53 protein-coding genes (1 of these 53 running past the window's edge) are annotated in these 57,671 nt (G+C 51.7%); 50 read left to right on the forward strand and 3 right to left on the reverse strand.

Annotated elements, in window-relative coordinates:
• Positions 1-388, reverse strand: a 388-nt coding sequence (locus HY879_17205) for a sigma 54-interacting transcriptional regulator (GenBank protein MBI5605075.1), incomplete at its 3' end; no start/stop codon positions are given.
• Positions 389-1,213: 825 nt separating this feature from the next.
• Here HY879_17205 and HY879_17210 point away from each other — a divergent pair.
• From HY879_17210 to HY879_17420, 43 genes are all read left to right on the forward strand, one after another.
• The gene (locus HY879_17210) at positions 1,214-2,407 is read left to right on the forward strand and encodes a CoA transferase (protein MBI5605076.1); all 1,194 of its coding nucleotides are present in this window, start codon (positions 1,214-1,216) and stop codon (positions 2,405-2,407) included.
• Positions 2,408-2,451: 44 nt separating this feature from the next.
• Positions 2,452-3,651 carry an ABC transporter substrate-binding protein gene (locus HY879_17215; protein MBI5605077.1) on the forward strand — a complete coding sequence of 400 codons (1,200 nt, stop codon included), beginning with the start codon at positions 2,452-2,454 and terminating at the stop codon, positions 3,649-3,651.
• A 7-nt stretch (positions 3,652-3,658) separates the two neighbouring features.
• Positions 3,659-4,531 (forward strand): branched-chain amino acid ABC transporter permease, encoded by an 873-nt coding sequence (locus tag HY879_17220; GenBank protein ID MBI5605078.1) that lies wholly within the window; start codon positions 3,659-3,661, stop codon positions 4,529-4,531.
• A gap of 8 nt (positions 4,532-4,539) precedes the next feature.
• Positions 4,540-5,484 (forward strand): branched-chain amino acid ABC transporter permease, encoded by a 945-nt coding sequence (locus tag HY879_17225; GenBank protein ID MBI5605079.1) that lies wholly within the window; start codon positions 4,540-4,542, stop codon positions 5,482-5,484.
• A 4-nt stretch (positions 5,485-5,488) separates the two neighbouring features.
• On the forward strand, positions 5,489-6,259 hold the full coding sequence (locus HY879_17230) for an ABC transporter ATP-binding protein (GenBank protein MBI5605080.1): 771 nt from the start codon (positions 5,489-5,491) through the stop codon (positions 6,257-6,259).
• On the forward strand, positions 6,252-6,956 hold the full coding sequence (locus HY879_17235) for an ABC transporter ATP-binding protein (GenBank protein ID MBI5605081.1): 705 nt from the start codon (positions 6,252-6,254) through the stop codon (positions 6,954-6,956). Before HY879_17230 ends, HY879_17235 begins: the two co-directional genes overlap by 8 nt.
• Positions 6,957-7,256: 300 nt before the next feature.
• Positions 7,257-8,468 (forward strand): CoA transferase, encoded by a 1,212-nt coding sequence (locus tag HY879_17240; GenBank protein ID MBI5605082.1) that lies wholly within the window; start codon positions 7,257-7,259, stop codon positions 8,466-8,468.
• Between the two features lie 215 nt (positions 8,469-8,683).
• On the forward strand, positions 8,684-9,997 hold the full coding sequence (locus HY879_17245; protein ID MBI5605083.1) for a CoA transferase: 1,314 nt from the start codon (positions 8,684-8,686) through the stop codon (positions 9,995-9,997).
• Between the two features lie 351 nt (positions 9,998-10,348).
• Positions 10,349-11,041, forward strand: coding sequence for a GntR family transcriptional regulator (locus HY879_17250; protein ID MBI5605084.1), 693 nt, complete (start codon positions 10,349-10,351; stop codon positions 11,039-11,041).
• A gap of 44 nt (positions 11,042-11,085) precedes the next feature.
• Positions 11,086-12,615: an AMP-binding protein gene (locus HY879_17255; GenBank protein ID MBI5605085.1), complete on the forward strand. Its 1,530-nt coding sequence runs from the start codon at positions 11,086-11,088 to the stop codon at positions 12,613-12,615.
• 46 nt (positions 12,616-12,661) lie between these two features.
• Entirely contained in the window at positions 12,662-13,816 is a 1,155-nt protein-coding gene (locus HY879_17260) for an ABC transporter substrate-binding protein (GenBank protein MBI5605086.1), read from the forward strand.
• 214 nt (positions 13,817-14,030) lie between these two features.
• The gene (locus HY879_17265) at positions 14,031-15,518 is read left to right on the forward strand and encodes an acyl-CoA carboxylase subunit beta (GenBank protein MBI5605087.1); all 1,488 of its coding nucleotides are present in this window, start codon (positions 14,031-14,033) and stop codon (positions 15,516-15,518) included.
• A 296-nt stretch (positions 15,519-15,814) separates the two neighbouring features.
• A complete protein-coding gene (locus tag HY879_17270) occupies positions 15,815-16,978 on the forward strand; it encodes an acyl-CoA dehydrogenase family protein (GenBank protein ID MBI5605088.1) in 1,164 nt (387 codons plus the stop codon).
• A gap of 119 nt (positions 16,979-17,097) precedes the next feature.
• Complete coding sequence (locus tag HY879_17275; protein MBI5605089.1) at positions 17,098-17,874, forward strand: enoyl-CoA hydratase/isomerase family protein; 777 nt, start codon at positions 17,098-17,100, stop codon at positions 17,872-17,874.
• Between the two features lie 204 nt (positions 17,875-18,078).
• Positions 18,079-18,762: a GntR family transcriptional regulator gene (locus tag HY879_17280; protein ID MBI5605090.1), complete on the forward strand. Its 684-nt coding sequence runs from the start codon at positions 18,079-18,081 to the stop codon at positions 18,760-18,762.
• 15 nt (positions 18,763-18,777) lie between these two features.
• Entirely contained in the window at positions 18,778-20,226 is a 1,449-nt protein-coding gene (locus HY879_17285) for a 3-hydroxy-3-methylglutaryl CoA synthase (GenBank protein MBI5605091.1), read from the forward strand.
• Positions 20,219-21,406, forward strand: a complete 1,188-nt coding sequence (locus HY879_17290) for an acetyl-CoA acetyltransferase (GenBank protein ID MBI5605092.1) — start codon at positions 20,219-20,221, stop codon at positions 21,404-21,406. The genes HY879_17285 and HY879_17290 overlap by 8 nt, the downstream gene beginning before the upstream one ends.
• A 179-nt stretch (positions 21,407-21,585) precedes the next feature.
• A complete protein-coding gene (locus HY879_17295; GenBank protein ID MBI5605093.1) occupies positions 21,586-22,728 on the forward strand; it encodes an acyl-CoA dehydrogenase family protein in 1,143 nt (380 codons plus the stop codon).
• 100 nt (positions 22,729-22,828) lie between these two features.
• A complete protein-coding gene (locus HY879_17300) occupies positions 22,829-24,037 on the forward strand; it encodes an ABC transporter substrate-binding protein (GenBank protein MBI5605094.1) in 1,209 nt (402 codons plus the stop codon).
• Positions 24,038-24,047: 10 nt separating this feature from the next.
• Positions 24,048-24,905 carry a branched-chain amino acid ABC transporter permease gene (locus tag HY879_17305; protein ID MBI5605095.1) on the forward strand — a complete coding sequence of 286 codons (858 nt, stop codon included), beginning with the start codon at positions 24,048-24,050 and terminating at the stop codon, positions 24,903-24,905.
• Complete coding sequence (locus HY879_17310; protein MBI5605096.1) at positions 24,898-25,839, forward strand: branched-chain amino acid ABC transporter permease; 942 nt, start codon at positions 24,898-24,900, stop codon at positions 25,837-25,839. Before HY879_17305 ends, HY879_17310 begins: the two co-directional genes overlap by 8 nt.
• Positions 25,840-26,002: 163 nt before the next feature.
• Positions 26,003-26,767 carry an ABC transporter ATP-binding protein gene (locus HY879_17315; protein ID MBI5605097.1) on the forward strand — a complete coding sequence of 255 codons (765 nt, stop codon included), beginning with the start codon at positions 26,003-26,005 and terminating at the stop codon, positions 26,765-26,767.
• Positions 26,764-27,483, forward strand: a complete 720-nt coding sequence (locus HY879_17320) for an ABC transporter ATP-binding protein (protein ID MBI5605098.1) — start codon at positions 26,764-26,766, stop codon at positions 27,481-27,483. Before HY879_17315 ends, HY879_17320 begins: the two co-directional genes overlap by 4 nt.
• Positions 27,484-27,571: 88 nt before the next feature.
• On the forward strand, positions 27,572-28,768 hold the full coding sequence (locus HY879_17325; protein ID MBI5605099.1) for a thiolase family protein: 1,197 nt from the start codon (positions 27,572-27,574) through the stop codon (positions 28,766-28,768).
• Between the two features lie 2 nt (positions 28,769-28,770).
• Positions 28,771-29,316, forward strand: coding sequence for a Zn-ribbon domain-containing OB-fold protein (locus tag HY879_17330; protein MBI5605100.1), 546 nt, complete (start codon positions 28,771-28,773; stop codon positions 29,314-29,316).
• Positions 29,317-29,578: 262 nt separating this feature from the next.
• Positions 29,579-30,418, forward strand: coding sequence for a 3-keto-5-aminohexanoate cleavage protein (locus tag HY879_17335; GenBank protein MBI5605101.1), 840 nt, complete (start codon positions 29,579-29,581; stop codon positions 30,416-30,418).
• 49 nt (positions 30,419-30,467) lie between these two features.
• Complete coding sequence (locus HY879_17340) at positions 30,468-32,003, forward strand: acyl--CoA ligase (protein MBI5605102.1); 1,536 nt, start codon at positions 30,468-30,470, stop codon at positions 32,001-32,003.
• An 8-nt stretch (positions 32,004-32,011) separates the two neighbouring features.
• A complete protein-coding gene (locus HY879_17345; GenBank protein ID MBI5605103.1) occupies positions 32,012-32,464 on the forward strand; it encodes a MaoC family dehydratase N-terminal domain-containing protein in 453 nt (150 codons plus the stop codon).
• 125 nt (positions 32,465-32,589) lie between these two features.
• A complete protein-coding gene (locus HY879_17350) occupies positions 32,590-33,786 on the forward strand; it encodes a CoA transferase (protein MBI5605104.1) in 1,197 nt (398 codons plus the stop codon).
• A complete protein-coding gene (locus tag HY879_17355; protein ID MBI5605105.1) occupies positions 33,787-34,944 on the forward strand; it encodes a CoA transferase in 1,158 nt (385 codons plus the stop codon).
• Between the two features lie 143 nt (positions 34,945-35,087).
• Positions 35,088-36,545 (forward strand): 3-hydroxy-3-methylglutaryl CoA synthase, encoded by a 1,458-nt coding sequence (locus HY879_17360; protein ID MBI5605106.1) that lies wholly within the window; start codon positions 35,088-35,090, stop codon positions 36,543-36,545.
• A 1-nt stretch (position 36,546) separates the two neighbouring features.
• A complete protein-coding gene (locus HY879_17365; protein MBI5605107.1) occupies positions 36,547-37,752 on the forward strand; it encodes an acetyl-CoA acetyltransferase in 1,206 nt (401 codons plus the stop codon).
• A gap of 15 nt (positions 37,753-37,767) precedes the next feature.
• Positions 37,768-38,907, forward strand: coding sequence for an acyl-CoA dehydrogenase family protein (locus tag HY879_17370; GenBank protein MBI5605108.1), 1,140 nt, complete (start codon positions 37,768-37,770; stop codon positions 38,905-38,907).
• Between the two features lie 265 nt (positions 38,908-39,172).
• Positions 39,173-40,315, forward strand: a complete 1,143-nt coding sequence (locus HY879_17375) for an ABC transporter substrate-binding protein (protein MBI5605109.1) — start codon at positions 39,173-39,175, stop codon at positions 40,313-40,315.
• Positions 40,316-40,385: 70 nt separating this feature from the next.
• Positions 40,386-41,246: a branched-chain amino acid ABC transporter permease gene (locus HY879_17380; GenBank protein MBI5605110.1), complete on the forward strand. Its 861-nt coding sequence runs from the start codon at positions 40,386-40,388 to the stop codon at positions 41,244-41,246.
• Positions 41,247-41,499: 253 nt separating this feature from the next.
• The gene (locus HY879_17385; GenBank protein ID MBI5605111.1) at positions 41,500-42,450 is read left to right on the forward strand and encodes a branched-chain amino acid ABC transporter permease; all 951 of its coding nucleotides are present in this window, start codon (positions 41,500-41,502) and stop codon (positions 42,448-42,450) included.
• Positions 42,438-43,247, forward strand: a complete 810-nt coding sequence (locus HY879_17390; GenBank protein MBI5605112.1) for an ABC transporter ATP-binding protein — start codon at positions 42,438-42,440, stop codon at positions 43,245-43,247. The genes HY879_17385 and HY879_17390 overlap by 13 nt, the downstream gene beginning before the upstream one ends.
• Positions 43,225-43,929, forward strand: coding sequence for an ABC transporter ATP-binding protein (locus HY879_17395; protein MBI5605113.1), 705 nt, complete (start codon positions 43,225-43,227; stop codon positions 43,927-43,929). Before HY879_17390 ends, HY879_17395 begins: the two co-directional genes overlap by 23 nt.
• A 258-nt stretch (positions 43,930-44,187) precedes the next feature.
• Positions 44,188-45,774: a long-chain-fatty-acid--CoA ligase gene (locus tag HY879_17400; GenBank protein MBI5605114.1), complete on the forward strand. Its 1,587-nt coding sequence runs from the start codon at positions 44,188-44,190 to the stop codon at positions 45,772-45,774.
• A gap of 86 nt (positions 45,775-45,860) precedes the next feature.
• Complete coding sequence (locus tag HY879_17405) at positions 45,861-47,615, forward strand: acyl--CoA ligase (GenBank protein MBI5605115.1); 1,755 nt, start codon at positions 45,861-45,863, stop codon at positions 47,613-47,615.
• A gap of 106 nt (positions 47,616-47,721) precedes the next feature.
• Positions 47,722-48,927 (forward strand): AMP-binding protein, encoded by a 1,206-nt coding sequence (locus HY879_17410; GenBank protein MBI5605116.1) that lies wholly within the window; start codon positions 47,722-47,724, stop codon positions 48,925-48,927.
• Entirely contained in the window at positions 48,927-50,024 is a 1,098-nt protein-coding gene (locus HY879_17415) for a lipoate--protein ligase family protein (protein MBI5605117.1), read from the forward strand. The genes HY879_17410 and HY879_17415 overlap by 1 nt, the downstream gene beginning before the upstream one ends.
• A gap of 47 nt (positions 50,025-50,071) precedes the next feature.
• A complete protein-coding gene (locus tag HY879_17420) occupies positions 50,072-51,277 on the forward strand; it encodes a CoA transferase (GenBank protein ID MBI5605118.1) in 1,206 nt (401 codons plus the stop codon).
• Positions 51,278-51,321: 44 nt separating this feature from the next.
• Here HY879_17420 and HY879_17425 read toward each other — a convergent pair whose 3' ends face one another.
• Entirely contained in the window at positions 51,322-51,528 is a 207-nt protein-coding gene (locus HY879_17425) for a hypothetical protein (protein MBI5605119.1), read from the reverse strand.
• Positions 51,529-51,826: 298 nt separating this feature from the next.
• On the opposite strand from HY879_17425, the gene hisI reads away from it, so the two are divergent.
• The 7 genes from hisI to HY879_17460 all read left to right on the forward strand — a co-directional run bounded on the left by hisI (position 51,827) and on the right by HY879_17460 (position 57,129).
• Complete coding sequence (hisI, locus tag HY879_17430) at positions 51,827-52,204, forward strand: phosphoribosyl-AMP cyclohydrolase (GenBank protein MBI5605120.1); 378 nt, start codon at positions 51,827-51,829, stop codon at positions 52,202-52,204.
• Positions 52,201-53,073 carry an ATP phosphoribosyltransferase gene (locus tag HY879_17435; GenBank protein ID MBI5605121.1) on the forward strand — a complete coding sequence of 291 codons (873 nt, stop codon included), beginning with the start codon at positions 52,201-52,203 and terminating at the stop codon, positions 53,071-53,073. The genes hisI and HY879_17435 overlap by 4 nt, the downstream gene beginning before the upstream one ends.
• A 165-nt stretch (positions 53,074-53,238) precedes the next feature.
• Positions 53,239-54,084, forward strand: coding sequence for a tetratricopeptide repeat protein (locus HY879_17440; protein MBI5605122.1), 846 nt, complete (start codon positions 53,239-53,241; stop codon positions 54,082-54,084).
• A 60-nt stretch (positions 54,085-54,144) separates the two neighbouring features.
• Positions 54,145-55,332 (forward strand): pyridoxal phosphate-dependent aminotransferase, encoded by a 1,188-nt coding sequence (locus tag HY879_17445; protein MBI5605123.1) that lies wholly within the window; start codon positions 54,145-54,147, stop codon positions 55,330-55,332.
• Positions 55,329-55,925, forward strand: coding sequence for a YihA family ribosome biogenesis GTP-binding protein (locus HY879_17450; protein ID MBI5605124.1), 597 nt, complete (start codon positions 55,329-55,331; stop codon positions 55,923-55,925). Before HY879_17445 ends, HY879_17450 begins: the two co-directional genes overlap by 4 nt.
• A 109-nt stretch (positions 55,926-56,034) precedes the next feature.
• Complete coding sequence (locus tag HY879_17455) at positions 56,035-56,730, forward strand: hypothetical protein (protein ID MBI5605125.1); 696 nt, start codon at positions 56,035-56,037, stop codon at positions 56,728-56,730.
• Positions 56,731-56,772: 42 nt separating this feature from the next.
• Positions 56,773-57,129 (forward strand): hypothetical protein, encoded by a 357-nt coding sequence (locus HY879_17460; GenBank protein MBI5605126.1) that lies wholly within the window; start codon positions 56,773-56,775, stop codon positions 57,127-57,129.
• A gap of 106 nt (positions 57,130-57,235) precedes the next feature.
• Here the strand turns inward: HY879_17460 and HY879_17465 are convergent, their stop codons facing one another.
• Positions 57,236-57,671, reverse strand: partial view of a (Fe-S)-binding protein gene (locus HY879_17465; GenBank protein MBI5605127.1) — the 3' portion only. 716 nt of this gene lie beyond the right edge of the window; only the last 436 of its 1,152 coding nucleotides appear in the window; its start codon lies beyond the right edge, outside the window; it ends in the stop codon at positions 57,236-57,238.

Here is a 57,671-nt window from a genome sequence, read left to right on the forward strand (position 1 = left end):
GAACCGGATGGGAGGCATCGCCGATTTCATCCAATAAAAGGGTCCCTCCATGGGCCTCGTCAAAATAGCCGGTTCTTCCCTCGACCTTGGCGCCGGTAAAGGCCCCCCGCTCATATCCAAAGAGTTCACTTTCTATCAGGGGGTCGGGAATGGCCGAACAATGTACATCCCCGAAGGGTTTTTCCGCCCTTCGGCTGGACTGATGGATGGCCCGGGCCAGGAGTTCCTTGCCCGTGCCGCTGGCTCCCAAGATCAGAATCGGATCATCCGTACGGGCCGCTTTCTGAGCGGTTAAAAGAGCCGTTTTGAACTTGGGGTCTTCGCCGATCAATTGATCAAACCCGGTTGGAGGTGCCTTCTTAATATTTTGATTTCGCTTTTTTCCCATGATGCCTGCCCGGAGATTTTGTATATAAGTTATACAATTCGAAGCAATATGGCAATAAAAATTGGCGGAATGGTTTAAAAAATGTATATAATTTAAACAATATTGATGGTCTCGTAAAAACTCGTCATTCCCGCGCAGGCGGGACTCCAGGCTATTTATAACTAATTAAAACACTGGATTCCCGTTTTCACGGGAATGACGTAAAACGGCGCTTTTGGACTTTTTACGAATGCATCAATATTAATTCTTTTTGCGTTCTTAACGGCATTACGATGGGCGAGATTTTCTTTTTAAGGGCCTATTGTCTTTTAAAATGTATAATTTTTTGCACACATCTAATGGTCTGTTTGGTTAATCCGTTTCTGGTTTCTAACTAAAATTCGACCGCCAATAATGAATAATCTAAAAAAACAAGATGATAGATATTTGAAGAAGGGAAAAGAGAGGGTATTGATTAAAATGGTATCACCTTTGCATGAAAGTATTCTTAATAAAATTTCAAAAGGGAAACAGGCTTTCCCGGAACCGTTCCCTGGCAGTCTTCACCGGGGATAAAATCACGCTTTTCCAAAAAATGACCCTTCAGCAATCAACGATCGGAATAGAGTGATCTTAAAATGATAGACACAAATTCCATTTTTTCTCCACGAGTTGGTTTTAAGGACTTAAAAAAAGGGGCTTACAGCCCGATTCCATTTCCCGTTTCTTGATCCACTTAAAAAGTAAATAAACAAAGTCGATAAATAAATTATTGACTTCTTTTTCAAAATTGATTATATCGGTCGCCAGTCGACAGTCTACAAAAAAGCATAAAGGATGGCGAATATGACAAGGGCACTGGAAGGAATCAGGGTTCTGGATCTGGGCAGCTATGTGGCCGCTCCCTATTGCTGTATGCTCCTGGCCGACCATGGGGCGGAGGTGATCCGGGCCGAACCGCCCGGGGGTAAGGTGGACCGGGAGTTGGGGCCCTTTTCTTCGGAGGGCCAGCCTATCACCTATGGGTTGACCGTTCAGCGGAATAAAAAGAATATTACCCTGAATTTAAGATCCGAAAGAGGAAAAGGTCTCCTCGAAGAGTTGGTTAAAAAAATGGATGTCCTCGTGCATAACTACCCCATGGGATCACAAGAGGCCGCCTTGCTCACCTATAAACGATTGAGCGGTATCAATCCGGCTCTGGTGGTGACGGCTATCTCTGGCTTCGGGCAAACCGGCCCTTATGCCGAACGGCTTTGTTTTGATTCCATTGCCCAGGCCATGTCCGGCTATATGAGTTTCTCCGGTTATCCGGGATCCCCGCCGCTCAAGGCCTCCCTGCCATTTATAGATTACAATACGGCCGCCCGGGCCGCCCTGGGGACCATGCTGGCCCTCTTCGAGCGCAAAACCAGCGGGCAGGGGCAACTGGTGGATATCGCCCTCTTCGATGTAGCCTTTTCCATAACCGCCGCATCGGGCTGCGCCGCTGAATATAAGATGCTCGGGGAACTTCGAAAGCAAATCGGTAACTGCGGGTTTTATGCCTATGGCGGTAGTTGCCGGGCCAGGGACGGTTACCTGATGATCAACATCATCGGCAACAATATCTGGCGTCGTATATGCCGGGTTATGGACCGGGAAGATTTGATTTCCGACCCCCGTTTTAAGGATAACCTGAGCCGCTACCGGAACTATGAGTCGATCGATGTTATTTTAAACGAATGGATTAAAGAAAAGACCGTTGCCGAAGCCCGGCAGAACCTGGAAAAGGCCGGTGTCCCTTGCGGTCCGGTTAATGATGTTCCGGGGTCTCTGGAGGTGCCGCAGGTGGAAGCCCGGGAAATGCTGGTGGAAGTCGATTATCCGGGCACTGGTAAGGTGCCGGTACCCGGGGTGGATATCAAGCTGTCGAGGACTCCCGGACAGGTGGCCAAACGGGCCTCTTTTCTGGGAGAGGACAACGAGGCCGTTTATTGCGGACTTCTCGGCTATAAGCCGGATGATCTCTTAAGGTTCGAACAGGAAAAAGCCATCTGAATTTATCTGTTGTGGGTTGAGCGTTAAGAAAATAAGGAGGCATTATGAAAAAGGGAAGAACTATTATTGGGTTACTGGGTATTTTTTTGTCAGTATTTCTTATCGGAACCCCCGACCTCATGGCCCAAAGCCCCAAGGGTTTAAAAATCGGGGTCTCAACCACTTTAACCGGGCCGGCCTCCTTTATAGGATGGCATGATAAAAATGGGGCCATCCTGACGGCCGAAGAGATTAACGAACGGGGAGGGGTCACCATAAAAGGGGAAAAGCATAAGGTCGAATTGGAAATATTTGATAACGAGACCAAGCCTGCTAAGGCCGTGGAAGGGATGCGTCTGTTTGCCGAGAAGGGCATCCATATCTCCCTCGGACCTCAATTGACCCCCATCACCCTGGCCTCCCTGAAATTCAACGAAGAGCTGAAGATCATCTTTGCTTCTTATAATACCACTCCTGAAGTCTTCGAACAGGGTAATAAGCTCCTCTTAAGCGCTACAGCCAACCAGAAATGGACCATGGGCTTGAGCACCTATACTGCCGCCAAAATATTGAAGGTGAAACGAGTGGCCCTTCTTCTGGATACCACCGGATTCGGGAGGTCGGTGGAGAAGCGCTTCAGCGAGTATTTTAAAAAATTCGGCGGAGAAGTGGTGGCCGTGGAGTGGTATGATATGGGTTCTACGGACTTCTATCCTCAGCTCACCCGGCTGAAGGCCAAAAATCCGGATGGAATCCAAATCGGTGGGGCGGCAGCCGAGGTGGTAACCCTCATCCGTCAGGCCCGGGAGGTCCTGGGGAAAAAGATTTTGATCCTGGGATCGGATTATGTCAAGTTCGATCAATTGAAAAAAGCCGGCCTGGAGGTGTCTGAAAACACTTTAATCCCCCTCTCCGGGTTCCATATCATCGACAATAAGGCCCATAAGGAATTTGTCAAGAAATATAAAGACCGTTTTGGTTCCGAACCGGAGACCTATGCCGCATTAGTCCGTGACGAAATGCTTTATTTGACCCGGGCGGCGGAAATCGCCGGAACGGCCACGGATGCTTTTAAGATTCGAGAGGCCGTGGACAAGGCCATCGTCGAGCTGGATTCCCAGGGGAGGCTCATATCCGGGGCCCATGGCGGGTTTTTGCCCTCAGGGCTGGCCAAGAATTATTATATCAGCTCCAACCTGCTGCAGAACGGTAAACTGGTTCGTATCAAGACCATTTCCAGCCTGAAGGAAATCGGGGTGGAGTAGGGGCCAAATGGGAACAGCCATCTTTCTGCAACAGGTGATCAACGGATTGGTGGTCGGGTCGATTTATGCCATGGTGGCCCTGGGTTTGACCCTGATATTCGGCATCCTGCACATCGGCAATTTTGCCCATGGACAACTCTACATGCTCGGCGCCTTTGCCACCTATTGGATGGTCACGCTCTGGGGATGGAATATCTGGCTGGCTATGCTTGCGGCCATGGGACTCATGGCCCTTTTGGGCATCATTCTGGAGCGCATGGTCTTCCGGCCGGTCCATTCCGCCCCCCATATCAACGGGCTTATTGTCGCCCTGGGGCTCTTCATTGTCCTGGAGAATCTGGCTTTTATTCTCTGGGGCGGCGAAGAACGCATGTTGCCCTCACCCTATGCCACCAAAACAATTTCCTTCCTGAGCCTCACATTAACCATCCAGCGTCTCCTGGTCTTCATCGTAGCCGTTCTTTTGATCTTCTTACTTTACCTGTTTATTCAGCGAACCAAAATGGGTAAGGCCATCCGGGCCGTGGCCCTGGATTCCGAGGTGGCTCGATTGATGGGTATCCCGATCCATCGTATCTCGGCTACGGTCTTTGCCGTCAGTTCGGCCCTGGCTGCGGCCGCCGGGGCCCTGGTCGGGCCGATTTTTTCGGTTTTTCCGGCCATGGGCTTGAGTCCTATCCTCAAGGCCTTTGTGGTGATCGTCATCGGAGGCATGGGTTCCATCCCGGGGGCGATTTTTGGCGGGTATGTTCTGGGCATAGCCGAAAGCCTGGGCGCCGGCTACCTTTCCTCCCAGTATAAAGACGGGTTCGCTTTTTTGGCTTTGATTGTGGTCCTGATGATTAAACCCACCGGGTTATTCGGAAAAAAAGAGGGATAAGGATTTTTATGAAAAACAAGATCGGTTTGGTAACACTTCTGACGGCGCTGGTTATTTTACCTTTTTTCCTCTCCAAGACGCTGCTCCACCTGGCCGTTATCATCGAAATTCATGCTATTCTGACCCTGAGCCTGTGCCTGGTGGTGGGCTATGTGGGACAACTTTCCCTCTGTCATGCCGGGTTCTATGGCATCGGGGCCTATACCTCGGCTCTGTTGACCTTTGCCCATTGGCCCTTCTGGATAACCCTGCCCCTATCCGGGGTCGTCAGCGGTCTCTTCGGCCTTTTCGTCGGCTTTCCTTCGCTCAAAACCAGGGGGATCTATTTTTCCATCACTACCATGTCCTTCGGGGTGCTTATCGCCATGGTGTTGAATAACTGGATCTCCCTGACCAACGGTCCGGACGGGTTATCGGGGATCAAAAGTCCGGAGCCCATCTCCCTTTTTAATGGGGCAGCCCTGTCTTTTAAGAATCCTATCCATTATTATTTTCTGGTGGGCTTTTTCCTGTTGTTTACCGTCCTGGTCATCAGTCGCCTTTTACGGTCCCGGGTCGGACGGGCCTTTATCGGGGTTCGGAACAACGAGACCCTGGCCTGGTCCCTAGGTATTAATTCGATGCGCTACAAATTGACTGCCTTTATTATCGCTGCTGTTTTTGCCGGATTGGCCGGAAGCCTGTATGCCCATTATCTGCGTTATATCTGCCCGAAGGATTTCGGACTTCACGAATCCTTCGACATGCTGGTCATGGTGGTGGTGGGTGGGGCCCAGACCCTTCTGGGGCCCATAGTCGGTGCCCTGTTTGTTCTGGGCCTGCCTAAATTTTTCGGATTTGAACCGGTCTACGGACGGGTGGCCTTCGGCATCATTCTGATTATGGTCATGATCTTCATGCCCCGGGGCATCGTAGGAAAATGGCAGGAGTATTTTAAGTCATCCAGAGGATAATTAAATGAACATCCTTGAAATGGAAGAGGTCTGTAAATCTTTCGGTGGATTAGCTGCCGTAACCAAACTGAATTTTTCCCTTTCCAGTCCTCAAGAAATTTTGGGCCTTATCGGGCCCAATGGGGCCGGTAAAACTACGGTCTTTAATCTGATTACCGGGCTTCACCATCCCACGAACGGGAAGATCCGGTTCAAGGGGCAAGAGATCGGAGGGGAAAAACCCTACCGGATAGCCAGGCAGGGAATCTCCCGAACCTTCCAGACCACCTCCCTCTTTTTTGAGGAAACCGTTTTAACCAATATGTTGATTTCCCGGCATTGCCGCTTAAAATCAGGGCTTTGGGGGGCACTGGCTATCCCAGGTGCGACGAGAGAAGAAGAGCGAAAAGCCTTTGAAAAGGCAGGAGAGATCCTGGAAGATACCGGCCTCGGGTCAAAGGCGAAAGATTATCCCCATAATCTGACTAATGCCGAGCAGCGCATGCTGATGATTGCCATGGCCCTGGCCACGGACCCGGCCCTTATCCTTCTCGATGAACCTTTTGCCGGAATGAGGCACCATGAGACGGAAGTCCTTATGGAGTTGGTTCGAAAAATCAGCGGCTGGGGGATCGCCACGATTCTGATCGAGCACGACATGAAGGTGGTCATGAATATCTGTGATCGCCTTGTGGTCTTGAATTTCGGGACAAAGATCGCTGAAGGCACACCTGACGAAATCAGGACCAACCCCCAGGTGGTCGAAGCCTACCTGGGCAGGAGAAGCCATGCTTAAGATTAGAAGTCTATCCGTCCATTACAGCAATATCCAGGTCTTGAAAGAAGTATCCCTTGATATCGAGGCCGGGGAGATCGTCGCCTTCATCGGGGCCAATGGGGCGGGGAAAACAACCACCCTGAAGGGCATCTCGGGCCTGAAAGGGATCTCCTCCGGGACCATCGAATTCTTGGGACAGGAGATCAATAGCCTGTCGCCCGAAGCGATCGTCCGGAAAGGCATTGCCCACTGCCCGGAGGGAAGGCGGATTTTTTCCGAACTCACGGTGAAGGAAAATCTGGAGATAGGGGCCTATTGCCGGAATGACCGGGCCGGCGTTTCTCAGGATATGGAAGAGGTCATGTCTTTTTTCCCGATTCTCAAAGAGAAACAGGCCCAGTCCGGAGGGACCCTTTCCGGCGGCCAACAGCAGATGCTGGCCATCGCCCGGTCCCTGATGGCCCGCCCCAAACTTCTGATGCTCGACGAACCTTCTCTGGGACTGGGACCGATCATCGTGGATGAAATTTTTTCCATCATCCACCGGATCAGTCAGCAAGGAACCACCATTTTGCTTGTGGAGCAAAACGCCCGAATGGCCCTGGAATTGGCCCATAAGGCCTATGTCCTGGAAACGGGGGCCATAACGCTCCAGGGAAAGGCCTCCGAACTGATTGATAACGACCATGTCATCAAAGCCTACCTGGGGGGATGAAACGAAGGGAAAGGCTGTTGCGGGTTAAGAAATCAAAACCATTTCACACCCAACGTACAACACGCAACTCGATAATTTAGGAATTTGCATTTGGACACAGATGAACACAGATTACCAGGATTTAACTTGAAAAAAGTTTCAAGTTTCAAGTGGCAAGATTCAGGTTGCAGGTTTTCGCTTTGAGCTTTCAGCTTTGAGCTTATTTCTTGAACCTGCGGGTATCGACGAAAATCTGCGTCCTAATTTATAATGGGTTACAGAGATATTTTAACTGTCTATGGTTTCATTGAAGAGGATTGCATGGTTGATCAAGGGCTAACCGGCATTAAAGTACTCGATCTCACCTGGCACATTGCCGGACCTTATTGTACTAAATACATGGCCGATTCCGGGGCCGACGTCATCAAGTTGGAACGGCCGGGTTCCGGAGACCCGGCCAGGAACCTGCCCCCGTTTTTTAAGGATGATCCGCATCCCGAGAAAAGCGGTTTGTTTTTGCATCTGAACACCAATAAACGGGGCATCACACTCAACCTGAAGACGGAGACGGGCCGGACCATTTTCAAGGAACTGGTTAAGGATTCGGACCTGCTGGTGGAAAGCTTCCGTCCCCATGTCATGCCGGACCTGGGACTCGGTTATGAGGTGTTGGAAAAATTAAATCCCAGGCTGATTATGGTTTCCATCTCCAGTTTCGGACAGACCGGACCGTATAAAGAGTTCAAGGCCACGGACATGATTATCTATGGCATGGGCGGGGCCATGTTCTGGACCGGTCTTCCGGAACGGGAGCCTTTGCGCCTCGGGGGTACGGTGACCTCCTGTCAGGTGGGGGTCATGGCGGCCACGGCCGCCATGCTGGCCCTTTATGGGGCGGAAAAAAGGGGCTATGGAGAGCATATTGATGTCTCGGCTTATGAGGTAACCCGGGGGGACATCGACCGGGCCTCAACGGACCTGACGGCTTATCAGTATTGCGGCGACTATGATGAGAGGCAGGCCTCCGGAACCATTCAGTATCCCTATGGCGTCTATCCCTGCAAGGACGGCTTTTTTGATCTGGCCGGAGGCGGCGTGGTCTTCTTTCCCAGGGTAGCCCGTATGCTGGGACGGCCCGAACTTACCCGGGATTATGGCACGGCCGAAGCCCAGGCGGACGGGCAGCGCAAAGAGGAGTTCCTTTCAAGTATCTTCCAGCCCTGGTTGATGGAGCGCACCCGGAATGAATTATGGGCAGCGGCCCAAAAGGCCAATATCCTGAGCGGCCCCATTTTTAATTCTGAGGATCTCCTGGAAGACCCGCACTACCGGAAGAGAAATTATTGGCAGGAGATAGAGCACCCTGTAACCGGCAAGCTCCTTTATCCGGGGGCCCCTTACCGTGCTGAAGGGATGGCCTGGGATATTAGAAGTCCGGCGCCGCTTCTCGGCCAGCATAACGGGGAAGTCTTCGGAGCCATGGGGTATTCGGAAGAGGAAATAACGAAGCTTAAAGAGGATGGGGTCATTTAGACAGTATTTTGGAAACAGCCGAGGGCGGCTGTTCTACATTAAAAAATTCTATATTCGCACTAAGCCCTCATGTCCGCGTGAGCACCACGAAGCATGAAAAAACCGAATTTTTAATTTCGAATAATGAATATCGAAGGAGAGTTTCTTTAAAATTCCGAAATCCGAAATCCGAAATCGAAAATCGGATTCAATTTTCGAACTAAGGAGATTATATAATGGAGGGGTTGTATCTTGAAGGAATAAGGGTGGTGGATATCACCGTGGTCTGGGCCGGACCCTATGCGACGCAGATTCTGGCCGACTGGGGGGCGGAGGTCATTCGGATAGAGTCCTGTCAGCACTGGATGGTCCATACCCGGGGCACCCAGGCCAGGCCGCCGCAGGATACCATAAACCGCCAAACCTCTTTGCCCTGGTATCGGGGATATCCGGGATGGAAGGCCCACCCCAGGTCCTGGAACCGATTTCCCTGGTTCAATACCCATGCCAGAAATAAGCTTTCCATGACAGTGGATCTAAGCCGGCCGGAAGGGATGGATATATTCTGGAGGTTGATCGGGGAAGCGGATATTTTTATAGAAAACAACTCACCGGATACCCTGGATAAAATGGGCATTACCTATGAAAAGCTCCAGGAACAGAAACCGGATATCATCATGATCCGGATGCCCGGCTGGGCCCTGAGCGGGCCCTACCGGAATTATCGGGCCTTCGGATCGCACATGGAACATACCTGCGGTCATAGCGCTATTCGGGGCTACAGGGATTTGCCACCCACCTCGCTGACCAGTGCCTTTCACTGCGATGCGGTTTCCGGGGGCACCGCTGCCTTTGCCGCGGTGATGGCCCTGCGTCAAAGGGATCGCACCGGAAAGGGGCAGCTTATCGAGATACCCCAGATTGAAAGCATGATTCCTCAAATGGGGCAGTCTATCATGGATTACACCATGAACGGCCGGGTGCAGCAGACGGTCGGAAACTGGGACCCCTCGCTGGCCACGGCCCCCCATAATTGTTACCGCTGCCAGGGGGATGACCGCTGGATCAATATCACCGTCACCTCGGAAAAGGAATGGCAGGCCCTTTGCCGGATTATGGAGGATCCTCCCTGGACCCGGGAGGATCGCTTTGCCGATGCCCAAAGTCGTGTCAAAAATCAGGAGGCCCTGGACGGGTTGGTGGAAGAATGGACGATCCGGCAGGATCCTATAATGCTGATGCACCGGCTTCAGGCAGCCGGGGTCCCGGCCGGTGCGGTCTTCAATGCCGAAGATGCCTATAAGGATCCCCAGCTTGATGAGCGGGGTTTTTTCCAGCCCTTGACCCAGGAAGACTGCGGCACCCATCTCTATCACGGACTCGACTGGAAGGCCTCCAAAACGCCCAATGCCTTGCGCTTGCCCCCATGCCGGCTGGGAGAGCACAACGAATATGTCTACAAAAAGGTCATCGGCGTCTCGGACGAGGAATACGCCCGGTTGGAAGAGGAAGGCCATATCGGGATGGATTTCATCCCATCCATTCCCTGACCGGAAAGTTAAAAAAACAGCATTCGGGGATCGGGGGTCGGGGGTCGGGGATCAGGGATCAGGGATCGGGGATCTGTTGAAGGAAAGTTTCAGGGTTCAAGTTGCAAGTGGGACTTGACAACCCTGTGAAAAGTCCCCAATGCCGTCACCCCGGCGAAAGCCGGGGTCCGGAAGTAATTGAATGCCCTGGATTCCGGCTTTCGCCGGAATGAAGTTTCGCGGGGTTCGGCGATTTTTTACGAATTGAACGGACTTAAATTGTGAAAGAGGGGATTTTTTAACTTGACAATTGTCGACAATCGTAATATTGACTTTACTAAAATCTACAAAACCCCTAACGAGGAAGTCATCATGTTAAAATCCTGTAAGCCGGGATCGATTGTCGAGCAGATTTACAAGGCCCTTTGCGAAGGCATCATGGACGGTTCTCTGGCCCCCGGGCAGTCCCTGAGAGAGCAGGAATTGCAGGAGCACTTCGGGGTCAGCCGGGCCCCCATCCGGGAGGCCATTCGTTTGCTGGAAGCCGACCGTTTAGTAGTAGTCAGTGCCTATAAAAACAAGCATGTCCGTAAAATCACCCGGGAGGATTTATTGGAAACCATTCCGGTCCTGGCCCGCCTGGAAGGGGGCGCGGCTTTTTTAACCTTGCCCCGGATCGGTCCTGCTCAGCTCGAAGAATTTCAACAGATCAACGAGGAGCTGAAAAGAAGTTACCGGGTCAAAGATATTACGGCCTGCATTGAACAAAATTTCAATTTTCACCGTTTCTATGTCAGGGCCTGCGAGAATCAGACCCTTAGACAGGCCATCCGTCCCATGATGAAACGGGTGATCGGGTTGTGGGTCTCCTGTCTATATAACCAAACGCCGGAATTATTCAAAACCACCATAGCCGAACATGATCAGGTTCTTAAAGCCTTTGCCAAAGGGGATGCCGCGGCGGCGGAAACCAGCGTCCGCAAACATATCGAGAGTCTACTGGCCCGGGTGTTGAAGGCCTCGGTTTTTGATGAAGAGGGTAATTTCCAGATCCTAAGCCAATAAAAAAATCCAACCCGCCAATTTGCAAACAGGCAGGAGCCCATATTGTGAATGTAGGCAGTTTTCTTGATTTTTCAGCGGCACGCTTTCCGGATAAAACGGCACTGGTATTTAAAGATACCCGCTTAACCTACCGACAATTGCGTAAACGGGTACTCAGATTGTCTTCGGCCTTAGGCCGTCTCGGCCTTGAAAAAGGGGACCGTGTTGCCACGGTCATGTGGAATTGCAGGGAGATGCTGGAAATCTATCTGGCGGCCGTCACTGTCGGAGCCCTGTTCACCCCCCTAAATTTTCGTGCCAGCCCCAAAGAGCTGGCTTTCCTGTTGGCTGATTCGGAGCCGTCGGTTTTGTTTGTGGATGAAAAATGCCGGGAGGCAGTACTTGCTGCCATTACAGATCCCCGCTTGTTTGAGCGATTATATGGCACCTCACCTTCCTCACCGGATTTGAAACTGTATGAGAATTTGATTGAATCTTCTTCCCTGATGGACCACGCGGTTTCAGTCAGCGGTAATGATCCCTGCCAATTGCTCTATACTTCGGGCACCACGGGGCGTCCCAAGGGGGTTCTTTTATCCCATGATAATGTCTGCTGGAATTCCGTCAATATCGGCGCCGCCAGGCAAGACAGGGAATCGGATGTCGTCTATGTGGTCGGTCCCCTGTTTCACAGCGCCGCCCTGAACAGCATCTGCACCGCCCGCTTGAGCCGGGGTACCACCATCATCCTCCATGAAAGATTCGACCTGCAATACCTGATGGAAGATATTGAACGGGAAAAGATCACCTTCATATCGGCCCCCCCGACGGTGTTTATGATGTTGATGGAAAATTGCCGTCCTGGCGATTATGACACCTCGTCGGTCACCTCAATTACTTCAGGCGGTGACGCCCTGGGTGTGACGGCCCAACAGGCCCTTCGGGAATATTTCCCCAACTTTAAAGGAATCCATAATATTTACGGACTGACGGAGGGGGGGCCGAATTTAACCTGCCTCCCGGCCGAACAATCGATGGCCAAGTGCGGCAGCATCGGACTGCCTCTTCCCTTCCTTAAATTGAAACTCTTTGATGATCAGGATAACGAAGTCCCCAAAGGACAGATCGGAGAAATCGTTGTCCAGGGACCCAATGTCATGAAGGGGTATTATCACCAGCCGGAAGCTACGGCCGAAGTCTTGAGAAATGGCTGGTTACACACCGGCGATTGTGCCTGGGAGGATGAGGAAGGCTTTCTCTTTTTGTCCCACCGTAAGAAGGACATCATTGTCAGCGGAGCGGAAAATATCTCCAGCCGGGAGGTGGAAGAGGTCCTGGCCAAACATCCCGATATTTTCCGGGCCGCTTGTTTCGCCGCCCCCGATGCCAAGTGGGGTGAGCGGGTGGTGGCTGCCATCATACCCCGGGGGAAGCGGGAACCGACTCTTGACGAAATAAGAGAGCACTGCCGAAAAGACCTGGCCGGTTATAAACTTCCCAAAGAAATAATGGTTGTTGAAGAATTTCCGGAAACCGGTCTGGGTAAGGTCAAAAAGTTCGAGCTTAAGAAGATGTATCTGGCAGGTCGAAAGTGAAAGAATTAGGCGGGGAGTATAAAAAAAATTTTTGAGGAGGCATCAAATGAAGGGAATCCTGAAAGGTGCGGTAGTTGTTTTCTGGTGTTCGGCATTATTTTTTATCTTTCATAGTAAGGCTGTGAGTCAGGAGATCAATATCGGCTTTACCGACCCCTTGACCGGACCGGCGGCTTATATCGGGATCGACGCCATGCACGGGGCCATGATTGCCGCCAAGGAGATCAATGACGCCGGCGGGGTATTAGTGGCCGGGAAGAAGTATAAGGTAACGATCCGGACCTATGATGATGAAGGGGTCGGGGCCAAGGCCGTAGCCGGGATGCAACGATTGAAGGACAAATATGAGGTCCCGGTGATTATTCAAAACATCAGCGGTTCTATCATGGCCATGCTGGAAAAAAACGAGAAGATGGGCGTTTTGCTGATCGGTTTTTTCAGACATCCCCAGGCCACCAAGGTGGGTAACAAGTTGGTCCTGCGCCATCAACAATCCATCGAGGAAGATGCCATGAGCCTGGTCAAAGAGACCATGAACTTATTGAAAGTCAAGACCTATGCCATGATTTCCGATGTAAGCGATTACGGCAAATCCTCGGCCAAGGCCTATCAGGGGGCCTTTGATAAATTGGGGATCAAGATAGTGGCTAATGAGTGGCTGGATCAACGCACCCAGACCGATTTTCGGGGGCAACTGACCAAGATCAAGGGCGCTAACCCCGATGTGATCATGCTTTCGGCCTATGATGAAGCAGCGGCCGGGGTCATCAAACAGGCCCATGAGCTGGGGATCAAGACCCCCTTTGCCGTTTCCACAGGCTTCCAGGCCATGGGCGAGAAACTGACGGGACCGGATATAATTGAAGGCTATTTAAAACCCCTTTCCTATTATGCCCAACTTCCTCCGCCACCGGGTGTGACCCGTTATAAGAGCCAATTGTATCCGGCCATGGGATACAAGGAACCGATCAGCATGTACGGTATGGCTTGCTACTCCATGGTCCATATTATCACCCAGGCCATGCAAAAGGCCGGTACGACTACCGACGCGGTTAAAATACGTCAAGCCGCTCCCACGATTTTTCCGATTAATGAGAACCACAATCTCTATGGAATGAAATCTTTTAAGGAAGACGGCGATGGGGTCCTGATCCTTAAAATAGGCCGGTACCAAAAAGGGAAACTGATCCCGATCAATTAGGGAAAAGAAAATTTTAAGTTGCAAGTTGCAAAATGCAGGTTGCAGATTTTCGCTTTGAGCTTATTTCTTGAACCTGCGGTTATCGGCGAAAATCGGCGTCTTAATTTACCTTAACCATTATATTTTAAAACCCTTTTCCGTGTTCGAAGATAGCCGGTCCGTGTGTGGCTGTTTCTGATCAGGGTCAGGCTTGAAAAGATAGTATAGGAGTGTAGTGGTTACAGTTGAAAATAACATAGATGATAAACAAGGCTTGCTCCCGCCCCGGGAAAGGATCCAAAAACTATTGGATCCCGGAAGCTTCTTCGAACTGGACAGGTTGGCCACCCACCATTACCGGGAATTCGGAATGGATAAAAGAGAGATTCCGGCCGATGGCGTGATTACGGGCTTCGGACGGATCAACGGAAGGAAAGTCGCGGTTTATGCGCAGGATTTTTTGGCCCTGGGCGGCACCTATGGGGAGATGCATGGAAAGAAAATCTGCGCCCTCATGGATACGGCGGCCGAAGCCGGGGCGCCGGTCATCGGCATCTGTCACTCCGGTGGACTCCGACTTCATGAAACATTAGGTCCCATGGAGATGTTCGGCCAGCTTTTTAAAAGAAACAGCCTCTATTCCGGTCTGATCCCTCAGATTTCTGTTATTCTGGGGGTGGTGGCCGGAGGTCAGGCCTATTCCCCGGGTCTTACGGACTTTATCCTTATGACCAAAGGTAGCGCCATTTATATTGCCGGGCCGGCTTTTGTCAAGGCTCAGACCGGCAGGGAGATCAGCGATGAAGAGCTGGGGGGGGCGGTGATGCACTCCAGGGTGAGTGGTGTGGTGGATGTTTTGGGAGATACCGAAGAAGAAGTCCTGCAGCAAACCAGAAACCTTTTGGATTTTCTGCCCCTGAATTGCCAGGACCCCACGCCGTACTTCCCGAATGATGACGACCCGGAGCGGTGTGAGGATGTCTTGAACCGGATCGTCCCGGAAGCATCCCATCGGCCCTTTGATATGAAGAAGGTTATAGGCCCGATCTTCGACCAACAGACCTTCATGGAAATGAAGCCCGATTTTGCCCGGAACATGATCACCGGTTTTTCCCGGCTGGCCGGACAGAGCGTCGGCATCGTGGCCAATCAACCGAACCATCTGGGAGGGGTGATTGATATTAAGGCGGCTGAAAAGGCGGCCCGTTTCGTTCGATTCTGCGATGCCTTCAATATTCCGATCATCACCTTTCAGGATTCTCCGGCTTATCTGATCGGCAAGGAAATGGAACAGGGGGGCATGATTTATAAAGGGGCCAAATTGCTTCACGCCTATGCCGAGGCCACGGTTCCCAAAATAACCATCATCGTCCGGAAAGCCTATGCCGGGGCCTATATCGCCATGGGCAGCCAGTATATCGGGGCGGATTTCGTCTATGCCTGGCCGGGGGCGGAGATCTCCAGCGTGGCCCCCAAAACGGCGGCCAGCATATTGTTCCGAAAGGAACTGGCCGAGGCCGGGGCGAATGAACAAAGAGTTGAGGCCCTTTACCGGGATTATTATGACCGCTATGTCAATCCCTTGCGGGCGGCGTCTTTGCGGCACATTAATGATATTATCGAGCCGAAAACAACCCGGCCGATCTTGATCAAATCCCTTAATTGGCTTTCAGGGAAAAAACAACCCAGGCTTCCCAAAAAACATGGTAATATTCCATTGTAAGAGGGGGTACGCGTTACGGGTTACGAGTTGGTAGTTCAAAGTTCGATCTATTGAGCTTTGATCTCCTGTAGGGTGGGTGTAACGAAGTGAAACCCACCAATAAAAAAATGAAGTGAACCCCATCAGGTTTATTGGTGGGTTCCGTTTCACTCCACCCACCCTACAAGCTTTCTCGCTAAGTCATTCCCGTTTTCACGGAAATGACGGAGAAGTTGTCGATGTGTTTTCAAAAAGCTAAACTGATACCAAATATTTTATGATTATTGTATGTTAGGTTTCTAAGGAGAGAATAAAAAATGTACTATCCACTAAGTGACGAAGTTCAGGCCCTCCGTGCAATGGCACGGAAATTTGCCAGGGCGGAAATTCTGCCCCGGGTGGCTGAAGATGAAAAGAATCATTCCTTCCAAAAGGACATCATTACTAAAATGGGGGAATTGGGTTTTTTTGGATGCCCTTTGCCGGAAGAATACGGCGGATCTAATTTGGGTTTTTTGGCCCATGCGGTCGTAACCGAAGAGATCGCCAGGGTCAGCGGGTCCATACGGGCCGCCTTTAATATGCAGACCATGGGCACGGCCCGGGAAATCTTCCAATTCGGAACAGAGTTCCAAAAGGAAAAATATATATCCAGGCTGGTCAAGGCCGAAATCCTGGGGTGTATCGGTATCACCGAACCCAACGCCGGCTCGGACGTGGGCGGGATAAAGACCAAAGCTGTCAAAAAAGGCAATACCTATATTTTAACGGGTTCCAAAAACTGGATCACCTACGCCCAGGTGGCCGATGTGGGGATTATCTATGCCTATACCGATCCATCCAGGAAATATAAGGGACTCTCCGCTCTGATCGTGGAAATGAAATCCAAGGGGGTCAGCACTGGTCCCACGGCGGAAAAAATGGGTTGGATGGCCTGCCCCACCGGGGAGATCTTTTTTGATGAAGTCGAGGTTCCGGCCGAAAACCTGTTGGGCGGACTGGAAGGAAAAGGCTTTGAGTGCGTCATGGCCGGGCTGGACAATACCCGGCTGACGGCTGCCGCCGGGGCCGTCGGGGTGAGCCAGGGCCTGATTGATGAGGCGGTAAAATATGCCCGGGAAAGAGAACAATTCGGCAACGCTATAGGAAAATTCCAGATGGTTCAGGAAGAGCTGGCCCGGATGATCGTGGAAACGGAAGCGGCCCGGTTGATGACCTACAGTTGCGCCCAGGAAAAGGATGGGGGAAATACTCATAATACCTTAGAGACAAGCATGGCCAAATACTTCGCCTGCGACGTGGCCTCCAGGGTGGCTGACGGCGCTCTCCGGATCTTGGGAGCCTATGGCTATTCCAGCGAATATGCCGTGGAAAGGCTCTTCCGAGATGCCAAACTCTACCAGATCTTAGAGGGATCGGCCAATATTCAGAAGATGATCATCGCCACCGATGCCCTGGGATACCGGAAGGCCAACCATTAAAAAATTGTTTGACAGGATAAAAAATGATTTATATGTATTTTCCAGATGATCCTGTAAATCCTGTCTAATAATGTTGTTGAATTTCAAGATCCTAAAAAGATACGGAAGGAGCTATATTCATGAATGAAAATCCAATCTTACTCGATGTGAATCAAGGCGTAGCCAGGATCACCTTGAACCTTCCGGAGGTCCGGAACGCCTTGAGTCTAGAGGTTCGGATGACCATGGCCGAAATGTTTATGAAACTGGGTGAGGATGAGGCGGTGAAGGCTATCATTCTTACCGGGTCCGGAAAGGCCTTTTCCTCCGGCGGGGATATTCGGACCATGGAAGGGGTCAATCCGGTGGCCGGCCGTCTGCGGCTGAAAAAAGGCCATATCCTGATAAAGACCATGTTGGGACTGGAGAAGCCGATCATCGGGGCTATTAATGGGGTGGCGGCCGGGGCCGGGGTCAGCGTCGCCCTGGCCTGTGATTTTATAATAGCCTCGGAAGAGGCCCGTTTTGCTGTGAGTTTCAGCAAGATAGGACTGGTGCCTGATCTGGGCCTTTTTTACCTCCTGCCTTTAAGGATCGGGGTTCCCAGGGCCAAGGAACTGATGTTTTTCGGAGACGTTATAGATCCTCACCAGGCCGAAAGCCTGGGAATGGTCAACCGGGTGGTGCCGGCGGAAAAACTGGAAGAAGAGGCCCGGGCCATGGCCCAACGTTTGGTGCAGGGCCCAGGTCAATCCTATGCCATGATCAAGTCCGCCCTGAACCACTGGCCGGCCGATCTGGATACCTTTTTGGAGATGGAATCGACCATGCAGGCCGTAGCTTTCAACAGCCGGGATTTCGATGAAGGGCGAAGGGCCTTTTTAGAGAAGAGGAGCCCGGTTTTTTGCGGTAAATAAAAGGGGCCTTGAGGCCTTTATTGAAGTTCAAAAACCTGTCCTGTCAATATTTCTTCAACCCCTCTGATACCGTTATAAATAACCCCCCCGACCAAGCCGGGGGGATTCTGAATTTAGTTTAAAGTTAAAAAAAACTTGACAAAAGATTAATAATAAATTAAACCAGTCGTCAGTCGACAGTCTACTAAAAAAGGACCTATAAACGTGCCCCCTTTAAATAAAAAAAGAGCATTCAGCCCCCAATTTTCCCTCCCTCTGGTGGAACAGATCACGGAATTTTTGACCCATGCCATTGTGGATGGTCAATTCGAAATGGGGGGGCGGCTGGTTGAAAATGAGCTTCAACGGCAATTCGGGGTCAGCCGCTCGCCGATCCGGGAATCTTTCCGCATCCTGGAAAAAAAGGGTCTGGTCACCAGCATTCCCAGGAAGGGGACGTACGTCCGGAAGATTGTCCAGAAGGACATCGAGGAGAACTTTCCGGTCAGGGCCAATCTGGAAAGCCTGGCCGCCCGCTTAGCCCTTCCCCATCTCACCCCAGAGGATATTGAAAAAATGGAAACCGCCTTTACCAGGATGGGAGAGGCAGCCCAAAATAATAATTTTAAATCCTATCTCAAGTATCACAGCGAGTACCATGATGTCTTTATAAGGGCCAGTCGAAACGATACCCTGATAGAGATCCTGGACAACCTGAGAAATCAGGCCATCTGGTTCAGGTATTCCTATCTTTATGTTCAGGAATCATTTGAATATGCCATCCAGGTTCATCGAAAGATTTTAGACTGCTTTATAAAAAAGGATGCCGACCGCCTGGAGGCCCTGGTTAAGGAGCATATCCTGATCGCCCTGGAGCGGTTTATTCAGTTTTTAAACTCTCAGAAATAAAAAGAAAGGATAGGTATGGGTAAGATCGGAATCCAATTATGCGGCAGTTATTTGCCCAAGTATAGAATAGATCGAAATCTTATCGCAGCCAGTTGGGGCCGCTCCTCCCTGGGTGGGGAACGAACCGTGGCCAATAATGACGAAGATGCCATTACCCTGGCGGTCGAGGCGGCCCGCAATTGCCTGCATGGCGACAGCCTGGAAAAAATTGACGGACTATTTTTTGCTACCACCAGCGCTCCCTATAAAGAAAAGATGAATTCGGCGGTTATGGCCTCGGCCCTGGATCTGAACCGGGAACTGGTGACGGCCGATTTCGGTTATTCCTTACGAGCAGGCACCGGGGCCTTGAAAGCAGCCTTGGATTCAGTCCGGTGCGGTTCGGCCCGAAGAGCTTTGGTCACTGCTGCCGACTGTCGACTGGGCTACCCCAGGTCGGACCAGGAGCAGAGTTTCGGGGACGGGGCGGCGGCTGTCTTAATCGGAGACCAAGATCTTCTGGCAACCCTTGAGGGGGAATACTCGATCTGTAATGAAATGCATGATGTCTGGAGAAATCCGGAAGATACCTTTGTCCGCACCTGGGAAAGCCGCTTTATCCTGGGTGAGGGTTATACCAATACCATGAGCGAAGTCGTCCGGGGGATTTTAAAAAAATATGGGCTGGAACCGAAGGACATCACCAGGGCCGTTTTCCCGGCCCCGGACCCAAGGACCCTTCAGGGGTTGGCCAAAAAATTGGGGTTTGATATGAAAACCCAGGTCCAGGACCCTTTGATTTCCTCCATAGGCTATTGTGGGGCGGCCCAAGCCTTACTGATGCTGGTGGCTGCTTTGGAAGAAGCCGAACCGGGAGATTTACTGCTGCTGGCCAATTATGCCGATGGCGCCGACGCCCTGCTTTTCAGGGCGACCGGGGAAATCGGCCAAAGGAGCAGCCAACGGAAATTGCAAACACTCCTGGAGCAAAAGTTAATGCTCTCTTCCTATGCCCGTTTCTTAAGTTATAAGGGACTGATCGAGACCCTTCCCGGGGAACCCTTTCGCCTGTTTCCATCGGCCACGGCAACCTGGCGGGAAGCCGGCAGCATCCTCAGGGGACATGGCAGCCGCTGCCAGGCCTGCGGCAAGACGACTTTTCCGATTCAACGGATTTGCTACCATTGCCAATCAAAGGATCAATTCGTAGAAGTACCCATTTCCAATTATCAGGGGGAAGTTTTTACCTTTTCATTAGATAACCTGGCCGGCCGGAGCGACGACCCGGTGGTGATCCAGACCATTGCCGATCTGGGGGAAGAGAAAGTCCGCTTTTACGGCATGATGACCGACTGTAATCCGTCGGTAGTCCAGATAGGGATGCCGGTGGAACTGACCTTTCGAAGGATTTATGACGGCATGGGCATACATAACTATTTTTGGAAATTGCGGCCGGTGAACAAGGAGGACGTGACCAATGGGTAGCATAAAAGATAAAGTGGCCATTATCGGTATGGGCTGCTCCAAGTTCGGGGAGCGGTGGGATATGGGGGCTGTGGATTTGGCCATCGAGGCGGTGTACGAGGCTTACGGCGATGCCGGCATAGAGGCCAAGGACCTGGAGGCCTGTTGGCTTTCCACCTTGATGGCCCCGGTCATCGGTGTTTCCGGTTCCCTGGCCGCCGATGGATTGAAGCTGGGGAACATCCCGGTTATCCGCAATGAAAACTGGTGTACCTCCGGACACATCGCCCTTCTGGAGGCCTGTATGGCCGTGGCCAGCGGGGCCTATGATCTGGTCATGGCCTTGGGCGTGGAGAAACTGAAAGATACGGGATTTCCCGGACTGGGTACGGGGAGGGGGATGCATCCGGTTTATGAGGCCCGCCGGACTTCTCCCGGTTCTTTTGGGTTGATTGCCGAGCGCTATTTCAAGACCTATGGAATACCCATGGAAGAGGGCAAGATAACCATGGCCAAGATCGAAGTCAAAAATCACGATAACGGCAGTCTCTGCCCCAAGGCCCATTTCAGAAACCAGATCACCGTGGATACAGTGCTTAAGGCCCCCATCATCGCCTGGCCATTAGGACTTTTTGATTGTTGCGGAAACAGCGACGGAGCGGCCTGTGCCATCATTACCACCCCTGAAAAGGCCAGGTCCTTCCGGGCCGATCCGATTTACCTCAAAGGCTTCGGTATCTCGACCGATGCCATGATTCCTCATTTCAGGCCCGATTTCAGTTGGACCAGTTTTAATGCCCTGGTCAACTCATCCCGGAAGGCCTATGAAATGGCCGGGATCAAAAATCCCCGGGAAGAACTCAGTCTGGCCGAGGTCCACGACTGCTTTTCCATTACCGAGTTGCTGATCTATGAAGATTTCGGCTTCAGTCCCAGGGGCAGGGCCAAAGAGGACGTGGACTCCGGGTTTTTTACCCGCCAGGGGGGATTGCCGGTTAATGTCGACGGCGGGTTGAAGTGTTTCGGACATCCGGTCGGGGCCAGCGGATTGCGCATGACCTATGAGGTCTATAAACAATTACAGGGCAAGGCGGATCTGCCTGAACGGCAGATCAAGAACCCCAGGCTGGGTCTGGCCCATACCTTCGGCGGACCGCCCCAGATTAGCGCCGTGGCCATTTTGGGGAATGAAAGAGGATGAAAAAAACAGGCTATGGGCAATAGGCGATAGGCAATAGGCGAGCGGGAATAAGGGTTAACAGCACAAGATATCCGGTAGGTGGGTTTTCGTTAAACCTAAAACCTTCGATCCCCCGTCCCTGCCCATAGCCTATAGCCCATTGCCTCTTGCCAAATACCTATTTCAGGAGGAAAACTTAGATGGATTTTGAAATAAGCGAAGAGAATCGGATGTTCCGGGAGGCCATCCGGGAATTTGCCGAAAGAGAGATCGTCCCTTTGGTAGATGAAGCCGAGGCGACACACACTTTTCCCATACAACTCTTTAAGAAAATGGGCGAACAGGCTTTTTTATGCCCCCGGTATCCCCTGGAGATGGGAGGGGGCGGCGGAGATAAGATCACCGAATGCATCATGGTGGAAGAGCTCTGCCGCATCGATGTGGGTATTGCCGGCAGCCTGATGGTCCAGAGTGGCTTGGCAACGGCCCCGATTTTCCGTTTCGGGTCCGAGGAACAAAAAGAGCGCTTTCTTTTGCCGGCCATTCGGGGGGAAAAGATCGGGGCTTTCGGGCTGACCGAACCGGATGTGGGCTCAGACGCTGCGGCCATAAAAACCAAAGCGGTCAAGGATGGCAATGACTATATCATCAACGGGACCAAGATGTTTATCACCAACGGGCCTATCTGTGATTACGTGATCGTGGCCGCCTATACCGATCCTACCCGGAGGGGGGAAGGGATCAACCTGTTTATCGTCGAAAAAGGCACCCCGGGATTTCTGGTTTCCCGCAAGCTGGACAAAGTGGGCAACTGCTCTGCCGAGACCGGAGAACTGGTCTTTGAGGATTGCCGGGTGTCGGCCAAAAACATGATCGGAGAAAAAGAAGGGGGCGGCTTTGCCCAGTTGGCCGATACCCTGATCTCGGGCCGCATCACTTACGGGGCCCGCTGTACCGGCACCGGGCAGGCCGCTTACGAATTAACGGCCAAATATGCCAAAGAGCGCATCCAATTCGGAAAACCGATCGGAAAATACCAGATCAACCGTTTCCGCATTGCCGAAATGGCCATGTATCTGGATATCATGCGCAGCTATACCTATCGGGTGGCCTGGATGTACGACCAGGGGAAGAAGGTCCGCAAAGAGTCCTCCATGGTTAAATTGTTCACCGCTGAAATTCTCCAGAAGATCCTGGCCGATGCTATGCAGATCCATGGGGGCTACGGCTATATGATGGAGTACCCCATTCAGCGTTTCTGGCGGGACGGACGGCTCTTTACCGTCACGGAAGGCACTTCCGAGATTCAGCATCTGGTTATTGCCAATGAGTTGGGGTTGTAAGGGATGAAATAAAGTTTGGAGTTCGGTGTTCGGAGTTCGGAGTAAAAACTGAAAAGTAATCAACATTATTTTAGAACTAAACCAAAGGAGGATCAAAGAAATGAAAGAAGCAAAGCATTGTATGAAAAGCAGCCTGGGCATTTTTTGTTTATGTTTCTTCATCGGAATTTTCTTTCTGACCCCGCTGGTCTGTTCTGCGGCCGAAAAAGTCCTTAAGATCGGGGCGATTTTCCCGTTGTCCGGGAAAGGGGCGGTCTGGGGTATTGCCGCCCAGAGGGCTATAACCATTGTCCAGAAGGAGATTAATGGCCGGGGTGGTTTGAATGTGGCTGGTGATAAATACCGTTTGGAGATTATTTGGGAGGACGATAAGTTTAATGCCGCCACCGGCCGGATGGCTGCAGAAAAACTGGTCAACCGGGACGGGGTGAAATTTATCCTGGGTTCTCAATCTTCCGCGGTCCTGTTGGCCGTTCAGCCCATTACGGAGCCCAAAAAAATTCTTTTTTTCCTCAATTCCTTTGCCAAAGAGGTCCTGTCTCCGGATAAACCCTACAGCTACCGCATGGTCCTGACCTCCAATGAGATCCTGCCGGCCATGTATCCCTGGCTGGTCAAAAATTATCCGAAAGCAAAGACCGTGGCCTTTATCGAGCCCAATGATGCCAGCGGCTGGTCGGTGGAGAAGGACTGCCGACGGAACGCCGAAAAGAACAATCTCAAAATCGTCTTCTCCCAATTTTATGAACGGGGGACCTCGGATTTCTATCCCCTCCTGAATAAACTCATCCTCCAGAATCCGGATGTCATCGACTTTACCGGTGCCCCTCCTGGTGATCAGGCCCTGATCGTCAAACAGGCCCGGGAGTTGGGTTTCAAAGGCAAGACCTTTGCGGCGACGACCATCGACCCGCCAGAATTCTGCAAGATCGCCGGGACTCAGAATGCCGAAGGCCATATCAGCAATACCCATGATCTGTTGGGGGCCTTTAATACGGAAGCCCAAAAAAAGTATGTTGAGGATTACCTGGCCCAGTTTGGAAAACCATTCGATCCGGTAACGCCCAAGTATACCCTCTACCTGGAGATCCTGGCCCAGGCCATTGAAAAAGCCGGAAGTCTGGATACGACCAAGGTGAAAGAGATACTGGATAAGACGGAGGAATGGAATTCAATTTATGGGAAGGCCCGATTCGGGGGCAAGGAATACTACGGGATCAAACACCAGATCGTCACCCCGGTCTATATCTCCGAACTGATTAACGGGAAATTGGTCAACCGGGGCACCATGATGCCGGTCATTCATTAAAGGGCGATTAATGAGTTTCCCATTTTTTATACAGGTCCTGGTCAACGGGCTGATGCTGGGGCTGACCTATGCCTTAATTGCTTCCGGCTTCAGCCTGATCTATGGCATCATGCGGCTGTTAAACTTTGCCCATGGCGATTTTTATATGTTAGGGGCCTTCGCCACCTACCTCCTGTGTGAACGGTTAGGGATGGATTATTTTTCAGCCCTGTTGCTGAGCATGGTCCTGGTTGCCCTTCTGGGAGTCATCACCTATCATTTCTTCTTCCGGCCCTTCCGGGATCAACACGACCCCAGTGTGGTCATCGCCCTGGGCGTGGCCATGTTGATCGGCGGCCTGGCTCCTCTGGTCTTCGGAGAGAAGGACCAGTCCGTAACGCCGGTCTTTTCAGGGGTTGTCCGGTTTTTAGGGGCCACCCTTTCCCTGGAGAGGATCTTTGTCATTGCCATGGCCATTGTCCTGATGATCGCTTTAACCTTGTTTATTAAATTCACCAAAATGGGACAATCCATGCGGGCCGTGGCCCAGGATCAGGAAGCGGCCGCCCTCCAGGGCATCGGGGTCAATTCCACCTTCATGATGTGCATGGCCATCAGTTCCGCCCTGGCCGGGGCCGCCGGGTCCCTGCTGGCCCCCCTTTTTGTGGTCAATCCTTTCATCGGCACCCATGCCGTGCTCAAGGCCCTGGTTGTGGTGGTCATCGGCGGGATGGGCAGCATCCCCGGAGCGATTGCCGGGGGTCTTCTCTTGGGATTTGTAGAAAGTATCGGGAACACCTTTTTAGGCGGGGTAACGGAGATCCTGGGCTTTGTGATCGTTATGCTGGTCCTGATCTTTAAGCCCCAGGGACTGTTCGGCCATGGGTAAGCGCAAATTGGGGTATCTGATTTTATTCATTCTCCTGGCGGCTTTTCCGATCTTCAACCAGGATCCTTTTATATTACACATCCTGATTACCACCGGGATCTGGGCGACTTCCGTCTGGGGGGTCAGACTGATCATGTCCACCGGACAGTTGACCCTGGGACATGCCGCCTATATGGCCGTAGGGGCCTATGCCTCGGCTCTATTGGTCATGAAGGCCGGGTTTTCCTTCTGGCTGGCCCTGCCGCTGGCCGGCCTGATCGCGGCCCTGGTGGCGCTTTTGATCGGCTATCCGACCTTGCGTATCAAAGGGGTTTATTTTGCCATCATCACCTTTGCCTTTGCCGAGATCGTCCGCTTGATCATCGTCAACTGGCCCGGTTTTTTAGGGGGGTCCGGCGGGATTCCCGGTATCCCCTCTCCCTCCCCTTTTTTTTCCATCCCTTTCAGCGGCCGGGTCCCTTTCTACTATCTGATTTTATTTATATCACTAGTGACCTTTCTGGTCATGAGGGGTATTGATAAAAGCCGGATCGGAAAAATTTTTTCAGCCATTCACGAAAGCGACGATCTGTCCCAATCCTTTGGTATCAATATAATGAAATACAAACTGATTGCCTTCTGTCTGGGCTGTTTTTTCGCCGGGTTGAGTGGAAGTTTTTACGTCCATTACTATAATTTTGCCAGTCCGGAGTTTTTTACCATCTGGCAATCCGTTTATTGCCTCCTTTTTGTCATCGTCGGAGGGGTCGGCGGTGTTTTCGGACCCCTTTTGGGCTCATTTTTTATGACCCTGGTGCCTGAATTTTTACGGGAAACCAAGGAATATGAACCGGTGATTTACGCCGTTATTCTGATCCTGGTCATGTTTTTGCTGCCCGGAGGATTGATTACGCTGCCGGCGCGGTTGGGAAGAAAAAAAGGCCACAAAGAATGAAAATATCGAATAACGAATAATGAATGTCGAAGGAAATAAAAGCGAGGTTCAATGTTCAACGTTGAACCTTAAACCGAAACCTTGAGTCTTTGTTACTTCATGATTCGAAATTCGGTGTTCGATATTCGATATTCGTATTTTTGATCCAAGGATTCAAAAATCGATGCTCTTAACTATCGAAAATGTAACCAAAAACTTCGGCGGGCTGGCGGCCCTTTGGAATTTGAGTTTCCAGGTTAATGAAGGGGAAATCCTTGGGCTGCTGGGACCCAATGGTTCGGGCAAGACTACGCTTTTTAATGTGGTCAGCGGATTTTTTTCCCCTTCGGCCGGCCGGGTCTTTTTTAATGGCCGGGATATTACCGGATTTCGGCCCAACAAGATCGCCCAATTCGGTTTGGTACGCACCTTTCAAGGAACCAATCTATTCAAGAACCGGACGGTTTGGGAAAATGTGGTTATTGCCCACCACCTGATGATCAAGGCCAATTTCCTGGAACTTCTTCTAAACCAAGTGCGGGCCAAAACAAGTGAAGCAGCCGTCGAGAGGCACAGCAAGGAAATCCTGGAGTATCTGGGCCTTTTAGCCGTCAGGGAAGATCTGGCCCATAATCTGCCCCATGGCCTTCAGCGGGCCTTGGGGGTGGCCATTGCCCTGGCGGCCCAGCCCCGGTTGCTGCTGCTGGACGAGCCTCTGACCGGAATGAACCCGGAGGAGTCCCGAAGGTTTATCGATTTGATTCGGGGTCTGCGGGACAGGGGGATCACCCTGATGATCGTGGAACACGATATGAAGGCCATCATGGGTGTCAGTGACCGGATAGTCGTCCTTAATTATGGACAAAAGATCGCTGAAGGTCCTCCCCAGGAGATCCAACGGGACCCCAAGGTAATTGAGGCCTATCTGGGAAGCGAGGTTCCGGTATGACCCAACTATCCTGGTTTTCTTTGCAGAACCTGAAGGTTTCTTACGGAGCCGCCCCGGCCCTGAAGGGAATCTCCTTACAAGTCGAGACTGGGAATATCGTTACCCTCATCGGGTCGAATGGCGCCGGAAAAAGCACGACCTTACGGGCTATATCCGGATTGGTCCCCCTGGCAGAAGGGGAGATTTTTTTTGAAGGAAAAAAGATTCATGGTCTTTCTCCACAGGAAATTGTCCATCGCGGAATCGCCCATGTCCCTGAAGGCAGAAGGGTCTTCCCGTTCATGACCGTTCTCGAAAATCTGAAAATGGGGGCTTTTCGCCGCAAGGATAAGAAAGAGATCCGGATGGACCTGGAAAAGCTCTTTGAGCACTTTCCGGTTTTGCGGGACAGACAGGCTCAAAGGGCCGGGAGTCTCAGTGGAGGAGAACAACAGATGCTGGCCATTGGCCGGGCCTTGATGTCCCAACCGCGGTTACTCCTTTTAGATGAACCTTCCATGGGTTTGGCTCCCATAATGGTCCAGGAATTAAGCCGGATAATCATCGAGATCAACCAGAGGAATGTGGGTATCATCATCGTTGAGCAAAATGCCCAAATGGCCCTGCGCCTGGCCCATCAGGCCTATGTGTTGGAAACGGGATCGGTTGTTTTGGAAGGAAAGGCTTCGGACCTGATCCATGATGAACACATCCGAAAGGCGTATTTGGGGGGATGAAAGAAAGGTACAAGGTATAAGGTGCAGGGTGTAAGGTAAAATCTCAAACCTTAAACCCTCAACCTAGAACCTTTTTTAGGGGGGACTTATGAGAAAAGTCGGCATTGTGGGGATGGGGACCACCAAGTTCAAGGCCCGCTGGGTGGACAAGACCTATTATGAGCTGGCCTTCGATGCGGCCAGGATGGCCATGGAGGATGCCGGACTCAGTCGGCTGGATATCGATTGTGCCGTCTACGGGATCTACAACGATTTGTTTCAGCGTCAATACCAGCCTGACGCCTTTGTCCACGATTATCTGGGACTGGGCTTAAAGCCCATGGTGCGGGTCAATTCCGGCGGGGCCACCGGCGGGGCGGCCCTGCGCATCGGCTACGCCGAGGTGGCCAGCGGCCTCTATGACATCTGTCTGGTCCTGGGGGTGGAAAAATGCGCCGATTGCTACAACTATGAATTTCAGTCCGCCACCCCGGAGGTCCTGCGGGCCATCCTCTATACGGCTGACATGACTTATGACAACCCGGCCGGCCGCACCGCCGCCTCGGGCTTTGCACTGGCGGTCATCGCCCACCGGGAAAAATACGGCAACCCCACCGATGAACAGATGGCCAAGGTCTCGGTGAAGAATCATTTCAATGCCACCAAGAATCCCATTGCCCAATCGCCCAAGGTCCTGACGGTGGAGGAGGTCTTGAATTCCAAAAAGATCGTCGAGCCTTTCCGGTTTTATGACAATTGCCTCTATACCGAAGGGTCTTCGGCGGTCATCCTGGCCTCCGAGGAAGTTGCCCGGAAAATAAGCCCCAAACCGGTCTGGATTACCGGAGTGGGGGCTTCCACCGACTATGTCATACCCGGAAACCGGCCCAACATCCATACCTTCGAATCTTCCCGGCTGGCGGCTCAAAAGGCTTACGGCATGGCCGGCCTTACCCACCCCCTGGAAGATTTGGATTTAGCGGAACTGCATGACGCCTTTACCGGTACCGAGATTATGGCCTATGAAGACTGCTTTTTTTGTGAAGAAGGGCAGGGGGGACGGTTGATCGATGAAGGGGTGGTCATGGCCGGAGGAAAATTGCCGGTCAACCTGAGCGGCGGTTTGATCGGCTGCGGCCATGCCGTAGGGGCCACAGGCATCATGCAGACTTATGAAGTAGCCCTGCAATTGCGGGGAGAGGCCGGAGAACGGCAGGTCGAAAATGCCCGCCGCGGATTGGTGCAAAGTATCGGCGGGACCCTTTGCACCTGGACGGTTTGTCTGGTTTTGGAAAGGGAGGGCTGATCATGAACGAGCAGGAACGGGAAAAATGGTATGCTTTTGAGCATCAAAAATATGGCATCCCCATTGAATATCTGAAGCGGGAATTTGAAAAAGAGTTGTCAGGCCAAGTCCCTATGGACCAACCCCTGGAGATACCTGACAAGATGGAGGTCATCTATAAGTACAGTTACGGCCAACAATCCCGGTTTTTCAGGGAACTGCGGGAAAACAAGAAAATTTACGGGGCCAAATGCCCCCAATGCAGCAAGGTCTACTGCCCTCCCAGGGCCCATTGTTCCCTGTGCTATCAGCCTACCGAATGGGTGCCTTTGACCGGGACCGGGGTGATCAAGACCTTTACGGTCCAGTATATCTCCACCAGTGCCTTTATTAAAAAAGTTCCCTTTGTCTGCGCCTATGTGCAATTAGATGGAACCGATTTTCTGCTCATGGCCAATATGGAAGTGGAAGATGTGGCCCGGATCAGGGTGGGGACAAAAGTCAAGGCCGTCTTTCGTGAAGAACGGCAGGGGACCATCACGGATTTTTATTTTGAACCGTACGAATAATTTTTTTGACAGGATTTACGGGATTGACAGGATTGACAAATTCATAAAAAGTCCCTATGCGCGCATATTCGTCATTCCCGTGAAAACGGGAATCCAGTGCTTTTAAGCAGTCACGAGTTGACTGGATTCCCGCCTTCGCGGGAATGACGAGTTTTTGCGAGTTAATCAGGATTGTATTTTCCCCTTTCTTGTCGAAGGGTAAAAAAATCCAATTAATCCCTTTTAAAAGTAATTTAATACACATCAATCGCGGAGGCCATAAATGTCCCGGAAAGTCATCATCACCATTGCCCCCACAGGCAGTATACCGACCCGGAAAAACAATCCCAATCTTCCGATTACGCCGGAAGAAGTGGCCGAAGAAGCGCGTCGCTCTTATGAGGCCGGGGCTGCCGTGGTGCACCTCCACGCCAGGAATCCCGATACCGGTGAACCCACGCCGGACATCGAGGTCTTCCGGGCCAATCTTGAGGCCATCCGGGCGGCCTGCCCGATCATTACCCAGATCACCTCGGGCGGCGGGGCAACCCGCTTGGGCCTCACACCGGAGGAGCGGTTGAAACCGGTCCTGGAACTCCAACCCGATTCGGCCTCTTTGAATGCCGGCTCCATGAATTTCGGCCGGAACCTCTTTCCCAATCTTCCGGAAGTCATGGAGCTATATGCCCGGAAGATGAAAGAGATCAAGGTCATGCCCGAGTTTGAAGTCTATGATCTGTCCATGATTAATAATGTAGAGGTCTGGATCCGCCAGGGCGGGATATTGGAACCCCCCTATCAATTCAGTTTTGTCCTTGGGGTTTTGGGCGGGATTCCGGCCACCTTTAAAAATCTCCTGGCCCTGAAGGAAAGCCTGCCCGAGGGCTACACCTGGCAGGCTATCGGTATCGGCCGCCATCAGATCCCCATGGGGATTATGGCTGTCCTTATGGGGGGAAATTTCCGGGTCGGTTTTGAAGATAATGTTTACCTGTCCAAAGGGGTCCTGGCCAAAAGCAATGCCGAATTGGTGGAAAAGGCGGTGCGCATCATCCGGGAATTGGGGTATGAACCCGCTACGGTAGCAGAGGCCAGGGAGATATTGCCGCTGTTGAATAAATAAAAAATATGAGGAAAAGGAGAATTTCGATATTCATATTTGGAGGAATCTTATGGAAATGACTCTCGGTGAGGCATTTGCCCGTTCGGCCCGAAAATTTCCGGACAAAACGGCCTGTATGGATGATGAAAAAAGTATCACCTATGGCCGGATGAATGAACGGGTTAATCGCTGGGCCCAGGCGGCTATTGGATTGGGTTTGGAAAAGGGCCGTCATGTAGCCACCTTGGCCAATAATTGTCTGGCTTTAATGGAAGTCTATCTGGGAAATCTAAAATGCGGCCTGGTCACCGTACCTATCGACGCCCGGGCCACTTTGCAGGATAAGTGTTATCAGGCCGAATTCACCGACAACGACGTCCTGATCTTTCACTCTGATTTTTCCGGTACGGTAGAAGAAATACGCAGTCGGCTTCCACAGATAAAAACCTTTGTCTGTCTGGGCGGGAATTGCCCTTCTTTTGCCCTGGATTACGAAAAGCTGCTTCGGCAAAGCCAGGATAAAGAAACGGAAATCCCTCTGGTGGAAGAAGACGAAGCCTTTATCCTGTTCACAGGAGGGACCACCGGCCGTTCCAAAGGGGCGATACTGACCCATAAGAATTTACTCTGGAATATCATTTGTGTGACCACTGAAAATCAAAGCCCCACCCCGGAAGATAGTGTCTATTATCCCATGCAGATGTACCACACGGCGGCCTTAAGCCGTTTTCTGGCCTACATGTATGCCGGCGGGACCTTCATCGGCAGCAAAACCTTTAACCCGGATACTTATCTGGATGTGGTGGAAAAAGAACGGACCACCTTTATCGTCGGCAATCCCACCATCTTCAGGATGCTCCTGGAGGCCAATATCAAACGTCCCCGGGACACGTCTTCCATGAAGCGCTGGTTTTGCTCTCAAGGTTTTTTGCATCCGGATTTAAAAGAAGATATCCAAAAATATCTCTGGCCCAACGGCGAGCTGTACGGCTCTTATGCCTTGACCGAGGCCTCGCCGGCAGTGACCGTTTTAAAACCTACGGACAGACCCCGTCAATGGGGGAGTGTCGGCCGCCCTTATATGTGCACCGAGGTGCGTATCGTGGATGAGTCTGATCAGGACAGGCCTGTTGGAGAAGAGGGGGAAATTATCGTCCGCGGGCCCACGGTTTTCAAAGGGTATTACAAAAACCCCGAAGAAACCGCCCGGACCTTAAGGGGGGGCTGGCTGCACACCGGGGATGTGGGCCGATACGATGACCTGGGTTTTCTCTATATGGTCGACCGGATCAAGGACATGATCAAGACCGGGGGGATTAATGTCTTTTGCAGTGAAATAGAAGAGGTCCTTTCCCGCCATCCGGATATCTCCGAAGGGGTGGTCATCGGGGTCCCCCATGTCAAATGGGGAGAATCCATCCGGGCCATCGTGGTCCCTAAAAAAGGGGCGGAGTTGTCGGAAGCGGCAGTCATCGAACACTGCCGCTGCCATCTGGCCAGTCATAAGAAGCCCACCTCGGTCATCTTTTTGGAGGAACTGCCCAAAGGGACCTTTGGCGGCAAGGTTTTGAAAAGAATTTTACGGGAGCAATACGGAAAGGAATAGATTTTTTTATGGCCCCCCATTATTTTGACGATTTCTATCTTGGCCAGGAATTCATTACTAAGAGCCGGACGGTGACTGAAACCGATATAGTCAATTTCGCCGCCCTGTCCTGGGATACCAACCAACTGCATACCGATGCCGAATTCGCCAAAACGACCCCTTTCGGCGAGCGGATTGCCCACGGCATGCTGGGCCTGGTGATCCATACCGGACTGTCCCAGATGCTGGGGATCATGGAAGGAACCGTCATTGCCTTTCTGGGCCTGACCTGGAATTTTCTCCTGCCCGTCCGCATCGGGGATACCATCCATGTGGTCCAGCGGGTCAAGGAACTGCGGGAGACTTCCAATCCGGAGCGGGGGATCCTGGTCCTTGAAAAGGAAGTGGTCAATCAAAAGGGAGAGACCGTTCAGAAAGGGACGACCACTACCCTGATGGCCAGGCAGAAAAGAGGCCAATAAATTTATGAAGATCCTCTTCGGCAAGCCCATCGCCTCTTTTCAACTGGTCCAGAATCTGCTGGCCGAGATGTCTAATAGGTCAGGCATCTTGCCTGACAATAGATTGAAATTAAAAAGGACGAAAAATGGGTCACTACAGTAACAGCGGACCGCTCAGCGGAATAAAAATTCTGGATTTTTCCAGCCTTCTGCCCGGTCCTTTTGCAACATTATATCTGGCCGATATGGGGGCCACGGTTTTGCGGGTCGGTTCAGGCACCAGGCCGGACCCTATAGAGACCAGAACACCTTTTATTCCTGAGACTGAAATTTCAGCGCTCTGGGCCTACCTGGCACGGGGTAAGCAGTCGATCAATCTAAACCTTAAAAATCCCAAGGCCGTCAGGATTGTTGAACAGTTGATCGCCGAATATGATGTGGTCATCGAACAATTTCGACCGGGTGTGATGGGCAAACTGAGATTGGATTATGAAAGCCTGAAAAAAATTAATCCGGCCGTCATCTATTGCTCGCTAACCGGCTATGGACAGACCGGTCCCTTAAGAAAAAGGGCCGGTCATGACATTAACTATCTTTCTCTGGCTGGACTTCCGGCTTATTCAGGGAAAAAAGAAAGCGGTCCGTCTCTGACGGGTATGCAGATTGCCGATATCGCTTCCGGTTCACTCCATTCGGTTATCGGTATTCTGGCGGCCGTCATCCATAGAAAGGAAACCGGGGAAGGACAATATATAGACCTAGCCATGATGGATGGGGTGATGGCCTTTAATATTGCATCCGGGGTTTCTTGCCTGGTGGACGGGACAGAGCCGGTCCGGGAAAGGGAACGGCTGAACGGGGGGACCCTTTATGATTTTTATGAAACCAAAGACGGGGAATATATGAGTCTTGGTGCCCTGGAACCCCAGTTCTTTAAAGCCTTTTGTGAAGCCATCGGGCGTCCGGATCTTATATCTGGCGGCATTGCTCCCAAAAATATTGAAACGGTCAAGGCTGAAGTTCGCGCCATTTTTAAATCAAAAACGAGGGATGAATGGAGAGAAATTTTCAGGGACTTCGATGCCTGTGTGGAGCCGGTGCTCGGTCTTTCGGAAGCCTTAAACAGCGCCCAGGCCAAAGAACGTCAGATGGTCATCGATATAGAACTGCCGGAGGGTGGCAAGGTCAGGCAGCTGGCTAACCCGATTAAGTTTTCTCATGCCCCTAAAGAATACACCTCTATAGGGGTTCCTTCGGGGACACACACCAAAGAGATTATCGGCGGATTAAGCTATTCGGAGGAGGAGTATAAAAGGATGGAGCAAGAAGGGGTCTTTAGTTAAATGAGTAGAGCGCTTGAAGGGATCAAGGTTTTGGATCTGGGAAGCTATATCGCCGGCCCCTATTGTTGTATGCTTTTGGCGGATCATGGGGCCGAGGTCATCCGGGTGGAGCCGCCGATGGGTAAGGTGGATCGTGAACTGGGCCCCTATTCGCCGGACGGCCAGCCCATGTCCTTCGGTTTGACGATACAGCGAAACAAGAAAAATATCACCTTAAACTTAAAGTCCGAAGCGGGAAAGCGACTTTTAGAGGAATTGGTTAAAAAGGCCGATATCCTGGTGCACAATTCTCCTAAAGGATCGGAAGAGGCCCGGGTCCTCGAATATGAGCGTTTGAGCAGGATCAATCCGGCTTTGATCGTTGTGGCCATATCCGGCTTCGGGCAGAACGGCCCTTATGCGGAGCGGCCTTGCTTTGATGCCATTGCCCAGGCCATGTCCGGTTCCATGCCCTTCACCGGATATCCGGGATTGCCGCCCCTCAGGGCCGCCCTCCCTTATATCGATTTCAATACAGCGGCCCGGGCCGCTTTCGGGGCTATGATGGCCTATGTGGAGCGTCAGACGAGCGGCCGGGGGCAGCTTGTCGACATTGCCCTCTTTGACGTGGCCTTCTCCATAGTGGGCTCCGTGGGGTGTGCGGCCGAATACCTGCTCCTGGGTGAATTGCGAAAACAAGTCGGTAATGGGGGGTTCTATGCCTATTGCTGCAGTGCCTCGGCAAAAGACGGCTACCTGATGATCAATATCGTCGGCAATAGTATGTGGCGGCGCATGTGCCGGGTCCTGGGTCGGGAGGATCTGGCTAAAGATCCGCGCTTTAAAGATAATCTGCAACGCTACCGGAACTATGAGGCCATTGATCCGATCCTGGGGGATTGGATCAGAGATAAAACGATAGCCGAAGCCATGCGAATACTGGATGAAGCCGGTATCCCCTGCGGTCCGGTCAATGATGTCTCCCGGACCCTGGAGGTGCCGCAAATTAAGGCCCGGGAAATGCTGATCGAACTCGACTATCCCGTCACCGGAAAAATTCCGGTTCCAGGGGTGGATATCAAACTATCGAGAACACCGGGCCGGGTGGCTAAACGGGCATCTTTGTTGGGAGAAGACAATGAATCCATTTACTGCTGGCTTCTCGGCTATGAACCGTAAGATCTGATACGATTGAAGGAAGAAAAGGCAATTTGAAGGGCAGCACCTTTGAAATTCATGAATTCAGGAGTCAGAAGCCAAAATTCAGAATGAGGATCAATTCTTAAGAATCGACATTCATTACAGATATGGAGGGAAAAACAATGACAGGAATCGTGTCTTATGGAGGCTATGTGCCTCGTTACCGGCTGGATCGTCGGAAGATATTTCAGGCTATGGGCTGGATGGACCCTTCGACCGCTTCGAATATGAGAGGCGAAAAGGCGGTAGCCAATTTTGATGAAGACAGCATCACCATGGCCGTTGCCGCGGGAATAGACAGCCTCTGCGGGATGGACAGGTCGAAGGTGGATGGACTCTATTTCGCCTCGACCACCATGCCCTATAAGGAGCGGCTCAATGCCGGCATTTGCACGGCGGCTTTAGGACTCAAAGATCAAGTACGGGCCGCGGATTTCGGCGGCGGGCTGAAAGCCGGGACAACGGCGCTGCTGGCCGCCCTGGAAAGTGTCGCGGCCGGCGGTGCCAATACCATTATGGTTTGTGCTTCCGATTCCCGAATGGGAAGGCCGGCCTCCGGGGAAGAGATGATCTTTGGCGACGCTGCCGCAGGATTTATCGTCGGGAATGGAGAGGTGATCGCCGAATTCAAGGGCTCCTATTCGATCACCTATGATTTCGGCGATCACTACCGCGGGGCCTTTGCGAGGTTCGATCGGAAGTGGGAAGACCGATGGATTCGGGATCTGGGTTATGATCATTTTTTACCTGAGGTAATCAAGGGGTTCCTTTCCAAATACGGCCTGAAGATCCAGGATTTTGCCAAGGTCATCTACGACTGCCATTATGGGGCGGAGCGTAAAAAACTCAATAAGATGCTGGGGATTACCGCCGAGATGGATCAGGGGAATTACCAGGAACAGATCGGCCACTGCGGAGCGGCCCAAAGTCTGGTTATGCTGGCCGGTGCCCTGGAAGGGGCCAGGCCGGGAGACCGGCTGTTAGTGGTGAGCTTCGGCAGCGGCTGTGATGCCCTTTGTTTTGAGGTCACTGAAAACATCCTGAACAAAAAAAGCGGCCGCGGTATTTCGGGTTCCCTGGCCAACCGGGCGGAATTGGATGTTTATGAAAAATACCTGGTCTGGCGGGATATCCTGCCGGCGGAGATGGGGCTTCGGAGTGAGGAGGATCTCTGGACCAGATGGACCGCTTTGTGGCGCAAGCGTAAAGAGGTCCTGGGACTCTGGGGCTCCCGGTGTTTAAAATGCGGGACTCCCCAATTACCGGCCCAGAAAATCTGTGTTAATCCCGAGTGTGGGGCCGTCGACCAGATGGAAGAATATCTCTTTTCCGATAAGAAAGGACAGGTAGTCAGTTTTACCGGAGACATGCTGGCCGCTTCCTACAATCCTCCGGCCATCTACGGGGCCGTGGAATTCGAAGGGGGGGGCAAGTATTATTTTGACTTTGTCGATTGCACCCTGGCGGAAATGGCCACCGGCCTGCCGGTGACCTTCAGTTTCAGAAGAAAATATTATGATAAGAAACGGGACATTTCCGGGTACTTCTGGAAGGCGGTCCCGGTAAAGGAGGACAAATAAAATGGCAAGTGGAATCAAAGATAAGGTGGCCATTCTGGGCATGGGCTGTTCCCGCTTCGGGGAGCGTTGGGAAAGCGGTGCCGAGGATTTGATGGTTGAGGCCTTTACGGAATGTCTGGCCGATGCCGGTATAGAAAAGAAAGAGATCCAGGCGGCCTATTTGGGGACCCATTTTGACGAGGTCAACGTGGGCAAGGCGTCCTTGCCTTTGTCCCTGGCCTTGAAACTGCCCTTTGTCCCCGCCACCAGGGTTGAAAATTTTTGTGCCACGGCCACGGAGGCCTTGAGGGCCGCATCCTATGCCGTGGCCGCCGGAGCCTATGATATTGTCCTGGCCCTGGGGGTGGAGAAGCTGAAGGACACGGGCTACGGCGGTCTGCCCGGCGGGGCCGGCCGGGGCGTTAATGCCCGCATGGAAGCGGCCAACATGACCGCCCCGGGGATGTTTGCCCAATTGGCCACGGCCTACAGCGCCAAGTGGGGTATCTCCATGGAGAAAATCAAGGATGCCATTACCCATGTGTCGGTGAAGAGCCATGCCAATGGGGCCATGAATCCCAAGGCCCATTTAAGGAATGTGATCACCGAAGAACAGGCCAAGAAGGCCCCCATGATCGCCTATCCCCTGGGACTTTTTGATTGCTGCGGGGTGAGCGACGGATCGGCGGCCGCCATAGTGACCACTCCGGAGATCGCCAGAAGTTTGAAGAGGAATCAGGATATCGTCTTTATCAAGGCCATTCAGGTGGTCTGCAGTTCCGGAGAGGAGGAGATGTTCACGAAATGGGACGGGTCCCATTTCGCCACCACCCGGCGGGCGGCCACCATGGCTTATAACGAAGCAGGAATAAAAGACCCCAGGCAGGAAATCAGCATGATGGAGGTCCATGATTGTTTCTCCATCACGGAAATGGTCACCATGGAAGACCTGCACATCTCCCCCAAGGGAGGGGCCTATGAAGATATTATGAGCGGGTTTTTCGATCTGAAGGGCCAGGTGCCCTGCCAGGTGGATGGCGGCTTGAAATGTTTCGGCCATCCCATTGGGGCCTCGGGACTCCGGATGGTCTATGCCATGTATGAACAATTGCTGGACCGGGTTCCTGAAGAGCGGAAGGTTAAAAATGCCCGATTAGGCCTGACCCATAATTTGGGGGGCTTCCCCTGGAAAAACGTGGCGGCCATTTCGATTGTCGGAAGGGGGTGAGGAGGACTGATTAAAATGGAAAGAGGACTGTTTCAGGAAGAACATTTAATTTTTCGCGAGGCCTTCAGAAAATTCCTGGATAAGGAAATCGCCCCCTATTATGAACAATGGGAAGAAGACGGGATTGTTCCCAAAGCGGTTTGGCACAAGACCGGCGAAAACGGCTATCTCTGTCCCTGGGTGGCCGAAGAGTATGGAGGGGCCGGTGCCGGGTTGGAATATTCCATTATTATGGCCGAGGAAATGAGCCGAAGGGATTATGTCGGATTCGCCCACTCCCTGCACAGCAATGTTATTGTACCCTATATTGATACCTACGGCAATGAGGATCAAAAAAGAAGATGGCTGCCAGGCTGTGTCAGCGGTGAGATCATCACGGCCATTGCCATGACCGAGCCTAATGCCGGGTCCGATCTGGCGGCCATCCGAACAACGGCCAAAAGAGACGGAGAGGACTATATCCTCAACGGCCAAAAGACCTTCATTTCCAATGGCCTCAATTCAAACCTGGTTATTGTGGCCGCCAAGACCGATCCGGCGGCCGGTTACAAGGGGATCAGTCTTATTGGTGTCGAAGAGGGCGCCTCCGGTTTTTCCAGGGGGAGAAAACTGAATAAAATGGGTATGCACAGCCAGGATACGGCCGAGCTGATTTTCGAGGAGTGCCGCGTCCCGGTGGCGAACCTTTTAGGGGAAGAAGGCAAAGGGTTCCGCTATCTGATGGAAAAACTGCAGCGGGAGAGGCTTTTCTCGGTAACCGGATCTCAGGCCATGGCCGAGGCCATGCTGGCCCTGACCATTCAGTATTGTAAAGAGCGGGAGATTTTCGGCAAACCGGTCGGGTCGTTCCAGCACAACACCTTCAAGCTGGTCGAAATGGCCACGGAGATCGAACTGGGCCGAACCTTTGTTGATGCCTTGATCAAGGAACACATCGCCGGTATCGACATTACCAAAAAGGTTTGCATGGCCAAGTCCTGGGTGGCCGAGATGGCCAACCGGGTGGCCTACAACTGCCTCCAACTCTTTGGTGGATACGGTTATATGGAGGAATATCCCATCTGCCGCTTTGCCAGGGATGTGCGGGTCCAAACCATTTATGCCGGTTCTACGGAGGTGATGAAATCGGTGGTGGGGAAGATGCTGGGGTTTTAAAGAAAAAACGGTTCAAGGTCCGGTAAATCAGTTCGGAGTTAAGAGTTCGGAGTAAAACCATTTTCATGTTTCGTGGTGTCCAAATGGGCATGAACGCTTACTGCGGAAAGAAAAAGCAGAGGAGAGGCACGAGGCGAGGGGAAACAAGGAGTGGGGGAGTACCCTCTTAATGAGCTTCTTGCAAATGTCTAAGCTCGGAAAAAATAGGTCAGGCATCCTGCCTGACTAAAGATCATTAAAAATGGGAAAGACAAGGAGAGGGATCATGAAAAGAACAGCAGCAATTATTTTTATGTTAACCATGTTTTTCATCTTCCAGGGGCCGGTATTTGCTCAGGAGATCAACATCGGTTATACCGGTCCGCTGACCGGGCGGGCAGCGGCCATTGGAATTGACGCCTTACATGGTGCACTGATCGCCGCTAAGGAAATCAACGACGCCGGCGGGGTGGAGGTGGCCGGGAAGAAGTATAAGGTGAATATCCAGAGCTATGATGATGAAGGGGTGGCCGCCAAGGCCGTAGCCGGGATGCAACGCCTGAAAGATAAATATGAGGTTCCTGTTATTATTCAAAATATCAGTGGATCCGTTATGGCCATGCTGGAAAGAAATGAAAAGATGGGTGTCCTGCTGATCGGTTTTTTCAAAATTCCTGAGGCGACCAAGAAGGGAAACAAACTGGTCCTTCGGCATCAACAGACCATTGATGAAGATGCCATAGGGCTGGCCCGGGAGGCCGTGAAAATTTTAAAGGCCAAAAGTTATGCCATGATCTCCGATACGGGTGATTATGGGAAATCCTCAGTCAAGGCCTACCAGGGGGCCTTTGAAAAGCTGGGGGTCAAAATGGCTGCCAACGAGTGGCTGGACCAGCGTACTCAGACCGATTTCCGGGGGCAACTGACCAAGATCAAGGCCGCCAACCCGGACGTGATCTTGCTTACGGCTTATGACGAGGCCTCGGCCGGGGTGATCAAACAGGCCCATGAATTGGGGATCAAGACGCCTTTTGTCGTTTCCACGGGCTTTGCGGCTGCGGGTGAGAAACTCACCGGTCCTGATTTGATCGAAGGATTTTTAAGACGGGTCGAGTATACTAATATGATTCCTCCACCTGCTGCGGTGGCCCGTTATCGGACCCAATTGTACCCGGCCATGGGCTATAAGGAACCGGCAGCCGGCTTTGGTGTGAATTGCTACGCCAGTGTCCACATCATCCTCCAGGCCATGCAAAAGGCAGGAACGACTACGGACGCCCTTAAGATCCGGCAGGCTGTTCCATTGGTGTTGCCCCTTGATGATAAACATAATACGACCGGTCTGAAAACCTTCAAGGAAGATGGTGAAGGGGCGATTACCGCCAAGATCGGGAGGTATCAGAAGGGGAAACTGGTGCCGGTTAATTAGAGAAAAAAAGTTTCAAGTTTCAAGATGCAAGTCAAGACACCATTTTCAAACTGGTATAGGGGTATGAGCGATGGCTGAATTTCTGCAGTATATGGTCAACGGTTTGATTGCCGGCAGCGCTTATGGTCTTCTGGCCCTGGCCATGACCCTGATCTATGGGATTCTCGCAATCCCCAATTTTGCCCTGGGGGCCATCTATGCGATGGGGGCCTTTATCTCCTTTTATGTCATCCAGTGGATGGGACCGGGGTACTATCTGGGGAGCCTCCTGCCGGTGGTGATACTGGCCGGATTGATCGGGGTGATCAGCGAAAGGGTTGTTTTCCGGCCCCTCCATAATGCCCCCCATGCCGCCGGGTTTATCGGGGCCTTGGGGCTTTACTCCATTCTGGAGGGGGGCTGGAATGTCTGGTTCGGCCCGGATTGGCGGAGTATCGCCTCTCCGTATAATGACATCATCATCCGGTTGGGTCCGGTCTCCCTGACCCTGCAGCGGTTGATCCTTTTCGGGGTCTGCCTGCTGTTCGCCCTGGGGACCTACCTGCTGGTTTTTCGGACCCTGACCGGCAAACAGATCCGGGCCTTTTCTGAAAACAAGGATGTAGCCCGGCTGCTGGGGGTCAATACCAACCGCATGTCCTATCTGACTTTTATTATCGGTTACGGCCTGACCGGGATAGGCGGGGCGCTGGTGGCGCCCACGGCCCTGGTGGGATCGAGCATGGGATTGACGCCGATCATCAAGTCCTTCATCGTGGTGGCCCTGGGGGGACTGGGCAGCGTCACCGGGGCCATAATAGGGGGGCTTATTTTGGGGCTGGGGGAGAATTTCGGGGCCGCCTATATCAGCTCCATGTATAAGGATCTTTTTTCCTTTGCCCTTTTCCTGGGGGTGCTGCTTTGGATGCCCCAGGGGTTATACCGGCGATAACTGAACCGGCCCTTTGGGGGCGACACGAAGAATGAAAAAATCGAATATCGAATAATGAATATCGAATGTCGAATGTCGAAGGAAGGCAAAGACCAATCACTTCATTATTCACAATTTCGAATTAAGCCCTCATGCCCCAGGGGCGCCACGGAGCATGAAAATGACCCGTAAGGGCGGGTTTAAAACCCGCTCCTACAGAGCTTCTTTGGAAGTGGGTTTTTTAAATTCCGCAATCCGAAATGGGAAGAGATCTATGCGCAAATTGATTTATCTGTTATTGGGACTTCTGGTAATTCTGTTACCGTTTCTGATCCGGTCGAATTACTGGATGTACATGTTCACCCTGGTGGGCATTTACATCATCCTGGTGGCCAGCCTGGATTTGATCTATGGTTACAGCGGACTGGTCTCTCTGGGCCACGGGGCCTTTTTCGGCCTGGGGGCCTATGCCTGCGGTATTCTGCAGGTCAAATTGGGGCTATCCTTTTTACCGGCCCTGATTTTGGGAACCCTGTTTACCTGTTTTTCTTCGGCGATCATGGGCTGGCCCATGTTGCGGATCAAGGGGCCTTATTTTGCCCTGGGCACGCTGGCCCTGGGACTCATGGTGACTATTGTCATTCATAACTGGGACAGTCTGACCGGGGGGGTGAGCCTGTCGGGGATTCCGCTCCCACCGGAGATCCATCTTATGGGCTGGACCGTGGATTTTTCCTCGAAGCGGACCTATTATTATCTGGTCCTGCTTTTTGTGTTCCTGACCATTTTTCTGATCCGTCGCCTGACCCGTTCCCGTCCGGGCCGGGCCTTTCAATCCATCCGGGAAAACGAGGACCTGGCCGAAGCGCTGGGGGTGCACATCCTGCGTTACAAGCTCATTGTTTACGTCATCGCCAGCACCATGGCGGCTTTTGCCGGAGGGCTCTATGCCTGTTACATGGGTTCCATCGAGCCGGAGATCGCCGGGGGGCACATGTCGTTCAATCTGCTGGTCATGATCGTCGTGGGCGGGGCGCGGACTGTGACCGGAGAGATCGTCGGACCGTTGCTGCTCTGGTTTCTGCCTGAATTTCTGGAAGCGGCCCAGGTTTACCGGCCGTTGTTTTATGGATTGATTTTGCTGATCGTCATTCTTTTAATGCCCATGGGGATTGCCGGAAAGCTGCGATCCCTGCATCCGAGGATAGCCCAATGGATACCGTGAGACCTGAAAATGGAGCCCCCTATCTGAAGGGGGATAAGATATCCGTATCATTTGGAAGGCTGGTGGCTGTTTATGATCTGGAGTTCCAGATACAGACCGGGGAGATCTTCGGCCTTATCGGCCCCAACGGGGCAGGGAAGACGACGGTCTTTAATGCCGTTACCGGCTCGGTTCCCTTAAGCAGCGGGAAGATCCGTTTTGACGGCCGGGATATCAGCGGCTTGAAGCCCCATCAGATCACCGAACAGGGGATTGTGCGGGTTTTTCAAGCGGCGACGATTTTTCCGGGGTTACCGGTCCGGGACCACGTAATGACCGGTCTCCACTGCCGGACCGCGACTTCGGTTTTTGGGGCCCTCTGGCGAAGCCCCTTCAGCCGGAAAGAGGAGGATCAGAGCCGGCAGCGGGTGGAGGCCCTGCTGAATTTTACCCATCTGGCCGAGTTTCAGGAGCAGCCGGCTGCCAATCTGACCTGGGCCCAGCAGAAGCGCTTAATGCTGGCTACGGCCCTGGCCAGCAACCCGAGACTGATTTTATTAGACGAGCCGGTAGCCGGCATGAACGCCGACGAGATCCAGGAAATGATCGATTTGATCGCAACGGTGAGAAAAGATGGGATTACCGTTTTTATCATCGACCATAATATGAGGGTCATGATGGGGATCTGTGACCGCCTTTTAGTCATGAATTACGGACAGAAACTGACCGAAGGGGTTCCGGCAGAAGTGTCCCGGGACCCCCGGGTCATCGAAGCCTATCTGGGGTATAAAAAAGATGATACAACTGAAAAACATTGAACTTTTTTATGGTAAGTCGCAGGCCTTGCACGGGGTATCCCTTTCGGTTGGTCCCGGTGAAATCGTGGCCCTGATCGGGGCCAACGGGGCCGGGAAAACGACGGTGCTGAAGGCCATATCGGGGTTGATTCCCTGGACCTCGGGGGAGATCCTCTTTCAGGGCAAATCGCTGAAAGGTTTGACGCCGGAGACGATAGCCCAAAAGGGGATTTCCCATGTCCCGGAAAGGGGGGGCATCTTCGGTAAGATGACTGTTCTGGAAAACCTGGAATTAGGGACTGTAGCACAGAAGAACCGGCAAGACCTGAAAGAAAGATTTGAAAAGGTCTTCCGGCTTTTTCCGATATTGGAGCAGAGAAAAGGCCAATTAGGCGGGCAACTGAGCGGAGGGGAGAGGCAGATGCTGGCCATCGGGCGGGCCATGATGAGCAATCCGGCCTTGTACCTTCTGGACGAGCCGACCCTGGGCTTAAGTCCCCGCATGGTCGGAGAGATCGCCGCTATCGTCCAGGAGATCAGCCAGCAGGGGGGGACTATTCTTCTGGTGGAGCAAAATGCCCTGATGGCCCTGGAACTGGCCGGGCGGGGCTATGTCCTGGAAATCGGCCGCATCTTTCATGAAGGACCCAGCCGGGAATTGATGGAGGATGAGCAGGTCAAAAAGGCCTATCTGGGGATTTGAAAGCGGTCAGCGATCAGCGATCAGCTTTCAGGAAACCTCTGGAAAATGTAATAATTTTGTGCTTTGAAAAATTTGAGCCCTAATCTGAAAATTCGGACTTTCTTACACGTCATTCCCGTGGAAACGGGAATCCAGGTGTTATGCTGAGACGAAAAGAACCTGGATTCCGGTTTTGACCGGAATGACGGAGAGGTTATTCCCCGCATTCGTTCGAGAGGGACTTTTAAAGGTCCATCCGCCTTGAAGGATTGAAATTAAATGGAGCTTACCGAAAAACAGAGATTTGAAATAGAGATGTCCAGACAATTGCTGCTGGGGGAGATGCTGGCCCGTAATGCCCGAAAATTTCCTGACCTGGAAGGAGTGATTTTTAAAGATAAAAGGATACACTATCGGGCCTTGGATGAACGGGTCAACCGGCTGGCTAATGCCCTTCTGTCACTGGGGATCGGAAAAGGGGATTCCATCGGACTGCTTATGGAGAACAGGCAGGAAATGCTGGAGATATTTTTTGCAGTGGCTAAAATAGGGGCCGTCAACGTCCCCATAAATATCCGGCTGGCTCCACAGGAAATAGCCTATATCTTGAGTAATGCCGAGGTGAGGCTCCTCTTTTTGGGAGAGCATTTCGTCCGGACCATCGAAACCATTAAAGGCACTCTCCCCTTAATTGCAGAGTACATCATAACGGATTCGAAAGGGGAGGGAGGGTATAAATTTTATGAAGAGGTTTTGTCAAAAGGCTCGGTTATTCAACCGGAAGCCCGGCTCCAGGACGACGAGGACGTTTTTCTGATTTATACCGCCGGGACTACAGGAAAACCCAAAGGGGCCATATTGACCCACAAAAATTTGATTACCAACGCTATGACCATCAGTATAGAGACAGCCCTGGCGCTTCCTCGAAAAAACGATATGCCTTTTATAGCGCCGAAAGTAATGTCCGTTACCCCATTTTTTCATATCGCCGGTGTGGTCAGCATCATCAAGACCATGCAGGCCTTGACGCCCATGGTTGTTTTGGATTTTGATCCCGTGGAGTTATTAAAAGCCGTTGAAAGGGAAAGGATTACCTTCCTGTTTCTTGTTCCGGCCATGTGGCTTATGGTGATGAATCATCCGGACTTCAAAAAATATGATGTCAGTTCCCTGCGAACGGCCGCCTATGGAGCGGATGTGACGACGAATGCCCTTAAGGAACGGATTCTGGAATCATTCCCCAATGCCTCCTTGTATGAAGCCTTCGGACAGACCGAGATGTCGGCCACCACGGTTTACATGAAACACCAGGATGCCCTGCGCAAGGAGGGATCTGTGGGGCTGCCTCTATTCAATGTTGAGGTCCGGATAGTGAATGAGGCTATGGAAGATGTCTCGGTTAACGAAGTCGGCGAGATTGTTTATCGGGGACCCGGCCTGATGAAGGGCTATTACAAGAACACGGAAGAAACCCGGAAGGCCTTCGAGGGAGGCTGGTTCCACAGTGGCGATCTGGTGCGACGGGATGAGGAAGGTTTCGTCTATGTGGTGGATCGCAAGAAGGACATGATCGTCAGCGGGGGTGAGAATATTTATTCGGCGGAAGTCGAGTCCGTCCTCCTGACCTGCCCCAAGATCAAAGAAGCCGCCGTCGTCGGTATTCCGGACCCAAAATGGGGAGAGGCGGTCAAGGCCTGTGTGGTCCTTGAACCGGGCCGGGAAGCAACGGCCGATGAAATTATCCAATTTTGTCTTAACAAGATGGCCCGGTTTAAGCGGCCGAAGATCGTCGAATTCCTCCCAGCCCTGCCCCGCAGTGCCACAGGGAAGATACTCAAGCGAGATTTGCGTGCCCATCCAGAATAGGGTTATGAGTTCGGAGTTCGGAGTTCTGAGTTCGAAGAAACCCATTTTCTTGTTTCTTAGAGCCCCACGGGGCATAAAGGTTTAACGTGATAATCGATTTAACAGAAATCAAAAAAAGACCCTGGTATCCTTCTTATCCGGAAGGGATCAGGAAACAACTGGAGTCCTATAGCCTGCCGGAAATACCTTCGTACAGGTTTTTGGAATCATCGGCCAAATACTTTCCCAATTCGACGGCTCTAGTCTACGAGCCGGAAAATTTCCTTGTCAATTATTTGGAACTGTGCAGCCTGTGTGAGCGATTCGCCTCGGGGCTCCAAAATAAACTGGGTGTCAAAAAAGGGGACCGGGTGGCCATATACGCTCGAAATTATCCGGAATTCGTCATCGCCCTCTTCGGAATATCGATGGCCGGAGCGGTCTATGTGGCTTGCAATCCCCTGTTGACCGAAGAAGAGGTGGCCTACCAGATCAAGGATTCCGGGGCCGGAATTGCCGTCACCTCTGATGATCTGATGCCCGTTTTAAAAGGTCTTGTTGAAAAAAGGGGCACACCCTTGGAAAGGGTCATCGTATTTACCAGAAATCAGGAATTGAAGCCGGCCCTTCTCGGCCGGAAGGAAATGGCTTTCAAGTCTCCCCTGGTCGGCTTTTCGGAGGTCTTTTCCGACAAGTCCTTTACCAAACCGGTTATACATCCCAAACAGGATTTAACGGCCATCATGTACACCTCGGGAACGACAGGATATCCCAAAGGGGTCATGATTTCTCATTATAATGTCGTTTCCTCGACCATTATGTACCAGACCGCCTATACGGGAAAATTTCCGGAAGTCGATGCTTCCGGTTTTCTAAAGTGTGCCAATGACCCGAAGGATCTGACCCGGGAATGGGATTATCCCATCCGCTATGGCATGGATTCCGTGCTGGTCGTTCCCCCCTGGACGCACATGCTGGCCTATTTGGGGCAATTGCACTTTCCGGTCATGGCCGCCATGGCGATTTTCCCTATGCCGGCTTTTAACAAAGACTCGATGCTCGATATGGTCAGACGCTGGAAGATAAGCTTTGCCGGAGGGGCCCCGCAAATGATGGCCATGTTGCTTTCCCTGTCGGAAGGGGACCAAGGGGCCCTCTATCCCATCCGGGCCTGGACCACCGGCGGTTCTCCGGTTCCCACGGTTTTGGCTGAAAAGTTTTCCCGAATCATCAGCGGCGTCATCACCGAGGGGTACAGCCTGACCGAGGCGACCATCAGCTCTACGAAACATTACTGTAACCGGTCGGGCCGGAGAAAATACGGGTCCATCGGAAGCCCTCTTCCCTTCATCGATATGAAAGTGGTCGACATCCTGACGGGAAAGGAAGAAATGCCTGTAGGGCAGGAGGGCGAATTGATTCAAAACGGACCGACCGTAACCCTGGGCTATTTAAATCGACCGGAAGCCACCCAGGAGACCTTCAGAAACGGTTGGCTCTATACCGGCGATCTGGCGGTCATGGATGCGGAGGGGTTGTTTTATATTACCGGCCGGAAAAAGGAACTGATCATTTATAAGGGGTACAATATCGCCCCCCGGATGCTCGAAGAAATTCTGTATAAGCATCCCGACGTGTTGGAATGCGCCGTGGTCGGCAAGAAGGATGATATGGCCGGGGAGATACCGGTGGCCTTTGTCACCCTTAAAGAAGGGCGTCGGGCAGCGGCCGAAGAAATCATGGCCTTTGTCAACGAAAAGGTGGCTCCCTATAAGAAGATCAGGGAGCTCAGATTTATCGATAAGATACCGGTAAATCCGAATGGCAAGGTCATGCGCAAGGAACTGGTGAAGATGGTTTAGTGCAAAAATAACTCCTGTAAGGTTTCTGTTAGGACGGGTTTCAAACCCGCCCCGGCCAATGATTGATTAAAAGACTGTTTTGGAGACGATCGCATAAGGAGAGAAAATGATCGCTGACCTTTTAAAAACCTTACAAACTCAAATTGAAAAAGTATCCCGGATGGATTTTTATAAAAGGAAACTCGATCAGGCCGGTGTAACGGCGAATTCGATTCAGAGCATTGATGATTTTAATAGGATCCCCTTTACTTCCGGTCATGAGATCCTGGAAGAACTTAATAAAAAGCCCTCCGAGTGTTCTTTGTTCACTCCGGCGGTAACCCGGGTTAATCTTTCCCCTTCGGGACAGGACCTGTTTCCGGTTTACAACACCAACCAGGATCTCCAAAAGATGCACGAAGTCGCTGCCCGGGCCTATGAGGCGGCCGGCGTGACTCCGGATGATATCTGTGCCGTCACCTTTGGCTATCACCTGTTTATCGCCGGACTTTATTATCAGAGCCAGCTTGAATATTACGGGGCCAAGGTCATCCCCCTCGGTCCGGGAGAATCGGAAAGGGCCGTGGAAGTCATCAATAAATACCAGGTGACGGTTTTAATCTCCAATCCCACCTTTGCCATGAAGCTGGCCGCCAAGGGAATCCCCAGTGTGCGCATCCTTTTTGTCGGCGGGGAACCTTTTACTTCGGTGGAGGGCTATCCCGAAAAAGTCCGGGCGGCCTTCGGCCGGAAAATCGGGATGATCGATTCTTATGGGATGGCCTTATGTTCGCCTATTGCCCGGAGCTGCCGGTTTGAAAAAGGAATGCACCTTCTGGATGATTTCATCTATGCCGAGGTGATTGATCCTTTGACCGGAGCCCCCGTGCCTTTGGGTGAAAAAGGGGAACTGGTTTTGACCCATCTCCATAAGGAGGCCTCTCCGTTGCTGCGCTACCGGACCGGTGATTTAACTTATATGATCGAAGAAAAGTGTCCCTGCGGAAGATCCTTCACCCTGCCCAAAGGGATTATAGGCCGGACCGATGAAATGCTTAAGATCAAAGGAGTCAAGTTCTGGCCCTCCCAGATCGGGGCCATTCTTCAAAGTGTGGCCGGGGCCGGAAAAAAATACCGGGTAGTGGTCCGGAATCCCCAGGGGGTGGATACCATTTCTTTAATGATCGAGGGCACGGAGGGGTCAGTGGATCTGGAGGAATTGGCCCGCCGACTGAAAAGGGAAACCCTCCTGGCCTTTAACGAAATACTTCTTATAGATCATTTTGATCAGGGCCCTGTTGTCGAGGACCAACGACAGGGGAGGACTTTTTGATGGCTGAACTACGATTGATCCAATCGGATTATACCTATGCCGACTTTTCGACCAGCCTTTCCCCGGCCATCGAACTGGCCCTGGAACAGAGGAAGGCGCCCAATACGGTGGTGCTGGACATTTTCCGGGCAGGGAGTTTTACCATCGGGGTCCTGGAAGACCCGGAAAAATCTCTGGACCTGGATTACTGCCGGCAGGAAAATATTACCGTTCGAAGACGCCAAAATCCCGGAGGGGCTATATGGGGCCCGGACGGAAGTGCTTTTATTGTCTATTATCTGGATACGAAAGACCCTGCGGTGCCGATGAAATCGGTGAAGGAGGCTTTCCAAAAGGGCCTGACGGATCTGGCTGAGGTGATCAGCGCCATGTTTAACATCCCGGCGGCTTACCGGCCTTTGAATGATATCGAGGTGGAGGGGAGAAAACTTGTGCCTACCTCGGCCAGGCTGGAGAAGCGCATCCTGACCTTACGTTTGCTGATCAATCTGGTTCCCACCGACAGGGATATTCTGAACAGGGCCATAAAAGTGGCCCCGGAAAAGATTCAGGACAAGAAAATCAAAGAAGTGGGAGCCCGGTTTACCTGTTTGGAAGCGGAAATAGGCAGAAAGATCATCTCTGACGAAATCAAGGAACTTATGGAAAAGGTCATTCAAAAAACCTTCGGCCAAGCCATAAACCTGAAGCCGGGTGTTTTAACCGATCTCGAAAAACGATATGAAGCGGAGTACCAACAAAAATTTACTTCAGAGGAATGGTTTTATGCCAATTCGGAAATATTCCGTTTTCAGAACAAGCCTGCCGGGGCTATAATAACCGAGGGACGCCACAAGGCCCCGGCCGGGTTGATACGGGTGACTATCCTGGTTTACCGGGATAAAATGATGGATCTTATTATTACCGGTGATTTCCATCCTTCGCCTTTGCAGGTGATTCAGGACATGGAACAGGCCCTGAAGGGCAAAGCCTGCAAAATGGATTTGATCCGATCGGAATTAACCGCCATCTTGGACAGTCCGGAGGTTGAGATTCCTGGGACGACGGTGGAAGATTTTCTGGTGGCCTTTAAAAAAGCATTAACCTGGGAACATTGATTATGGCAAGTTGATTATTATGAAATTCTGTATGTGAGGTAAACGCAATGAAAATGCAAGAAAATAATCTGCCCCTGCGAGGGCTGAAAGTCATCGACCTGGCTACGATGATGGCCGCTCCCTGGGCGGCCGCCTATCTGGGGGATTATGGGGCGGAAGTCATTAAAGTGGAGCATCCTAAAACCGGCGACGGCATGAGAAAATTCGGGGCCTCCAAGGATGGTAAAGGTGTTTTTTGGAAGTCTTTGTCCAGAAACAAACAATGCATCACCCTGGATGTGAAAAATGGGAAAGAGGTCTTTTTAAAGCTTATACAGTGGGCTGATGTGCTGATTGAAAATTTCCGGCCCGGAACCATGGAAAAATGGGGCTTGGGCTGGGAGGTGATCCGGGAAGCCAACCCCCGGATCATCTGGCTCAGGGTTTCCGGGTTTGGACAGGAAGGCCCCTATGCCAGCCGGGGCGGGTTCGGTACCGTGGCCGAGGGGATGTGCGGGTTCGCCGCCCTGAACGGGTATCCCGACTCCCCGCCGACGCTGCCTCCTAACGCCCTGGCCGACGGGGTTTGCAGCGCCTTTGCCGCCCTGGCGATCATGATCGCCCTTTATGACCGGGATGCCCTGGGCAGTGCCAAGGGACAGATCATCGATATATCCCTTTATGAGCCATTGATGCGGCTTTTGGAAAGCAATGTCATGGAGTATTCGGTACTCGGTCTGAAATCGCCGAGGATGGGCAGCAGGATCGCCTCGGCGGCACCGCGAAATCTTTACCAGACCAGGGGAGGCCGATGGATCGGTTTATCGGGAAGCGCCCAGCCTATTGCCGAGAATGTCTTCAGGGCTATCGGCCGCCCGGATCTGATAAAGGACCCGAGATTTTGCGACAACCCCAGCCGGGTTAAACATGTGGAAGAGCTGGACGCCATTATCGGCGAGTGGATCGGAAGCCATTCTCTGGACGAGGTCATGGAGACCTTCTTAGAGGCCCAGGCGGTGGTCGGTCCGGTCTACGAAATGGATCAGATCTTTGAAGATGTCCACTTCAAGGCCAGGGAATCCTTGGTTGAAGTGGAGGATGAAGATTTCGGAACGATTAAAATGCCCAACACCTTCGCCAAATTTTCCCGCACCCCCGGTGCCGTTCAATTTACCGGCGGCGCTAAAGGGGCGGACAACAAAAAGATCTACTGTGATTTGTTGGGGTTATCCCCTGATGAACTACAGAAGCTTCAGGAGGATGGGGTGGTTTAACACGAAAATCGAGTTCGGAGTATTGAGTTCGGAGCAAACCATTTTCATCCTTTTAGATTATAAAGGGTCATCAGGTTCACCGAAAGGAGCAGGGACATCTCCTGAAGTCCGATGGAGAGGTGTTTTGCCAGAAGGGGTGACGCTCCCTTGGAAAGCCCCTTCCCTCCCAACTTAACCAAGCCGGGTGGAGTCCGGACAGTTTTCGCTTTCAACCCCAATATCTGTTCCACTTTGATAGTTCCATTTGGCATCCTTCCCCCTATCATGAGATTTGTCATTAGATTCTTTACAGAAAAAGGGATAAGCCCCTTCAATGGTTGACACTATTTTTTTTTAATATTATAGTAATCGGTAAAAATTCTCCCAGAGGATGGGTTTAGTTCGAAAATAGAAAATAAGCCATGAGGGACGAGGCGCGAGGCGCGAGAGGAAAAAGAGCAACAAATACTTCCTCCTGACCTATAGCCCATTGCCTATAGCCTATAGCCTCTTATGGACCTATTTTCATGCTTCGTGGTGCCCCGCGGGGCATGAGGGTTTAATATGGAAATGAAACTGAATTTCGAAAAAGGGCAGGGCCTTCTGCCGGCAATTGCCCAGGATTGGCAAACCGGGCAGGTCCTCATGCTGGCCTATATGAACCGGGAGGCCTGGGACCAAACCCTGGCAACCCGAAAAGCCCATTACTGGAGCCGATCCCGAAATGAATTGTGGCTTAAAGGGGGGACGTCCGGGCATGTTCAAATGGTCAAGGAAATTTTTATCGATTGCGACGGAGATACCATCCTCTTAAAGGTGGAACAATTGGGCGGTGGGGCCTGTCATACCGGGTACAAGAGTTGTTTTTTTCAAAAAGTAGATGAAAAGGGGACCATAGAAATTGTCGGGGAAAAAGGGTTTGATCCCCGGGAGGTTTATAAAAAGTGAATGTATTAAAGCTAGGCATTCCCAAAGGGAGCCTGCAAGAGGCGACTATTAACCTTTTTAGAAAGTCGGGCTGGAAGATCAACGTCAACAGTCGGAATTATTTTCCGGAAATCGATGATCCGGAGATCCGGTGTTCTATTTGCCGGGCACAGGAAATGTCCCGCTATGTGGAAAGCGGCACTATTGATGCCGGTATAACCGGGAAGGATTGGACCCTGGAAAATAACTCCAAGGTAAAAGTCATCTCGGATCTTTTGTATTCCAAGGTCAGCAGTCGCCCGGCCCTTTGGGTCCTGGCGGTAGCCAGTGATTCCAAGATCAAAAAGATAGAAGATCTGCGGGGGAAGAAGATCGCCACCGAACTGGTCAATTTTACCCGTCGATATTTTGCCGAAAAGGGCATTCCGGTGCAGGTGGAGTTTTCCTGGGGGGCTACCGAGGGGAAGATCATTTCCGGCCTGGCCGATGCCATTGTTGAGGTGACCGAAACCGGCAGTACCATCCGGGCCCATGGTCTGAAGATCATCCATGAATTGATGCAATCCAATACCCAGATCATTGCCAATCGGGAATCGTGGAAAGACCCCTGGAAAAAAGATAAAATCAAGCAAATCGTTTTATTATTGCAAGGGGCCTTACGAGCGGAAAAGATGGTGGGCTTGAAAATGAATGTCCCGGCTGAGAAGCTTGAAGACCTGGTAGCCATCCTGCCCAGTTTGAACGCCCCCACCATCGCCAATCTCTATAACAGCAACTGGCTGTCGGTGGAGACCGTGGTCGAGGAATCCCAGGTCCGGGAATTGATCCCCGGTTTGATCCGGAGAGGGGCTCAGGGGATCATTGAATATTCGTTGAATAAGCTGATATAAGAGACAGACGCAAGGTCTAAGGTTCAAGGTGCAAGGTATCAGGGGAGAGACAGTTCGGAGTTTGGAGTTCGGAGTTCGGAGAAAAAGCAGGAAGTTCTTCAGTGTTTGTTGGAAAGAGATCGAAAATAAAAAAATAAATCAGTTTGTCAGGACAGAAAAAAAAGGATGACTAAATTGCAGCCAACTACTCTGGTTTTAGAAAACTCCGAACTCCGAACTCCGAACTCCGAACTGCCCAATCAGAAGGGCCATCCAGAGGTAAGGACCCGAAAAACATCAGTGGTGATCCTGATAATCCTCCTGGCTTGTCTGGCCGCCTGTGCCACACCTTCTCAAACCAAGGAGCAGGCTCTGTCCCATTTGCGCCTGGGGGACTCGATGCTGCAGGAAGGCCGACCCACCCAGGCTTTGGCCGAACTGATCAAGGCCAATGATTTAGACCCCAGCAACCCGGTGATTCGAAATGTTCTGGGAATCGCTTATCTGGAAAAGGGGATGGTCCGCCAGGCTATTTATCAGTTTGAGAAGGCCCTCTACCTCAATCCCGATTATGTGGAGGTGCATAATAACCTGGGCACGGCCCTGCTCCGGGATGGGAGGGTGAAGGAGTCCATCCCGGAGTTTAACAAGGCCCTTGAAGATCCGTTGTACACGACGCCCCATTTTGTTCAATACAATTTGGGCCAGGCCTACTATGCCCTTCAGGAATATGATAAGGCCCAGGAATACTTCCAGGAGGCGATCAAAAGCTCACCGGGCTACAGCCTGGCCTATCACGGTTTAGGGTTGACCTTGCAGGCCACCCAACACCTGGATGAGGCGGCAGAGGCCTTTAAAAAGGCTATTGAACATGCACCCCGATATGCCCGGGCCCATTACGACTTAGGGGAGGTGCTGGTTCAGTTGAATCAACAATCCTTGGCCCGACTGGCTTTTAAAGAAGTGATCGGTTTGGATCCCGAAGGTCCATTGGGCAAGAAGGCCCAACAGAGATTAAAGGAGATCAAATAACCGACAGCGGCACTTTTTTCGTCATTCCCGAAGAATAAGGTGTTTTAAGGAAAAGAGAATATGTCTTCAAACAATGCATTCGAACCGACCGCGGTCTCCAGGCGGGCCCGGGAGATTACTCCGTTTATTGCCATGGATGTCCTGGAAGCCGCTCAGGCCATGGAGCGGGCCGGAGACCGGATCATCCATCTCGAAGTAGGGGAACCTGATTTCGATACTCCGGACTGTATTAAAGAAGCGGCCATCAAGGCCCTCCAGGATGGAAAGACTCATTATACCGACAGCCGGGGGATTCTCGAACTCCGGGAAGCCATTTGTGCCTATTATAATCAACGTTACCAGGTTGAGGTTTCCCCGGATCAGATCATTATCACCTCCGGGACCTCGCCTGCCATGTTTATGGTTTTTTCGGCTTTACTCGAACCAGGACAGGAAGTCATTATTTCTGATCCCCATTATGCCTGTTATCCTAATTTTATTCAATTCGCCCAGGGGAAACCGGTTAAGGTTCGGGTCTATGAAGAAGACGGCTTTCAATATTTCCCGGAAGAAATCCGAAAGCGTATCGGACCGGATACCAAAGGGATTTTTATCAATTCTCCGTCCAATCCCACCGGGACCCTGTTGTCGGCAGACCGGATGAAGGGGTTGGCCCAATTCGACCCTTATATTATTTCCGATGAGATTTATCACGGTCTGGTTTATGAAGGCCGGGAACATTCGATCCTTGAATTCACCGATCGGGCCTTTGTGCTGAACGGTTTTTCTAAACTGTATGCCATGACCGGCTGGCGCTTGGGCTATTTGATCGCCCCCCGTGAATTTATTCGTCCCTTGCAGAAAATTCATCAAAACTTTTTTATCTCGGCCAATTCCGTGGCCCAATGGGCCGGGATTACCGCCTTGAATCAGGCCCAGGAAGATGTGGCCCGGATGAGGGACCTCTATGACCAGCGCCGGAAGGTGATCATTAAAAGGCTCAAAGAACTGGGGTTCGGGCTGGCCGTTGAGCCTACCGGGGCTTTTTACGTCCTGGCCAATGCCAAAGCCTTCCACTCCGATTCGTATAAATTGGCCTTTGACATCTTAAAAAAAGCCAAAGTTGGAGCCACTCCGGGTATTGATTTTGGGGAGGGTGCCGAAGGCTATCTCCGCTTCACCTATGCCAATTCCATTGAACGGATCGAAGAGGGGATGGAACGCCTTCAGGCTTATTTAAGCCGGGAAGAATATAAAGAAATTCCATGATTATCCATTCAGCGGAATTTCTCAGAAGTGGACTGAAGGCCGTTCATTTTCCTCAAACCGGTCTGCCGGAGATTGCCTTTGCCGGTCGTTCCAATGTCGGGAAATCTTCTTTAATAAACGCCCTCTTAGGGCGAAAATCCCTGGTCCGGACCAGCCGAAGACCGGGTCAAACCCGGTTGTTGAATTTTTTTTTGGTTAATGAGGATTTTGTTTTAGTAGACTTGCCGGGTTATGGATTTTCCAAGGCTCCCAAGGAAGTCATCCGGAGCTATCAACAAGCCATGTCGGGCTATCTGAAAACGAGAAAGACCCTGGTTTCGGTGGTGATTTTGTTGGATATCCGGCGTCTCCCCAGTACTGAAGATAAAGGTTTCCAGCGGCTGGTGCAATCTTGCGGCCTTGATCCTTTATGGGTTCTGACCAAATCAGACACCGTGGGACGAGGCTCCTGGAAACGGGCCTGGTCAATGATCTCCGAAGAACTGGGCCATCCGGACGGTAAGCCCATTTTTTTTTCAGCCAGAACAGGACAGGGCAGAGAAGAAATCTGGGACGAGATTGAGCGGAGGTTGAAGGGCACCGATGAAGCCTGAAAAAGCGAATATCGAAAATCGAATCATGAATGTTGAAGGAGAGTTTCTTTTAAATTCCGAAATCCGAAATCCGAAATTGGAATTTATTTTCGAACTAAAGAAAGGAAAAATGATGAAACCAAAAAAGAGAATGCAGTTGGTAACCGTTTTAGTGGCAATGACATTTTTTCTGATTTCGACCTTGGCCTTAGCGGCGCCGCCCGATAATTTTACCGCCAAATTGATGATCATGGGCATGTCCATGCCGATGGCCAAAATGGGTAGCAAGACGAGAATGGAAAATATGATGATAGGTGGGCTGGTAACCATCAGTATGATGGATGTCAATAAAAGTATTACCATGAATACCAAAAACAAGACCTATTTTGAAAGTGCTATCAAAGAAAAGGTTCCCTCTCTTTATGATCCCAAGGTGGTCATTGAAAAAAAGAAGATCGGATCGGAAACCATTGACGGTCATCCCTGTATCAAGTCCGATGCGGTATTTTATCTCAAGGACAAACCCCAGGAAAAATTCAACGCCGTACTCTGGGAAGCTCAGGATTTAGGCGGGCTGCCCATCCGAAATGAAATGGTGGTGCCTGAAAGTAAAACCAAGGGCCCCGGCCCGGCAAAAATCGTAACTGAAATCAAAGACATTAAAGTGGGAGCGGCCAATGCCGGTATGTTTGAAGTCCCCAAAGACTACCAAAAGGTGAGCAGCATGAATGAAGTGATGGGCATGGGACAACCAGGAGACATGAAGGGCATGCAGGAAATGATGAAGCAGATGCAAAAGATGAAAAAGATGCCCAAAGAGGAATAGTTGAGACCAAAAAAAATTGAAAACCTTGTTTTTTGGGTAACCATGCTGTCTCTTTTCGCGCTGTTTCCGGCATGCAGCAGCGAAAAGGCTTTTCAGGTTGGTCCCGTTGGGACTAAGATTGAGTCTTTGATCGACAAGGAGACTACCTGGAGAGGTGGGGCAATCGGATCCGCCTTAAGCGGGATTTTGGGGGGCAGAATTTCGGAAATTGCCCACCGGGCCTCCCGGGAGGCGGCCCGGGATGGGAGACCCGTAGCCTATCAAAGCGGCGATTGCTTTCAACGGGTCGAAGCTTATCCTTTAGGCAAGGCTTCAACTTCTAAATGCCTTCAAGTCCGGCAGCAGATCTATCAGGACGGGAAATTGCTCCGGGATGAGGTGAAAGAGGTGTGTCAATAGGAACTGAGTGACGGGTGACGAGTGACGCGTGTCGTAAAAAACATTTAAAACCAATGGCTTGCCGGTCTAAAAGATTTTTCTCGTCACCCGTCACCCGTCACATTTTTTACAACGATTCCTGTAACAGCTCGGTTATATCTTTGACGACCAGTTGTTCTTCTTTCCCCGTCCCCTTGCGACTGTCTTCAAAAAGACTGATGCAGTAGGGACAGGCCGTGGCAAAGACTTCGGCTCCCCGGTCGGCGGCTTCGATCATCTTTTTATCAGAAAAGCGTTGTTCCGGCTTGGTTTCCATCCACAGACGGCCCCCCCCACCGCCACAGCAGAGGCTGAAAGCCTTATTTTGTCCAAATTCTACTAACTCTAACTCCGGAATGGCCTGCAGGAGTTCCCTGGGCAGATCAAAGACCTCGTTATGGCGGCCAAGATAACAGGGATCATGATAGATAACCTTTTTGGCCAAAGGTTTCTTGGGGGTCAGTTTCCCATCCTGGACCAATTTTGCCAAAAACTGGGAATAATGTTGAACTTCAAAATCAGCT

This window comes from Deltaproteobacteria bacterium (genome assembly GCA_016219225.1).
Lineage (GTDB): Bacteria > Desulfobacterota > RBG-13-43-22 > RBG-13-43-22 > RBG-13-43-22 > RBG-13-43-22.

Coding starts and splice junctions, on each gene's coding strand:
- HY879_17415 (MBI5605117.1), top strand. CDS start 48,927: ATGGCTGAACTACGATTGATCCAATCGGATTATACCTATGCCGACTTT.
- HY879_17260 (MBI5605086.1), top strand. CDS start 12,662: ATGAAGGGAATCCTGAAAGGTGCGGTAGTTGTTTTCTGGTGTTCGGCA.
- HY879_17455 (MBI5605125.1), top strand. CDS start 56,035: ATGATGAAACCAAAAAAGAGAATGCAGTTGGTAACCGTTTTAGTGGCA.
- HY879_17315 (MBI5605097.1), top strand. CDS start 26,003: ATGCTCTTAACTATCGAAAATGTAACCAAAAACTTCGGCGGGCTGGCG.
- HY879_17345 (MBI5605103.1), top strand. CDS start 32,012: ATGGCCCCCCATTATTTTGACGATTTCTATCTTGGCCAGGAATTCATT.
- HY879_17395 (MBI5605113.1), top strand. CDS start 43,225: ATGATACAACTGAAAAACATTGAACTTTTTTATGGTAAGTCGCAGGCC.
- HY879_17215 (MBI5605077.1), top strand. CDS start 2,452: ATGAAAAAGGGAAGAACTATTATTGGGTTACTGGGTATTTTTTTGTCA.
- HY879_17235 (MBI5605081.1), top strand. CDS start 6,252: ATGCTTAAGATTAGAAGTCTATCCGTCCATTACAGCAATATCCAGGTC.
- HY879_17410 (MBI5605116.1), top strand. CDS start 47,722: ATGATCGCTGACCTTTTAAAAACCTTACAAACTCAAATTGAAAAAGTA.
- HY879_17300 (MBI5605094.1), top strand. CDS start 22,829: ATGAAAGAAGCAAAGCATTGTATGAAAAGCAGCCTGGGCATTTTTTGT.
- HY879_17350 (MBI5605104.1), top strand. CDS start 32,590: ATGGGTCACTACAGTAACAGCGGACCGCTCAGCGGAATAAAAATTCTG.
- HY879_17285 (MBI5605091.1), top strand. CDS start 18,778: ATGGGTAAGATCGGAATCCAATTATGCGGCAGTTATTTGCCCAAGTAT.
- HY879_17340 (MBI5605102.1), top strand. CDS start 30,468: ATGGAAATGACTCTCGGTGAGGCATTTGCCCGTTCGGCCCGAAAATTT.
- HY879_17450 (MBI5605124.1), top strand. CDS start 55,329: ATGATTATCCATTCAGCGGAATTTCTCAGAAGTGGACTGAAGGCCGTT.
- HY879_17335 (MBI5605101.1), top strand. CDS start 29,579: ATGTCCCGGAAAGTCATCATCACCATTGCCCCCACAGGCAGTATACCG.
- HY879_17225 (MBI5605079.1), top strand. CDS start 4,540: ATGAAAAACAAGATCGGTTTGGTAACACTTCTGACGGCGCTGGTTATT.
- HY879_17390 (MBI5605112.1), top strand. CDS start 42,438: ATGGATACCGTGAGACCTGAAAATGGAGCCCCCTATCTGAAGGGGGAT.
- HY879_17275 (MBI5605089.1), top strand. CDS start 17,098: ATGAATGAAAATCCAATCTTACTCGATGTGAATCAAGGCGTAGCCAGG.
- HY879_17360 (MBI5605106.1), top strand. CDS start 35,088: ATGACAGGAATCGTGTCTTATGGAGGCTATGTGCCTCGTTACCGGCTG.
- HY879_17425 (MBI5605119.1), bottom strand. CDS start 51,528: ATGCCAAATGGAACTATCAAAGTGGAACAGATATTGGGGTTGAAAGCG.
- HY879_17295 (MBI5605093.1), top strand. CDS start 21,586: ATGGATTTTGAAATAAGCGAAGAGAATCGGATGTTCCGGGAGGCCATC.
- HY879_17445 (MBI5605123.1), top strand. CDS start 54,145: ATGTCTTCAAACAATGCATTCGAACCGACCGCGGTCTCCAGGCGGGCC.
- HY879_17310 (MBI5605096.1), top strand. CDS start 24,898: ATGGGTAAGCGCAAATTGGGGTATCTGATTTTATTCATTCTCCTGGCG.
- HY879_17270 (MBI5605088.1), top strand. CDS start 15,815: ATGTACTATCCACTAAGTGACGAAGTTCAGGCCCTCCGTGCAATGGCA.
- HY879_17420 (MBI5605118.1), top strand. CDS start 50,072: ATGAAAATGCAAGAAAATAATCTGCCCCTGCGAGGGCTGAAAGTCATC.
- HY879_17230 (MBI5605080.1), top strand. CDS start 5,489: ATGAACATCCTTGAAATGGAAGAGGTCTGTAAATCTTTCGGTGGATTA.
- HY879_17240 (MBI5605082.1), top strand. CDS start 7,257: ATGGTTGATCAAGGGCTAACCGGCATTAAAGTACTCGATCTCACCTGG.
- HY879_17375 (MBI5605109.1), top strand. CDS start 39,173: ATGAAAAGAACAGCAGCAATTATTTTTATGTTAACCATGTTTTTCATC.
- HY879_17400 (MBI5605114.1), top strand. CDS start 44,188: ATGGAGCTTACCGAAAAACAGAGATTTGAAATAGAGATGTCCAGACAA.
- HY879_17250 (MBI5605084.1), top strand. CDS start 10,349: ATGTTAAAATCCTGTAAGCCGGGATCGATTGTCGAGCAGATTTACAAG.
- HY879_17385 (MBI5605111.1), top strand. CDS start 41,500: ATGCGCAAATTGATTTATCTGTTATTGGGACTTCTGGTAATTCTGTTA.
- HY879_17460 (MBI5605126.1), top strand. CDS start 56,773: ATGCTGTCTCTTTTCGCGCTGTTTCCGGCATGCAGCAGCGAAAAGGCT.
- HY879_17380 (MBI5605110.1), top strand. CDS start 40,386: ATGGCTGAATTTCTGCAGTATATGGTCAACGGTTTGATTGCCGGCAGC.
- HY879_17290 (MBI5605092.1), top strand. CDS start 20,219: ATGGGTAGCATAAAAGATAAAGTGGCCATTATCGGTATGGGCTGCTCC.
- HY879_17220 (MBI5605078.1), top strand. CDS start 3,659: ATGGGAACAGCCATCTTTCTGCAACAGGTGATCAACGGATTGGTGGTC.
- HY879_17330 (MBI5605100.1), top strand. CDS start 28,771: ATGAACGAGCAGGAACGGGAAAAATGGTATGCTTTTGAGCATCAAAAA.
- HY879_17355 (MBI5605105.1), top strand. CDS start 33,787: ATGAGTAGAGCGCTTGAAGGGATCAAGGTTTTGGATCTGGGAAGCTAT.
- HY879_17365 (MBI5605107.1), top strand. CDS start 36,547: ATGGCAAGTGGAATCAAAGATAAGGTGGCCATTCTGGGCATGGGCTGT.
- HY879_17440 (MBI5605122.1), top strand. CDS start 53,239: ATGACTAAATTGCAGCCAACTACTCTGGTTTTAGAAAACTCCGAACTC.
- HY879_17325 (MBI5605099.1), top strand. CDS start 27,572: ATGAGAAAAGTCGGCATTGTGGGGATGGGGACCACCAAGTTCAAGGCC.
- HY879_17320 (MBI5605098.1), top strand. CDS start 26,764: ATGACCCAACTATCCTGGTTTTCTTTGCAGAACCTGAAGGTTTCTTAC.
- hisI (MBI5605120.1), top strand. CDS start 51,827: ATGAAACTGAATTTCGAAAAAGGGCAGGGCCTTCTGCCGGCAATTGCC.
- HY879_17210 (MBI5605076.1), top strand. CDS start 1,214: ATGACAAGGGCACTGGAAGGAATCAGGGTTCTGGATCTGGGCAGCTAT.
- HY879_17305 (MBI5605095.1), top strand. CDS start 24,048: ATGAGTTTCCCATTTTTTATACAGGTCCTGGTCAACGGGCTGATGCTG.
- HY879_17370 (MBI5605108.1), top strand. CDS start 37,768: ATGGAAAGAGGACTGTTTCAGGAAGAACATTTAATTTTTCGCGAGGCC.
- HY879_17245 (MBI5605083.1), top strand. CDS start 8,684: ATGGAGGGGTTGTATCTTGAAGGAATAAGGGTGGTGGATATCACCGTG.